Below are 57,120 nucleotides of genomic sequence, written 5' to 3' on the forward strand. Positions count from 1 at the left end.
ACATTGGTGCAGCGCAGCATGCCCTGGCGCAAAAAAACCGGACACGGCAGGGGATCACCCGTCCGTGCCCGGCAGAAGCCAGGCGGCGCCAGCTTGCCGTGCAGGGACTTAGCGCGGCAACTCGGAACTACCCATCAGGAACTCATCCACCGCGCGCGCGCACTGGCGCCCTTCGCGGATGGCCCACACCACCAGGGATTGGCCGCGGCGCATGTCGCCGGCGGCAAATACCTTGGCTGCGGAAGTTTTGTAGCAGCCTTCGCCATCGGTGCTGGCCTTGGCGTTGCCGCGTGCATCTTTGTCAACAGCGAAAGCGTCGAGGATGGTGGCGACCGGCGAGACAAAGCCCATGGCCAGGAACACCAGGTCGGCTTTCATCTCGAATTCCGAGTTCGGCACTTCGGCCATCTTGCCGTCTTTCCACTCGACGCGGCAGGCGATCAGCTTCTCGACCTTGCCGCCCTTGCCTTCCAGGCGCTTGGTGGCGACCGCCCAGTCGCGCTCGCAGCCTTCCTCGTGCGACGAGGAGGTGCGCAGCTTGGTCGGCCAGTACGGCCAGACCAGCGGCTTGTTTTCCTGCTCCGGCGGCATCGGCATCAGCTCGAACTGGGTCACCGAGGCAGCGCCGTGGCGGTTCGAGGTGCCGACGCAGTCGGAACCGGTGTCGCCGCCGCCGATCACCACCACGTGCTTGCCGGTGGCCTTGATCTGGTCTTTCAGCTTGTCGCCGGCGTTGACGCGGTTTTGTTGCGGCAGGAAGTCCATGGCGAAGTGCACGCCCTTGAGTTCGCGGCCCGGCACCGGCAGGTCGCGCGGCGACTCGGAACCGCCGGCCAGCACCACGGCGTCGAAGTCTTTCTGCAAATCTTCAGGGAAGATGGTTTCCTTGGCCATGTTGTTAACGTTGGCCGGGAAGTCCTTGCCGATCAACACGCTGGTGCGGAACACCACGCCTTCGGCTTCCATCTGCTGGACGCGGCGGTCGATGTGCGACTTTTCCATCTTGAAGTCGGGAATGCCGTAGCGCAGCAGGCCGCCGATGCGGTCGGATTTCTCAAACACGGTGACGGCATGGCCGGCGCGCGCCAGCTGCTGGGCCGCCGCCAGGCCGGCAGGACCGGAGCCGACCACGGCGACTTTCTTGCCGGTCTGTTTGGCGGCCGGCTGGGGAATGACCCAGCCGTGTTCCCAGCCTTCGTCGATGATCTTGTGCTCGATCGACTTGATGCCGACCGGATCTTCGCTGATGCCCAGCGTACAGGCGGCCTCGCACGGCGCCGGGCAGATGCGGCCGGTGAATTCCGGGAAGTTGTTGGTCGAATGCAGCGTATCCAGCGCTTCGCGGTAGTTGCCGCGATAAACCAGGTCGTTCCAGTCCGGGATGATGTTGTTGACCGGGCAGCCGTTGTTGCAGAACGGGATGCCGCAGTCCATGCAGCGGGCGCCCTGGACCTTGGCCTGCTCGTTGGTCAGCGGAATGACGAACTCCGCATAGTTTTTTAAGCGCGTCGCTGGCGGCAGATAGCTTTCTTCCTGACGCTGGAATTCCATGAAGCCGGTGATTTTACCCACGATATATCCTTTTGTAATCTTGTAACGCTGACTTAAGCAGCAACTGGTTGAGCGGCGGCGGCTTCGTTCGCCACGTCCTCGGCCATTTCGGCCAGGGCGCGTTTGTATTCGCTTGGGAATACCTTGACGAACTTGCCGCGGCTGTCGGCCCAGTTATCCAGCAACAGGCGCGCGCGCGTGCTGCCGGTATGCTTGAAGTGACGCTCGATCAGACGTTTCAGGATCACTTCGTCGGCTTCGCGGCCGTGGTCCTTGTGCTGCACGTGGAAGGTGGCGCTGTCGACCGACTGCTCCTTGGCGCTCAGCACGCGTTCCAGCGACACCATGGCGGTGTTGCAGCGCGATTCGAAATCGCCGTCCGGGTCGTACACGTAGGCGATACCGCCCGACATGCCCGCCGCGAAGTTGCGGCCGGTATTGCCCAGCACGACGACGGTGCCGCCGGTCATGTATTCGCAACCGTGGTCGCCGGTGCCTTCAACGATGGTGGTGGCGCCCGAGTTACGCACCGCGAAGCGCTCGCCGGCCACGCCGTTGAAGAAGGCTTCGCCGGAAATCGCGCCGTACAGCACGGTATTGCCGATGATGATGTTGTTCACCGCCCAGCCACGGAACTCGGTGTTCGGACGCACGATGATGCGGCCGCCCGACAAGCCCTTGCCGACGTAATCGTTGCCCTCGCCGACCAGGTCGATGGTGATGCCGTGCGCCAGGAAGGCGCAGGCCGACTGGCCGGCCGTGCCTTGCAGCTGGATGTGGATGGTGTCGTCCGGCAGGCCGGCGTGACCGTAACGCTTGGCCACTTCGCCCGACAGCATGGTGCCGACGGTGCGATTCAGGTTCTTCACCGGCGAAATGAAGGAGACGCGCTCGCCTTTTTCCAGCGCCGCCTTGGCCTGCGCGATCAGCTTGTGATCGAGCGCCTTGTCCAGGCCGTGGTCCTGGTCCATGGTGTGGTAGATCGAATGACCTTCCTGCACTTCCGGCTGGTAGAAGATGTTGCTGAAGTCCAGACCCTTGGCCTTCCAGTGCGAGATCGCCTTGGATTTGTCCAGCAGGTCGACACGGCCGATCAGCTCGTCGTAGGTGCGGATGCCCAGCTGCGCCATCAGCTGACGCGCTTCTTCGGCAACGAAGAAGAAGTAGTTCACCACGTACTCAGGCTTGCCCGAGAACTTGGCGCGCAGTACCGGATCTTGCGTGGCGACGCCGACCGGGCAGGTGTTCAGGTGGCATTTGCGCATCATGATGCAGCCCTCGACCACCAGCGGCGCGGTGGCGAAGCCGATTTCGTCGGCGCCCAGCATGGCGGCGATGACGACGTCGCGGCCGGTACGCATCTGGCCGTCGGCCTGGACGCGGATGCGGCTGCGCAGGCCGTTCAGCACCAGCGTCTGCTGCGTTTCCGCCAGGCCCAGCTCCCACGGCGTGCCGGCATGCTTGACCGACGACAGCGGCGACGCGCCGGTGCCGCCGTCATGGCCGGCCACCACCACGTGGTCGGCCTTGGCCTTGGTGACGCCGGCGGCAACAGTGCCGATACCCACTTCCGACACCAGCTTGACCGAGATCGAAGCGCGCGGATTGGCGTTTTTCAGATCGTGGATCAGCTGCGCCAGATCTTCAATCGAGTAGATGTCGTGGTGCGGCGGCGGCGAAATCAGGCCCACGCCCGGCACCGAGAAGCGCAGCGTGGCGATGTATTCCGACACTTTATGGCCCGGCAGCTGGCCGCCTTCGCCAGGTTTCGCGCCCTGCGCCATTTTGATCTGGATCTGGTCGGCCGAGTTCAGGTAGGCGGCGGTGACGCCGAAACGGCCCGATGCCACCTGCTTGATGCGCGAACGCAGCGAGTCGCCCTCTTGCAGAGGAATATCGACCACCATCTGCTCTTTGCCCATGACCGAAGCCATGGTCTCGCCCTGCTTGATCTTGATGCCTTTCAGCTCCATGGTGTAGCGCGATGGATCTTCGCCGCCTTCACCGGTGTTGGACTTGCCGCCGATGCGGTTCATGGCGACCGCCAGCGTGGCATGGGCTTCGGTCGAGATCGAACCCATCGACATGGCGCCGGTGGCGAAACGCTTGACGATTTCCTTGGCTGGCTCGACTTCATCCAGCGGAATCGCCTTGGTCGGATCGATCTTGAACTCGAACAGGCCGCGCAAGGTCAGGTGACGCTTGCTCTGGTCGTTGATGATCTGCGCGTACTCTTTATAGCTGGAGAAATTGTTGGCGCGGGTCGAGTGTTGCAGCTTGGCGATCGCGTCCGGCGTCCACAGGTGGTCCTCGCCGCGCACGCGGAAGGCGTATTCGCCGCCGGCGTCCAGGTGGTTGGCCAGCACCGGATCGTCGCCGAAGGCCAGGTTGTGCAGGCGCAGCGCTTCTTCCGCCACTTCGAACACGCCGATGCCTTCCACGTTGGACGAGGTGCCCTTGAAGTATTTGTCGACCAGCGACTTGTTCAGGCCGATCGCCTCGAAGATCTGCGCGCCGCAGTACGACATATAGGTCGAGATGCCCATCTTCGACATGACCTTCATCAGGCCCTTGCCGACCGCCTTGGTGAAGTTGTAGATGGCTTTTTCAGCCGACATATCGCCCGGCATGCCGTGCGCCAGTTCGGCCAGGGTTTCCATCGCCAGGTACGGGTGGATGGCTTCCGCGCCGTAGCCGGCCAGCAGCGCGAAGTGGTGGGTCTCGCGGGCCGAGCCGGTTTCCACCACCAGGCCGGTCGAGGCGCGCAGGCCTTTCGACACCAGGTGCTGGTGGATGGTCGAGGTGGCCAGCAGCGCAGGAATCGCCACGCGGTCCGGGCCGACCGAACGGTCCGACACGATCAGGATGTTGTGGCCGGACTTGACCGCATCCACGGCTTCCGCGCACAGCGAAGCCAGGCAGGCTTCCACGCCTTCCTTGCCCCAGGCCAGCGGGTAGCAGATGCCCAGTTCATACGACTTGAACTTGCCGCCGGTATGCAGGCTGATGTTGCGCAGGCGCTCCATGTCGTCGAAGCCCAGGATAGGCTGCGACACTTCGAGGCGCATCGGCGGGTTGACGTTGTTGGTGTCCAGCAGGTTAGGCTTCGGACCGATGAACGACACCAGCGACATCACCATCGCTTCGCGGATCGGGTCGATCGGCGGGTTGGTCACCTGGGCGAACAGCTGCTTGAAGTAGCTGTACAGCGGTTTCAGCTTGTTGGACATGACGGCCAGCGGCGAGTCGTTGCCCATCGAGCCGGTGGCTTCTTCGCCGGCGGCAGCCATTGGCGCCATCAGGAATTTCAGGTCTTCCTGGGTGTAGCCGAAGGCTTGCTGGCGGTCCAGCAGCGACGGCACGGCTTTTTCGCCCTGCGCCGGCGTCTTGTCCTTGGCGCGGTTGTGCGCCAGCTGGCTTTCGCTGAGCTTGATTTCGTTGAGCTTGATGCGCACCGCGTTGATCCATGCCTTGTACGGCTTGGCGTTGGCGTAGGTGTCTTTCAGCTCCTTGTCGTCGATGATGCGGCCGGCTTCCAGGTCGATCAGGAACATCTTGCCTGGCTGCAGACGCCATTTCTGGATGATTTTCGACTCGGGAATCGGCAACACACCCGATTCCGACGCCATCACCACCAGATCGTCGTCGGTCACGATGTAACGCGCAGGACGCAGGCCGTTACGGTCCAGCGTGCCGCCAATGTAGCGGCCGTCGGTGAAGGCCATGGCCGCCGGGCCGTCCCATGGTTCCATCATGGCGGCGTGATATTCGTAGAACGCGCGGCGATTGTCGTCCATCGTGCCGTGATTTTCCCAGGCTTCCGGGATCATCATCATCATCGCCTGGGCGATCGGATAGCCTGCCATCAGCAGCAGTTCCAGCGCGTTGTCGAAGCAGGCGGTGTCCGACTGGCCTTCGTAGATCAGCGGGAACAGCTTTTGCAGGTCTTCGCCCAGCACCGCCGATTTCATCACGCCTTCACGGGCGCGCATCCAGTTGAAGTTGCCCTTGACGGTGTTGATTTCGCCGTTGTGAGCGATCAGGCGGTACGGGTGGGCCAGCGGCCATTCCGGGAAGGTGTTGGTCGAGAAGCGTTGGTGCACCAGCGCCAGCGCCGACACGCAGCGCGCGTCCTGCAGGTCTTTATAGTAGACACCGACCTGGTCGGCCAGCAGCAGGCCCTTGTAGACGATGGTACGGGCCGACAGCGAGGCCACGAAGAATTCTTTGCCGTGCATCAGCTTCAGCGCCTGGATGGCGTGACCGGACGACTTGCGGATCACGTACAGCTTGCGCTCCAGCGCGTCGGTGACCATGATGTCGGCGCCGCGGCCGATGAAGATCTGGCGGATCACCGGTTCCTTGGCGCGCACGGCCGGCGACATCGGCATGTCGCAGTCGACCGGCACATTGCGCCAGCCCAGCACGACCTGACCTTCGGCGCGCACGGCGCGCTCGATTTCCTGTTCGCAGGCGATGCGCGAAGCATTTTCCTTCGGCAGGAATACCATGCCGACGCCGTATTCGCCTGGCGGCGGCAGTTCGATGCCTTGCTTGGCCATCTCGTCGCGGTAGTACTGGTCCGGGATCTGGATCAGGATGCCGGCGCCGTCGCCCATCAGCGGGTCCGCGCCCACCGCGCCCCGGTGGTCCAGATTCTTCAAGATCAGCAGACCCTGTTCCACAATCGAGTGACTCTTGTTGCCCTTGATGTGGGCGACGAAACCGACGCCGCAGGCATCGTGTTCATTGGATGGATCGTACAGACCTTGGGCTTGCATGGCTAACTCCGGACTAATTGGCTTGAAGAACAAGGTTAGTGCAACGCAGCGTAAACTTCAACAATAACAATTAGGGTCGGAGTCGAATTAAATTTTTCTCAGAAGCTTATTTTTTTAATTGGGGACAGAGTGGAGGCCTATTCGGCGGAAGGCTTTATTTTGAATGGCCGGCCGCGTTTTGCCGGCAATACCTGGCGCTTCACCTTCTTTTCGAGGGCGGTCTGGAACTGCGGCGAGCCCAGCGGCCAGCCTTTGAGCAGGGCTTTGCTGATTAAAGTGATTTCCTCCGGCGTCAATGGCGGCTCGGACAGGGCGCTGTAGGCCGCTTCGCGCTGGAATGGCGTGTTGCCCAGTTCCCAGACCTTGGCGTGGTCGGTGACCAGCCCATCCGGGCGGATGCCGGCGTGGTGGCAGTAGCTGGACCACGGATAGTCTTCGGCGCGGCTGACCATGCCGTTGCGCACCGGGTTGAATTCGATGTAGCGGCTGCACAGCATGAAATAAACGTCGGCGTCGATCAGCGAGGTTTTGTAGCGTCCGTTCCACAAAGTTCCACTGCGGACATATTTCTGGTTGAAGTACGGGACGTAATAGCGGCCGATCCACTGCATCATCTGGCCCAGGCCGTTGTCATCGGACGGCGTGACCAGCAAATGCACGTGGTTGGGCATCAGGCAGTAGGCGTTGACGGCGACTTTGTAGGTTTTGGCGGCGGTGCGCAGCCAGCCGAGGAAGGTTTGGTAGTCTTCGGCGTCCAGGAACACATCCTGGTTGTTGAGGCCGGTCTGGATGACGTGGTGGGGCTGGTGGGGGACGATTAAGCGGGGCAGGCGAGCCATACGGGATCAAAAGGGGTGACTGTGGACCCCAGATTCTACCCCTGGAAATGACTCCGTCCCCATTAAAATCAGCGACGTAACGAAATAGCGTGACTCCGTCCCGATTTGTACCCCGCACGGCGGTCCGCCGCGGGGTCTGACCCCGCCGGGGTCAGACCCCTCTATCGCCTGGGGGTCAAGACAGGTTGAAACTGGCGGACAGGCTATACCCCTCGCCATAAGCGCTGCGCAGCGGCAGATCCTGCCCCAGCCCGGTCCGCGCCTTCTTGCGCAGGCGGTACACCAGCATGTCGACGCGGCGGCCCGCATCCGGATCATCGCCGCCTATCCCCGCCACAATCACCTGGCGCGGCACCGGCCGGGTATTAATAGTGAGCAAATGCAGGAAATTGCACTCTTTCTCGGTCAGCGTAATCGCCATGCCCTGTAATTCCAGCTGGCGCGCGCTGACCTTCAAGGTCCACTTGCTCGGCAGCGGCACCGTCTCCTGCGGACCGACGCGACGGTCCAGCGCCTCAATGTGCGCCGCCAGTTCCGGGAATTTGATAGGCTTGGTCAGGTAGTGGTCGGCGCCCAGGCGCAAGCCGAGAATGCGGTTGTCGAACGCCACCCGCCCGGTCAGCACCAGCAGGCCGATTTGCGGATACAACTGGCGCATGCGCGGGATGACGTTGAAGCCGTCCTCGTCCGGCAAGCCCAGGTCCAGCACAACCACGCCGACGTTGCCCTGGCTCAGGGCCGACCACATATCGCTGGCGTTGTTGGTAATGTGCACTTCGTGTTCAAGCTCAGTCAGAAACTCTGCCATTTCCTCGGCATAGTCCAGATTGTCTTCCACGATGAGTATTTGCGTCATTGATGCGCCACTTCGTTTCAATTGTTGAGCAATTGTGCCCAGACCTGGGACAATCAGCTTGCGTCCAGGGAATTATCACTGCTGACCTCACCACGCGCAAGGCTTTTCCCGGCGTTGGCTGCGATAGGCAGCCAAATCCGAAATTCCGTGCCGCTTTCAGAAACATTTCTCGCAGTAACAGTGCCACCGTGCACATCAACAATGGAACGCGCCATATACAGGCCCAGACCCGATCCCGCCACGCCAGCGGCATTGCTACCTCGGAAGGCTTTGTCGAAAACGTGCGGCAACTCGGCTTCCGGGATGCCGGCGCCGTGATCGCGCACCAGCAGCTCGACGCCACCTTCCGCTGCAATTCTGCCCACCAATTCTATCGGAATATTATCGTCTGTGTACTTTATTGCATTGTCCAACAACATTTCCAGGCATAAACGCATGCCGGCCGGGTCGCAACGCATCCATTGCGGCAGTCCGACGCTGCGCACCGTGACGCTTTTGCGCCGTTGCCGCGCCTGTTCGGCGGCGGTTTCCAGCAGGGTGGCGGGATTGATTTCGTTGGGCTGGCGCTCGCGGCCGATGCTGGCCATGCGCTCCGGCGACAGGTATTCGTCCAGCATCGCCAGCATGCGGTCGACGGCGGTCTGGATCTTGCGGTAGCGCTTGCGCGTGCCTTCGTCGTGGTGGGCGCCGGTCATTTCCAGGCGCTGCACGGCGCCGTCGATGGTCGACAGCGGCGTGCGGAATTCGTGCGACAGCATGGAGGCGAACTTTTTCTGCTGCGCCGCCAGCTCGCGCCGGGCGCTGAGGTCGCGCACCACGCCGACCACCGTGACCGGCGCGCCGTGCTCGTCGAGGATCAGCGTCGATTCGATTTCCACCGGCACCACGTGGCCGTCGGCCTGCGCCAGCTCGGTTTCACGCAGCAAGCGACGCCGGCTCAAATCGCCTTCCGCATAACGCTGCAGGCGGGTCGGCAAATCCTTGAGCAGGCCGTGGGCCAGTGTTTGCGCGGTGTCCAGCGTGTAGCCGAACTGGCGTTCGGCCGCCGGACTCAACCAGGTCAGCTGGAGCGTGGCGCAGTCGGCCATCCAGCTGATCTCGTTGCTGTGTTCCAGCAGCAGCCGGTAGCGGCTCTCGTTTGCTTGCGACTGCTGTAGGGCCGCCTGGAGTTCCGCTATCGTCTGCGCCATGATTTACTCCACCAAAGGTGCGAATATTTGTTGCAGATCTTCCTGGGTGAGCGCCATTTTCTGCGACTCGCCATCCGCCAGGATCGACTGCGCCAGATCGGACTTTTTCTGCTGTAAGACCTGGATCTTCTCTTCCAGCGTGCCCTTGGCGATCAGTTTATACACAAACACCGGCTTGTCCTGCCCGATACGCCAGGCGCGGTCGGTGGCCTGGTTTTCCGCCGCCGGGTTCCACCATGGATCGTAGTGGATCACCGTGTCGGCCGCCGTCAGGTTGAGACCGACGCCGCCGGCTTTCAGCGAAATCAGGAAGATCGGCACGGCGCCCTGCTGGAAGGCCGCCACTTGCGCGCTGCGGTCCTTGGTGTCGCCGGTCAGCAACGCATACGGAATATCGCGCGCTTCCAGTTCCTGCTCGATCAGCTCCAGCATGCTGGTGAACTGCGAGAACACCAGGATCTTGCGCTTTTCTTCCAGCAAGTCCTCGACCATCTGCATCAGGTCGGCCAGCTTGGCCGACCCGGCCGCTTGCTGTTTCTTGGTGGTCGACTTGACCAGGCGCGGATCGCAGCACACCTGGCGCAGCTTGAGCAGCGCTTCCAGGATGACGATCTGGCTGCGCGCCACGCCCTTGCGGTCGATTTCCTCGCGCACTTTCTGGTCCATGGCCAGGCGCACGGTTTCGTACAGGTCGCGCTGGGCGCCGGTCAGTTCGACCTTGCGCACCATCTCGGTCTTCGGCGGCAGCTCTTTCGCCACGCTGTCCTTGGTCCGGCGCAGCAGGAAGGGCTTGATGCGGCGGTTCAGCAGCGCGCGGCGCAGCGGATCGTCGGCCCGTTCGATCGGGTGGCGGAACACCGAGTTGAAGCCCTTCTCGTCGCCCAGCAGGCCGGGCAGCAGGAAGTGGAATTGCGACCACAGCTCGCCGAGGTGGTTTTCCAGCGGCGTGCCGGACAGGCACAGGCGATGGCGCGCGCGCAGCAGGCCGGCGCTCTGGGCCGCTTTCGAGCGGGTGTTCTTGATGTAGTGCGATTCGTCCAGGATCACCAGGTGGAAATCGTGCTCGCGCAGTTTTTCCTCGTCGCGCGGCAGCAGCGCGTAGGTGGTCAGCACCAGGTCGGCCTCATCGATCTGGTCGAACTGGCCCATGCGGTCCTTGCCTTGCAGCAGCAGCACTTTGAGGCCGGGCGCGAAACGCGCCGCTTCCTCCTGCCAGTTGCCCATCAGGCTGGTTGGCGCGATGACCAGCGCCGGCGCGGTCAGGCGGCCGGCCTCCTTCTCGACCAGGATGTGCGCCAGCGTTTGCACCGTCTTGCCCAGGCCCATGTCATCGGCCAGGATGCCGGCGAAGCCGTATTCGCGCAGGAACTGCATCCACGACAGACCATCGGTTTGATAGTCACGCAGCGTGGCCTGCAGGCCAGCCGGCGTGGCGATGCGTTTGACGGCGCCGAACTGGTTCAGGCGCGCGCCCATGTCGCGCAGCTCCGCGCCGCCGGTCCATTGCATGTCGACGTTCCGCGCCAGTTCGTCCAGGCGCGCGGCGTCCAGCGTTGCCATGTGCACCGTGTTCTTGATTTTGTCGCTGAAATACAACTCCCCCAGCGTGGCCAGGATAGGCCGCACGCGGCCCCAGGGCAGGGCGACGCGGCTGCCGTCGGCCAGCGTGGCCAGCATCTGGTCCTCGTCGCCATGGTTGGCGATGACTTTCGGACTGAAATCGTTGGGCGCGTTGCGGATCAGCTGCACCAGCACCGGCAGCAGCGGCACGCGCTCCTGGTTGACCATGATGCCCAGTTCCAGATCAAACCAGGCGTTGCCGCCGTCGGCCGGATCTTCCACCACTTCCGCGTACCAGTCGCCGACTTCCTGCGTGTCGTAGCGGTATTTGACGGTTTTTTCGATTTTCCAGCCGGCTTCCTTCAGCGCGGCGATGCCGTCGCGGGCGAAGCGTATCCATTCGGCCTGGGTCGGCAGCAACAGGCCGCCCTTGACGCTGCTCAACGGCAACGTCGACGGCGCGACGAAATGGCGCTCGTTGAGCAGCGCCAGCGCTTCGTCCTCGGCCGCGCTGTCGCGCTGGATGATCTCGGTGACGTCGCCCTTCTGGCGCACCACGCGCTGCGACGGGTCGAACGAGACGCGCTCGCCGTCGTAGTCGAAGGACAGCACGGCGAAGTCGTTCCAGCGTTGCAGCGAGCCGTCGGCCAGCATGGCGGCGTCCAGCGTCAGCACCGGACGCGGCTTGACGTCGTCGCGGATGCGCTGCGGCAGCGGCTGCGGCAGCGGCATCAGCCCTTGCAGGCCGTGCGCCAGCAGCAGCTGCGACACGCGCATCTTGTCGTTATTGGTCAGCAGCGGGGCTTGCGCCACCAGCGCCTGCAGATCGGCCAGCGGAATGGTCGCGCCGCCCTGGTTGAGTTGCAGCACGCCGCAGGACAGGTTATCGATATACCAGGGCGGATCGGTCGGCAGCATGTAGTCGACCTGGTCGGCGCCGACGTGCTTGGCGCCCGGCGGCGGCGCCACCTGCCAGCCCAGGCGCAGGCCCTTGCCTTCCTCGCGCCAGGCCAGGTTGGCTTCGCGCAGCACGCCGCCCTTGAGCGGGTAGACCAGGCCGTTGCCGACGTCGGCCCAGGAATTGGCCCACAGCAGCTTGTCCTGCTCGGCCAGCATGTTCAGCAGCGCCGCGCCGATCTTGCCGCGCGGTTCGGTGGCCGAGCCGGTCTGGGAATTCTGGCCGCTGCGCATGGCGACGAAGAAGCGGATCAGGTCTTCATCGTTGGGCGTCATGAAGGTGGGCGGCGTCGACAGCAGCGAAAACACCTCGCTGACCGGACTGGCCGCCGCCACGTCGCCGTTCGGGCGCAGGCGGGCCTTGTACAGGCACAAGGCCACATGACGGCCGCCGCTGGTGGGCGCCATCACGTAAATCAGTTTGTATTGCGTTTGCTTGGGGTCGTTGTCGACCGGCGGCGGCGTCAGTTTGGCTTTCGGGTGCGCTGCCGCATCCACACGCTGCAGCCAGGTGGCGACAGCGTACGACAATTGATTCGCGGGCGGCGCAGGGCGCGTTGGGGCCGGTGCTGGAGCAGCAGGGGCGGCAGGGGCGTCGTCGCGGGTAAAATCCATAGGTCGCATTGTTGTTCAAAGATGGTTCAAAAACGGCAACAGGCAATATTATCCGCCATTGAAGCGTTCGTGTTTACGTATTCTTACTAAAACCTGCTGATTAAAGTGGGCTTCCCCACGTTCCCAAGGCAAAAGGATGGCAAGCTGGCGCCGATATCGTATTATTCCGGGCTTGTCTGTCTAGGAATTACCACCATGCTGCCTTCCATTGAACAACGCCTCGCCCTGGAACTTTCCGCCAAACCGGCCCAGGTAGCCGCCGCCGTCGCCCTGTTGGACGAAGGCGCCACCGTTCCCTTCATCGCCCGTTACCGCAAGGAAGTGACCGGCGGCCTGGATGACATCCAACTCCGTCTGCTCGAAGAGCGCCTGCGCTACCTGCGCGAGCTGGAAGACCGCCGCGCCAGTATCGTGGCATCGATTACCGAGCAAAACAAGATGACACCAGAGTTGTTAGATGCTGTCATGCACGCAGAAGACAAGACCCGTCTTGAAGACTTATATCTTCCTTACAAGCAAAAACGCCGCACCAAGGCCCAGATCGCCATCGAAGCCGGTCTGGCGCCGCTGGCCGACGACCTGCTGGCCAACCCGGAACTCAATCCGGAGACCGAGGCCGCCAGGTTCCTGCGCGAAGCCTTCACCACCGCCGACGGCAACAATCCCGGCGTGGCCGACACCAAGGCCGCCCTCGACGGCGCCCGCCAGATCCTGATGGAACGCTTTGCCGAAGATGCTACCCTGCTTCAGTCGCTGCGTGAATATGTCCAAGAGCATGGCATCGTCGAATCGAAGGTTATTGAAGGTAAGCAAGAAGAAGGCGAAAAATTCGCCGACTACTTCGATTATTCGGAAAACCTGGCCACCGTGCCGTCGCACCGCGCCCTGGCGCTGATGCGCGGCCGCCGCGAAGGCATCCTCGACGTCACCCTGCGCCTCGACACCGAAGCCGAGAAACCAAAGTGGGACGCGCCGCACAACCCGTGCGAAAGCCGCATTTCCGCCCGTTTCGGCATCAAGAGCGCCGGCCGTCCGGCCGACAAATGGCTGGCCGACACCGCCCGCTGGACCTGGCGCGTGAAGAGCTTCATGCACCTCGAAACCGAATTGATGGGCGGCCTGCGCGAGAAATCCGAACTGGACGCGATCAATGTCTTCGCTACCAACTTGAAAGCCTTGCTGCTGGCGGCCCCGGCCGGCCAGCGCGCCACCATGGGCCTGGACCCCGGCCTGCGCACCGGCGTCAAAGTGGCCGTGGTGGACGCCACCGGCAAGGTGGTCGATACCGCCGTGATCTATCCGCACCAGCCGAAAAACGACTGGGAAGGCTCGCTGCACACGCTGGGCAAGCTGGCCGCCAAGCACAATGTGTCGCTGATTTCGATCGGCAACGGCACCGCCTCGCGCGAAACCGACAAGCTGGCGCAAGACCTGCTCAAGCGCTTCCCTGAACAAAAAATGAGCAAGATCGTCGTCTCCGAGGCCGGCGCGTCGGTGTATTCGGCCTCCGAATTCGCCTCGCGCGAGCTGCCGGACATGGACGTGTCGCTGCGCGGCGCGGTGTCGATCGCCCGCCGCCTGCAGGATCCGCTGGCCGAGCTGGTCAAGATCGATCCGAAATCGATCGGCGTCGGCCAGTACCAGCACGACGTCTCGCAGACCCAGCTGGCGCGCTCGCTGGACGCCGTGGTCGAGGATTGCGTGAATGCGGTCGGCGTCGACGTCAACACCGCCTCGGCGCCGCTGCTGGCGCGCGTGTCGGGCCTGTCGGCCTCGGTGGCGCAGGCGATCGTCTCCTACCGCGACGTCAAGGGCGCGTTCACCTCGCGCGCGGCGCTCAAATCCGTGCCGCGCCTGGGCGACAAGACCTTCGAGCAGGCGGCCGGCTTCCTGCGCGTGACCGGCGGCGACAATCCGCTGGACGCCTCGGCGGTGCACCCGGAATCGTATCCGCTGGTGGAAAAAATCCTCGGCGATATCCAGAAGGACATCAAGGCCGTGATCGGCGACAGCGCGCTGATCAAGCGCCTGCAGCCGGCCAAGTACGCCGACGAGAAATTCGGCGTGCCGACCATCACCGACATCCTGAAGGAACTGGAAAAGCCGGGCCGCGATCCGCGTCCGGAATTCACCACCGCCACCTTCAAGGAAGGCGTGGAGGAAATCAAGGACCTGCGTCCGGACATGATTCTGGAAGGCGTGGTCACCAACGTGGCGGCCTTTGGCGCGTTTGTCGACATCGGCGTGCACCAGGACGGCCTGGTGCACATCTCGGCGCTGTCCAACACCTTCGTCAAGGATCCGCACACGGTGGTCAAGGCCGGCCAGGTGGTCAAGGTGAAGGTGCTGGAAGTGGACGAGAAGCGCAAGCGCATCGCCCTGACCATGCGCCTGAGCGACAGCGCGCCGCAAGCCGGCTCGCAGCCGCAGCAGCGCGGCGACCGCAACGACCGCCGCGCCATGGGCCAGCAGCAGAAGCAGACCGCGCGCGAACCGGCTGTCGGCGGCAGCATGGCCGCCGCCTTCGCCAAGCTGCGCGGTTAATCAGCAAGCAGTGGGGCAGGCCGTTCAGGCGTGCTTCACTGCCTTGACCCGTCGCGCCAGCATGAACAGGCTGAGACCGCCAATCACGACGGTCGCCACGCCCATGCCCCACGCCATACCCTGGAAGAACTGGCTGTCCGGCAGCAGCAGGGCGGTCAGCACTTCCACCGCCATCACCGCCGCCAGCAGCCGGATCACGCGCTGGTACTTGGCCGCGCGGTCGCGGCTGTCGGTGAAGATTTCCGTCGCCACGCCGGCCTTGCGCGGCTTGCGCCAGCAGTGCCAGCCCAGCGACGACGTCACATGCTCCCAGCCGGCGTCCTGGAACAACTGCCGGTATTCGGCGTCGGGCGTCATGTAGCGCACGTCCCAGCGGTAGGCGATGTCGGCCGGCGCGCCACGCGCGAAGGTGTGCAGGCCGAAGATATTGGTGTCGCGCAGGTGCAGGCCCTGCGCCGCCTGTTGTTGCAGCCACTGCTGATGCTGTTCATCCTGCCAGACAAACCACAGCTTGAATTTCCGTACCGTCTTCACACCGCCTCCGTCGCGACATCCAGCAATGCCCGCGCACTGCTGACCATGATTTCCAGCCGGCGCACCTGCTCCGCCAGCACCGCCTTGCCCAGTTCGGTCAGCGCATACACCTTGCGCCGCTCCTCTTCCGCCACCTTGACGATCAACGCCTGCTTTTCCAGCGTGCCGAACACGCCGTACAGCGTGCCCGGTCCCAGCGTGACGCTGCCGCCGCTCATGCTTTCCACCTTCTGCATGATGGCGTAGCCGTGCATCGGCCGGGTCAGCGCCAGCATCACGTAAAAGGTCGCTTCCGAGAGCGGCAGGTATTTGCTGTAGGGGATGTCGGTCATTGCATCGTCATTCGGTATATCGATTCTCGATATACATAATACAGGGATTTTTTCCGTCGTCAAATACGTGGGGGGCACATTTCTTATAAAATGTCGGCATCTAACATTTATTTATTCACCGAGGCAGCTATGAGCGACGTACAAACCTGGATCAAAGAAACCGTGACCAACACCCCGGTGGTGCTGTTCATGAAGGGCACCGCCCAGTTCCCGCAATGCGGCTTCTCCGGTCGCGCCATCCAGATCCTGAAAGCGTGCGGCGTCGAGAACATTGCCACCGTCAACGTGCTGGAAGATCCGGAAGTCCGTCAGGGCATCAAGGACTACTCGAACTGGCCGACCATTCCCCAGCTCTACGTCAAGGGCGAGTTCATCGGCGGTTCCGACATCATGAACGAGATGTTCGAGTCGGGCGAGCTGAAAGCCCTGCTGGATGCCTGATCGTCCGCGGCGGATCATCGTCGCCATCACCGGCGCCACCGGCGCGGTGTATGGCGTGCGTCTGCTGCAACATTTGCAACATCTGCCCGGCCTGGAGACGCATCTGATCGTTTCCGAGGCCGCGGTCCTCACCCTGCACCAGGAAACCGGCCTGCAGCGGCGCGAAGTGGAAGCACTGGCCCACTTGGTGCACAAGGTGCGCGATGTCGGCGCCTCGATCGCCAGCGGCTCGTTCCAGAGCGACGGCATGGTGATCGCTCCCTGCTCGATGAAAACCCTGGCGTCGGTGGCCCACGGCCTGTCCGACAACCTGATCGCGCGCGCGGCCGACGTGGTGCTCAAGGAGCGCCGCCGGCTGGTGCTGATGGTCAGGGAAACGCCGTTCAACCTGGCGCACTTGCGCAATATGACGGCGGTCACGGAAATGGGCGGGATTATCTTCCCGCCGCTGCCGAGCTTTTATCACAATCCGCAAAGCATCGAAGAGATGGTCGACCACACGGTGGCCCGCGTCATCGACCTGTTCGGCATAGAGCATGCGCTGGCGCCGCGCTGGGCCGGCCTCAAGGGGCAGGCCGCCGGCGACGCTTGACGTTGCGCTTAACGTTTGTCGAAGTACGAACTGCTGGCACGCTTCAATTCACGCGCCTCTTCCACCATGCGACGGTGCGCGATGCGCTTGCGCATCACTTCGGCATGTTGTTCGGCGGTCATTGGCGGGGCGGTCATTAAATCTTTCAGCTGTGCGACATTGCTGTAATTGCTTTTCATAAGACGGCTCAAAGCATGACTCCCCAAAAAATAGGTACTGCCCTATTGTGCCTTAAATCCATGTCGACACCATGACAATTCGCAAAGGTGGCGAAAATAAAAAGGGCGCTGCCGGTGGCGCGCCCTGGTCCGAACAAAAACCGGCTCACTCTGAAACCAGTTTCATGTGAAAGCAGTGCCGACAGCACCGTCGGCTTGCGTAGTACTACGCAAAAATGACTACTTTTGGTAGTTCACCCGTACCAGCATGCGGATAAATTCCCGTGCGATCTGGCGGTGATGCTCGTCCAGACGCTGCAAATCGGCGATCAGCTTGACGTCGGCCGACTCGAAGCGCGACAGGCTGGCGGCGTTGTCGCTGGCCGGCGCACCGTCTTCCGGACCGCCAAAGCGCAGCCACTCGGCCGGTACGCCCAGCCATTGGGCGATCATGCGCAGCTTCTCCTGCGTCGGAATCGCCTCGCCTACCAGCCATTTGCGCGCTGCATGCACGGTAATGGGCCGGCCATCGAATCGGATGTTGAACTCGCGCGCGAGCCGGGTCGGACTGTCGGGCGAATAATGGGCGTTCTTGAGAGCCTGTTGGAGTCGCTGGCTAAAGCTTTCGCGTTCATTAGAAGAATTCATAGTTGCACTATTTCACGTTGCTTCATGAAAGTCAGTCTCTGCGCGATACGCGAAAACTGTGACGTCACGGGATTTTAAAATTAACATTTTATCCTCTGCCAGTATCAACGTCAGTGGAATAATGGAACAAATTTTATTCGGCCAGGGAATGCGGGTTGCGTATCATGCTGCCGCGTAGCCTTTCACGTCGCACGATACCATTCCGCATCCCGGCGGTCACGCCGTGCCACCGACTCTACATCGAAACGGTGTTTTTCGCGCTACAATGAGTTGCCGTTGACGTAAACGGAAACCACCGCAGAAAGTCCCATGTCCACCTACACCATCACCGAACTGGCGCGCGAATTCGACATCACCGCGCGCGCGATCCGCTTTTACGAAGACCAGGGCCTGCTCAGCCCGTCCCGCGAGGGCGCCGGCGGCCGCAACCGCGTCTACACGCCGCGCGACCGCACCCGCCTCAAGCTGACCCTGCGCGGCAAGCGCCTGGGCCTGTCGCTGGCCGAGATCAAGAGCCTGGTCGACATGTACGAGACGCCCAAGGATTCCGTGGCCCAGATGCACCGCTTCCTGACGGTGCTGGCGCAGCACCGCGAAACGCTGGAACAGCAGCGCGAAGACATCGAAATGTCGCTGGCCGAGATCCAGGCGCACGAAGACGAATGCAAGCGCATGCTGGAAACGCATGCGGTGACTTGACGTTTACGTTAACGTCACATCGGCGTATCATGGCCGCTCCAGACAAAACAGAAGAATGAGGATGACATGCTCCATCTCCCAGGCCTGACCTTTGACCATGGCGAGGATATCGCCGCGCTGCGCGAAGCCGTGCAGCAGTTCGCCGCCGCCGAGATCGCCCCGCGCGCGGCGGAAATCGACCGCAGCGACCAGTTCCCGATGGACCTGTGGCGCAAGATGGGCGAACTGGGCGTGCTCGGCATCACCGTGCCGGAAGAGTACGGCGGCGCCAACATGGGCTACCTGGCCCACATCGTGGCGATGGAGGAAATCTCGCGCGCCTCGGCCTCGGTCGGCCTGTCCTACGGCGCCCACTCGAACCTGTGCGTCAACCAGATCAAGCGCAACGGCACCGAAGAACAAAAACAAAAATACCTGCCCAAGCTGATTTCCGGCGAATACATCGGCGCACTGGCCATGTCCGAGCCGAACGCCGGCTCCGACGTGGTCAGCATGAAGCTGCGCGCCGAATTCAAGGGCGACCGCTGGGTGCTGAACGGCACCAAGATGTGGATCACCAACGGCCCCGACGCCGACGTGCTGGTGGTCTACGCCAAGAACGACCTGGAAGCCGGCCCGAAAGGCATGACCGCCTTCCTGATCGAAAAAGGCTTCAAGGGCTTCTCCATCGCCCAGAAGCTCGACAAGCTGGGCATGCGCGGCTCGCACACCGGCGAACTGGTGTTCGAAGACTGCGAAGTGCCGGCCGAGAACGTACTGGGCGGCCTGGGCAAGGGCGTCAACGTGCTGATGTCCGGCCTCGATTTCGAACGCACCGTGCTGTCCGGCGGCCCGCTGGGCATCATGCAGGCCTGCATGGACGTGGTGGTGCCCTACATCCACGACCGCAAGCAGTTCGGCCAGCCGATCGGCGAATTCCAGCTGATGCAGGGCAAGATCGCCGACATGTATTCGACCATGATGGCCTCCAAGGCCTATGTCTACGCGGTCGGCCAGGCCTGCGACCGCGCCACCACGCCGGAGCAGATCCGCAACCTGCGCAAGGACGCCGCCGGCGCCATCCTGTACAGCGCCGAAAAGGCGACCTGGATGGCCGGCGAGGCGATCCAGACGCTGGGCGGCAACGGCTACATCAACGAATATCCGGTCGGCCGCCTGTGGCGCGACGCCAAGCTGTATGAAATCGGCGCCGGCACCAGCGAAATCCGCCGCATGCTGATCGGCCGCGAGCTGTTCGCGGAAACCAAATAACGGAGAACTGAAATGAATGATCCTATCGTCATCGTGGGCGCGGCCCGCACTCCCATGGGCGCCTTCCAGGGCGACTTTTCCGGCAAGGCCGCGCATGACCTGGGCGCGGTCGCGATCCAGGCCGCCGTCGAGCGCTCCGGCATCGACGGCAAGCTGGTCGAACACGTCTACTTCGGCAACTGCCTGATGGCGGGCCAGGGCCAGGCGCCGGCGCGCCAGGCGCTGTTGAAAGCCGGCCTGCCGACCTCCACCGGCGCCGTCACGCTGTCCAAGATGTGCGGTTCGGCCATGCAGGCCGCGATCTTCGCGCACGACCAGCTGGTGGCCGGCAGCGCCGACGTGGTGGTGGCCGGCGGCATGGAGTCGATGACCAACGCGCCCTACCTGATTCCGAAAGCGCGCGGCGGCTACCGCATCGGCCACGGCGTGATGTTCGACCACATGATGTACGACGGCCTGGAAGACGCCTACTCGCGCAACGAAAAAACCGGCGAGGGCCGCTCAATGGGCACCTTCGCCGAAGAGTGCTCGGCCAAGTATGAATTCACCCGCGAGGCGCAGGACAACTTCGCCATCGAATCGGTGAAGCGCGCGCAGGTCGCCACCAGCGAAGGCTACTTCAAGTGGGAGATCGCGCCGGTCACCGTCACCTCGCGCGCCGTCGATACCGTCATCGACAAGGATGAAGGTCCGCTGAAAGCCAAGGTTGAAAAAATCCCGACGCTGCGCGCCGCGTTCAAGAAAGACGGCACCATCACCGCCGCCTCGTCGTCGTCGATCAACGATGGCGCCGCCGCGCTGGTGATGATGCGCGAATCGAAAGCGAAAGAACTGGGCCTGACGCCGATCGCCCGCATCCTCGGCCACGCCACCTTTGCGCAGGAACCGAACCTGTTCACCACCGCGCCGATCGGCGCCGTCGAAAAGCTGTACAAGAAAATCGGCTGGAGCAGCAAGGACGTCGACCTGTTCGAGATCAACGAAGCCTTTGCCGCCGTGCCGATGGCCGCCATGCGCGACCTCGACATCCCGCACAACAAAGTCAACATCCACGGCGGCGCCTGCGCGCTGGGCCATCCGATCGGCGCTTCCGGCGCGCGCATCATCGTTACCCTGCTGGGCGCCTTGAAACGCACCGGCGGCAAGAAGGGCGTGGCGGCGCTGTGCATCGGCGGCGGCGAAGCGACCGCCATGGCCGTGGAGCTGGTGTAATGCCGACAGCACTGGTCATCGGCGCATCGCGCGGCATCGGCCTGGAACTGGTCCGGCAATACCGTAGCGACGGCTGGCGCGTCATCGCCACCGCGCGCAAACAGGAAGACTGCGACGCGCTGGCGGCGCTGGGCGCCGAGCCGCACAAGCTGGACGTCAACAACGTCGAAGCGGTGGCCGGCGTCGGCTGGAAGCTGGATGGCGAAGAGCTGGATGTCGCCATCCTCAACGCCGGCGTCTACGGTCCGCGCCACGACGGCTTCCCGTCGCAGGCGGACTTCGACAGCGTCATGCACACCAACGTGCTGGCGGCGATGCGCCTGCTGCCGGTGATCGCGCCGCTGGTGTGCGCGTCGCGCGGCAACGGCAAGCTGGCGGTGCTGTCCTCGCGCATGGGCTCACTGAGCGAGCGCACCTCGCCGGCCGGTTCGCTGTACCGCGCCAGCAAGGCGGCGCTGAATTCGGTGCTGATCGATACCGCGCTCACCTTCGGCAAGCAAGGCGCAACCTGCATCGCCTTCCACCCGGGCTGGGTGCGCACCGACATGGGCGGCGCCGGCGCCGACCTCTCGGTGGAAGAAAGCGCGAACGGCATCCGCGCAACGCTGGCGGCGCTCCCCGCGTCCGACCAGGCGGTGTATCAAACCTACGATGGCGAAACCATCGGCTGGTAACAACGAGACTGCACATGATACTGAGCCAGGAACATGAAATGATCCGCGACGCCCTGCGCACGTTTGCACAGGAGCGCCTCGCCCCCAACGCCGCGCGCTGGGACAAGGAACACCACTTCCCCAAAGAGGAATTGAAGGAACTGGCCGCGCTGGGCGCCTTCGGCGTCGCGGTGCCGGAAGAACTGGGCGGCGCCGGCATGGATTACGTGTCGCTGGCGCTGGTGCTGGAAGAAATCGCGGCCGGTGACGGCGGCACCTCCACCGTCATCTCCGTCAACAACTGCCCGGTGTGCAGCATCGGCATGATGTACGCCAACGCGCGGCAGAAGGAACAATGGCTGCGGCCACTGGCGCAAGGCGACATGCTGGGCGCCTTCTGCCTCACCGAACCGCATACCGGCAGCGACGCCGCCGCCCTGCGCACCACCGCCACGCGCGATGGCGATCACTATGTACTCAACGGCGTCAAGCAATTCATCACCAGCGGCAAGCACGCGGACGTGGCGATTGTGATGGCGGTGACCGACAGGAGCGCCGGCAAGAAAGGCATCAGCGCGTTCTGGGTGCCGACCGCGACGCCGGGCTACATCGTCGCCGGCATCGAGCAGAAGATGGGCCAGCATTCATCCGACACCGCGCAGATCCTGTTCGAGAACTGCCGCATTCCGGCGGAGAACCTGATCGGCGAAGAAGGCCAGGGCTACAAGATCGCCTTGTCCGGCCTGGAGGGCGGCCGCATCGGCATCGCCTCGCAATCGGTGGGCATGGCGCGCTCCGCTTACGAAGCGGCGTTGAGCTACGCGCGCGAACGCGAAAGCTTCGGCAAGCCGATCTTCGAACACCAATCGGTGCAATTCAAGCTGGCCGAGATGGCGATGCAGATCGAAGCCGCGCGCCAGCTGATCCTGCACGCCGCGTCGATGAAGGACGCCGGCCTGCCATGCCTGAAGGAGGCCGCGATGGCCAAGCTGTTCGCCTCCGAGATGGCGGAGAAGGTCTGCTCCGACGCCATCCAGATCCACGGCGGCTACGGCTACGTCAGCGACTTCCCGGTGGAACGCATCTACCGCGACGCCCGCGTATGCCAGATCTACGAAGGCACCAGCGACATCCAGAAAATCCTCATCGCCCGCGCGCTTTAAGTCCTGACCACCGCCTCGTCGCCGATGGCGTAGAAGGTGCCGCCGGCGATGTAGTGCAGGCTGCGCCAGCGTGGATCGGCTTTTTCGAATTCCCAGTGGCCGTTGTTGAAGACGCGCGTGTCGGCATACGCCGCCACCACTTCGCCGATGAACAGGTCATACACCTGTTCATTGCGCGGCTCGGGAATCACCTTGCAGATCAGCCACGCCGACGAGCCCACCACCAGCGGCACGTCGTAGCCATCGGCCTGGAACAGCTCCACGCCGAACCTCTGCAGCTTGTCCGGCATGTCGGTCATGCTGGCGTGGCCGACGTTATAGGTCAGCTCCAGCTGCGCCATGTTCGGCACCTGCAGCGCAAAAAAGCCGCTCTGCTCGACCAGCGGACGCGTGGCGGTGGCCTTGTCCAGCACCACCGTCACCTTGGGCGGCGAAAAATCCAGCGCGCATGACCATGCCGCCGACATCACATTGCGCACGCCGCCATGGCTGGCCGACACCAGCACCGTCGGCCCATGGTTCAACAGGCGATAGGCTTTTTCCAGTTCCACTGGTTTGATATGTTGGTCCAACTGATACTCCTAAATTTTTGCGATCTGACGATTGATCGCCTTGACCGCCACCTCATTGCGCTCGCTGTAGCGGTTGGTCAGGTAATCCGTGCGGCCGCGCAGCAACAGCGTCATCTTGACTAATTCTTCCATCACATCCACCACGCGATCATAATAGCCTGAGCGGCGCATGCGGCCGGCCTCATCGAATTCCTTGTACGCCATCGGCACCGAAGACTGGTTGGGTATCGTGAACATGCGCATCCAGCGCCCCAGCAAGCGCATGGTGTTCACCACGTTGAACGATTGCGATCCGCCGCATACCTGCATCACCGCCAGCGTGCGCCCCTGGCTTGGTCGCAGCGCGCCTTGCTCCAGCGGTATCCAGTCGATCTGGTTCTTCATCACCGCCGTGATGGCGCCGTGGCGCTCCGGGCTGCACCACACCTGTCCTTCGGACCACAGCGATAGCGTCCGCAGCTCCACCACCTTGGGATGATCTTCGCTCACGCTGTCCGCCATCGGCAAACCGGCCGGATCGAAAATTTTTACTTCGGCGCCCAGAAACTCCAGGATGCGCGCCGCTTCCTCGGTCAGAAAGCGGCTGAACGAGCGTTCGCGCAGCGAGCCATACAGCATCAGGATGCGCGGCGCATGGGTCAATTCGCCGGCAGGCGCCAGCTTTTCCATGGTCGGGATATCCAGCAGTTCAGCATGAATGTTTGGCAGATCCGGAATCATGATGCCCCTATCAACTCAAGCGGACGGCCAGCGCCGCCAGGGTGACAAACAATACCGGCAAGGTCAAGCAGATGCCGACGCGGAAGTAGTAGCCCCACGAGATGCGCATGCCCTTGTTGGCCAGCACGTGCAGCCATAGCAGCGTGGCCAGGCTGCCGATCGGCGTGATCTTCGGTCCCAGGTCGCTGCCGATCACGTTCGCATAAATCATCGCCTCGCGCACCACGCCTTGCGCCGACGTCGCATCCACCGACAACGCGCCGATCAGCACCGTCGGCAGGTTGTTCATGATCGACGACAGCAGCGCCGTCAGGAAGCCGGTGCCCATCGCCGCGCCCCATACGCCATACTGGCCGCACCAGTCCAGCGCCGAAGTCAGATACGCCGTCAGCCCCGCATTGCGCAAGCCATACACCACCAGATACATCCCCAGCGAGAAGATCACGATCTGCCACGGCGCATGCAGCAACACCTCGCGCGTGGAGATGCGATGGCCGCGCGACGCCACCACCAGCAGCACCGCCGATCCCACCGCCGCCACCACGCTGATCGGCACGCCCATCGGCTCGATCACGAAGAAGCCGATCAGCAGCACGCCCAGCACCCACCAGCCGGCGATGAAGGTGGCGCGATCATGGATCGCCAGCGCCGGGTCCTTGATCTGCGTGACATCGTAATCGGCCGGAATATCGCGGCGGAAGAACCACATCAGCACACCCAGCGTGGCCGCCACCGACACCACGTTCACCGGCACCATCACCGCCGCATAGCGCGCGAAGCTGACGTGGAAATAATCGGCCGACACGATGTTGACCAGGTTGGACACCACCAGCGGCAGACTGGCCGTGTCGGCGATGAAGCCGGCCGCCATCACAAACGCCAGTGTGGCCTTGGCCGAAAAGCGCAGCTCGCGCAGCATGGCGATGACGATCGGCGTCAGGATCAGCGCCGCGCCGTCATTGGCGAACAGTCCGGAGACGGCGGCGCCCAGCAGCACCAGCATGACGAACAGCCGCTTGCCGCTGCCGCCGCCCCAGCGCGCCATGTGCAGCGCCGCCCATTCGAAGAAGCCCGCCTTGTCCAGCAGCAGGCTGGTGATGATGATGGCCACAAAGGTCGCCGTGGCGTTCCAGATGATGTGCCACACGACCGGAATATCGCCGACATGGATCACGCCCGCCAGCAGCGCCGCCACCGCACCCAGCGACGCGCTCCAGCCGATGCCCAGGCCGCGCGGCTGCCAGATCACCAGCACCAGCGTGGCGATAAAAATCAGCAGGGCGCTCAGCATCCGGCACCCAGCGTGCCGATGCGGTCCAGTTCCTGTTTGGTGATGGCGGGCAGCGCCAGGAAGGCTTCGATGCGCGCGCGCAGAATGCGGTAAGTCTGCTCGAAAGCGGCCTCGATTTCCTCTTCGCTGCCAAGCAGATGGCTCGGATCCTCCACGCCCCAATGCGCGCGCAGCACCGGACCGAGATAGGCCGGGCAAGTCTCGCCGGCGGCGCTGCCGCAGACGGTGATGACGATATCCGGCGTCACCGGCAAATCGTCCCACGATTTGCTGTAATAGCCGTCAGTCGAAATGCCCTTGCGCTGCAACAGCGCCACCGCGCGCGGATGCAGCTGGCCGGCTGGCTTGCTGCCGGCGCTGATCGCCCGCCATTCCGGCGGCGCCAGATGATTGAAGGTCGCCTCGCTCAACACCGAGCGGCACGAATTGCCGGTACACAGAAAAAGAATGTTCATGGTTTGCACGAGACGCCACCGCAGCAGTTTTCAGTTAAAAAGCCTATCAGGCCATTCATCGCGGCGATATCCGCCGAATAGATGACGAAGCGTCCGTCCTGGCGCGATGCGATCAAGCCCGCATGCGACAACTCCTTCAGGTGAAAGGACAGGGAGGACGGCGCAATATCGAGGCGCTCGCCGATTTTACTGGCGGCCAGGCCGTCCGGCGCGTTCTGCACCAGCAGCCGGAACACGGCCAGCCGGCTTTCCTGCGCCAGGGCCGCCAGCGCGGCCAGGGTTTGTTTGGTATCCATGCGGGCCATGCTACCGTAAACAATTCGATATTTCAAATAATATTGAAATGACGTGGAAAATTAATTCGGCATGAAGTCCGAACGGATATCGATCAGCTCGGCTGTCGGCACGGCGCGCTCGACGTCTGCGATGGCGCCGGAGAGCGCCGCCTCGGCGCTGCCGGCCTCGCGCAGGAAGCTCAGCGCCAGATAGCCGTTGCGGCCGACGCCGACCACCGCATCGGCGCAATCCGAGGCCGCCAGCCGCCCGGCCAGCGCGTCATAGTCGCAATCGTGCTGGGCAAGACGGTATCTGAGCGTAAAAGCAAATTCCATGATCCACCTCCATCCGCCAGAATAGGCGGACGCCGACCGGGCCGTTTGGGCGAGCGCAAAAGGGGAACGAAAATGCGGACGAAAAAAAAGCCCACATCTCTGCGGGCTTCGTTCCAATGTATTACCTATGCTTCAATCGCACCATCTCCAGGGCTATCTGCCAGGTGAGGCGGCGTCTCAGGCGCCCATGCTATCTGCGTGGTGCCCCCGACGTGTAAATCGACTAATGTCTTCGGGACTACAACCCCGGCTTCTGCGTCACCTGCGCCATCGAACTTACACTACTCTGGGCGCGGCGCATCTGCCGGGTGTGGGACTGTTTGCATGCAAACCTCAACCACGAACGTAGTGTACCACACTTTTTGTGCGCCGCACAAATTTTATTTCGGCACCGCTTCGGTGGTCAGCGGCTGCGGCGCGTGCTGCGGCCGTTCGCGGCCCACGCGCTCGAATTCGGAAATCACCTGCGCGCCGAACAGCAGCAGCGTGGCGCCGATCTCCAGGCTGAACATGACGATGATGGCGGTGGTCATCGAACCGTACACCACGTTGACCTGCGACAGCGTGGAGAAATACCACACCAGGATGCGCCGGGCGATTTCCCACAGCAGCGCCGCCGTCACGCCGCCGATCAGCGCATGCGACAGCGACAGCCGCCCGACCGGCATCACCAGGTAAATCGACGACAGCACCAGCACCTCGCCGGCCAGCCCCAGCAGATACAACAGCACGCCCGACACGCCGTTCAGCGACCAGCTGTAGCCGAACAGCTGCACGCTTTCCTGCCCCAGCACCTGCAGGCTGCCCGCCACCAGCGTCACAAGCAGCATGCCGGCGCCCAGCGACAGGATGTAGCAGTAGGGCATGACCGCCGAGATCATGAAATGCCGGCGCCGTATGGCCACCCGGTGCTTGAAGATCACGCACATGGCGTTTTCCAGCACCGTGAACGCAAGCGAGCTGAAGAACAGCATGCTGACCACCAGCACGCCGCCGACCAGGTCGCGGTGTTCGAGGAAATGCGCGACCTCGGCCACGATAGGCTTGGACTGTCCCGGCACCAGCCAGTTCAGATAGCGGCCGACGGTGGCCAGCAGTTCATCGGGCGGAATCACGTGTGACAAGGCCACCACCACCAGCATCAGCAGCGGCACGATCGACAGCAGCGAGTAATACGCCACCGCGCCCGCCAGCAGCAGGCCTTGGTTGGCGCGGAAGCCTTTCAGGCACTGCACCGTGAAATCCATGGGATGACCGGCCACATAGGCCAGTGCCCTGCGGTTGAGTAGGTTCATGCTCTCATTCTATGCCCGCCTCAGCGAGCGGTATGTGCGTCCACGTCCAGATAACGCCAGTTGGTGAACTCCACCGGATGACGGCGGTAATTTTTCAGCCACGGCTGTTGCAGGTCGGCGGAAATGGGATGCGTCAGCAGCACCCACGGCGTGTAGGCGTGGATAAGTTGCGCAAGTTCATCATACAGCGCGGTGCGCCGCGGCGAATCTCCCATCAAGCGGGCTTGCTCGTAACGCTGATTGTAGGCAGGCAGGTTGAAGCGGGCGTAGTTGGCGCGGCCGGCGTTGGGGCCGTACAGCAGTTGGTAAAAATTGTCGCCATCGGGGAAGTCCGCGACCCAGTTGGTCTCGAACATCATCACCGAGCCAAGCCGGGAGGCCTTGATGATTTCGGTTTTCTTGTCGCTCTTGAAGGTGACGTTGAGGCCGATGGCGTTCAGGTTCTTGCGCCACAGCTCGTCACGCAGGCGGCCGACGGTGGACGATTCGCTGTGCATCACCAGCATCAGCGGCTTGCCGTCCGGCTGGCTGCGGTAGCCGTCCTTGCCCTTGCGATAGCCGTAGCGGTCCAGCAGCGCGTTGGCCAGCGCCGGATCGTAGGCGACCGGGCTGCGGTAGCGGGCGTCGTAGCCGAGCACATTGGGCGGCAGCGGCGTGACGGCGGGGATGGCCAGGCCTTTCTTCATGGTCGCCACGTCCTCGGCGCTGTTGTAGCCGAGCGCGATGGCGCGGCGCAGCGCGACCTTGTCCTTGCCGTAGCCGCCGATCAGCGGATCGTCCATGTTCATCCACATGTAATAGGTTTGCAGCACAGGGAATGGCGCGAGGACGATGCCCTTGGCGGCCAGTTCCGGTTTCAGCCTGGCGTCCGGCGTGAGGACCATTTCCTTCATCGATTCCGGCAGCTGCTCCAGGAAATCGAATTCGCCGTTCAGGAAGCCCAGCACGCGCGACTGGTATTCCTCGACGATTTTGATGTCGATGCGGTCGAGGATGGGCAGGCGCTTGCCGTCAAATTCCGTCGGGCGGAAATCGCGGTTGGCCAGCAGGATGATCTGGTCGCTGTGCTTCCACGTGCCGATCCTGAACGGGCCGGTGCCGACCGGGTGGTTGCCGGCTTGCGCGCCGTAAGCTTCCATCACCTCGCGCGCCACCACGCCGGCGGCCGGCATCGCCAGGTAGTAGAGGAAATTGGGATCGGCGGCTTTCAGACGGATGCGCAGCGTGAACTTGTCCAGCGCGCGGATCTCGGTCACGCCGTCGAACAGGTACAGCCAGGGCGACTTCAGCGCCGGATCGTAGAGGCGCTTGAAGCTGTAGACGTAATCTTCCGCCGTCACCTGTCTGTGCGCGCCTTTGAAGGCGGCGTCCGGCGTGAAGTAGATGTCCTCACGCAGGTGGAAAGTGTAGCTCAGGCCGCCGTCTTCCACGCTAGGCATGGCGGTCAGCGTGTTGGGAATCAGTTTGACCGGCCTAGCCAGATAGTCGTAGCGCAGCAGCGGATCGAACAGGTTTTCCAGCAGGCTGAGGCTGGCGACGTCGGAGGCGACGGCGGGATCGAGGCCGGTTTCGCCGGTGCTGAGGAAGGCGTGCAGGACTTTTTGCTCGGCATGGACTCCGGCGTCCGCCGGAGCGACGGTGCTGGCGGCACCGGCAGCGGTGGTGGCGGTGACGGCCAGCGCCAGCATGGCGGCTGCGTATTTTTTCAGCATCCTTCCCATCGTTCCTCGCACAGTAAAGCGGCAGCTTATAACTTTTTGAGCTTGCTTACCCGCTATACTTTGCAAATCGCCCACTGCACACAAGAAAAATGTCGCTCAATTACATCTGGTCTGGCTTCTTCCTGGTGGGATTTCTGGCCGCACTGGCGCAGTTTCTTTTCCTGGGCGATACGGAAATCTTCAAGCGCATCATCGACGGCACTTTCGATTCCGCCCGCACCGGCGTGATGGACATCGCCCTGCCGCTGGCCGGCGTGATGACGCTGTGGCTCGGCATCATGAACATCGGTGAGAAAGCCGGCGCCATCGACCTGCTGGCCAAGCTGATCGCGCCGTTCTTCTCGCGCATCTTCCCCGGCGTGCCGTCGAACCATCCGGCCACCGGCCACATGGTGATGAATTTCTCGGCCAACCTGCTGGGCCTGGACAATGCCGCCACGCCGTTCGGCCTGAAGGCCATGGAAAGCCTGCAAACGCTCAATCCCAACAAGGACGAGCCGACCGATGCGCAGATCATGTTCCTGGTGCTGCACACATCCGGCCTGACCTTGATTCCGCTGGCGATCATGGCGCAGCGCTCGATCCTGGGCGCGGCCGATCCGTCCGACATTTTCATTCCCTGCATGGTGGCCACCTACGTGGCGACCATGACCGGCATCATCGCCGTCTCCATCCGCCAGCGCATCAACCTGTTCAACCGCGTGGTGGTGGGCTGGCTGGGCGGCATCACCGCCTTCATCGCGGCGCTGGTCTGGTACTTCACCAATTACCTGACCAAGCCGGAAATCGAAACGTTCTCCAAGGTGTTCAGCAACTTCGTGCTGATGGCGGTGATTGGCGGCTTCATCATCGGCGCGCTGCGCAAGAAGGTCAACGTCTACGAGGCGTTTATCGAAGGCGCCAAGGGCGGCATCCAGACCTCGCTAACCGTGATTCCCTACCTGGTCGGCATGCTGGTGGCGATCAGCGTGATCCGCAACGCCGGCCTGCTGGGCTTTGTGGTGCAGGGCTTCGGCTGGCTGTTCAGCCACCTCGGCATCGACACCGATTTCGTTGCGGCCCTGCCAACCGCGCTGATGAAGCCACTGAGCGGCAGCGCGGCCAAGGCCATGATGATCGACACCATGCAAACCCATGGCGTCGATTCCTTTGTCGGCCGCCTGGCCTGCGTGTTCCAGGGCTCGGCCGATACCACTTTCTATATCGTCGCGCTGTATTTCGGCTCGGTCGGCATCCGCAAGACGCGCTACGCGATCTCCTGCGGCCTGATCGCCGATTTCGCCGGCGTGCTTGCTGCGATTGCGATTTCCTATGTCTTCTTCCATTAAAATTTTGCGCCGGCTTGTTGCCGCCGCGCTGATCGCGGCCGGCGCCGCGCAGGCGGCCGATCTGCCGGAACCGGTGGCGCGGCTGATGCAGTCGTCGAATATTCCGCTGTCGGCGGCCGGCGTGCTCGTGCTGCGCGGCGATACCGTGCTGGTGTCGCACAATCCGCAGCAAAGCATGCAGCCCGCGTCGACCATGAAGCTGTTCACCACGCTCACCGCGCTGGAGCAGCTGGGCCCGACCTTCCGCGGCCGCACCGAATTGCGCAGCAGCGCGGACGTGGTCAACGGCGTGCTGCAAGGCGACCTGATCGTGCGCGGCGGCGCCGATGCCGACCTCAACGAAGACGCGCTGGCGCACATGCTGCAAGCGCTGCGCAACCAGGGCATCCGCAAGATCAAGGGTGACATCATCATCGACCGCCTGCTGTTCACGCCGTCGCGGCCGGATGCGGGGCAGCCGCCGTTCGATGAATATCCATGGGCCTACTACAACGTCATCCCGAATGCGGCGCTGGCCAACACCAACCTGCTGAAAGTGGAGATGCGCTCCACCGCCAGCAAAGTGGCGCTGGTGATGCAACCGGAACTGGACAAGGTCACCATCCGCTCGGAGCTGAAACTGACCGACGCCGCCTGCGCCACCTGGGAAAACGGCTGGCGCTCGCCGGACTACGCGCGCAAGGGCGACCGCATCGAAGTGACCCTGCACGGCACCTTCCCGAAAGATTGCGTCAAGTCCACCAGCATCAATGTGCTCGACAGCCAGGACTACCTGGCGCGCCTGCTGCTGGCCGAGTGGAACAAGCTGGGCGGCGCCATCAGCGGCGAAGTACGCGAAGCCACCGAGCCGACGACAGCCGCATCCGCCACCCGCCTGCTGGCCGACCACGTCTCCCGCTCGCTGCCCGAAGTCCTGCGCGACACCAACAAGCAATCGGACAACACGCTGGCGCGCACCATCTTCCTCAGCCTCGGCAGTCTGGAAGCCGATCCGATGCTGGGCAGCCGCCCGCTGGCGCCGGACGCCAACCAGGCCAGCACCGCGATGCGCGCCGAAACCGCCATCCGCGCCTGGCTACAACAGCACAACATCGACGGCAACGGCCTGATTCTCGACAACGGCTCCGGCCTGTCGCGCACCGAACGCGCCACGGCGGCGCAACTGGCCGGCGTGCTGCAAGCCGGCCAGAAAAGCCTGTGGATGCCGGAATTCCTTTCCAGCCTGCCGATCGCCGCCACCGACGGCACCATGCGCCGCCGCCTGAAAGAAAGCCCGGCCGCCCAGCGCGCGCGGATAAAAACTGGTAGCCTGACAGGCGTTATCGCCATCGCCGGCTACGTGCCCGACGCCAACAATCAACCCTGCATCGTGGTCGCCATCCTCAACGACGAACACGTCGCCAACGGCGCCGGCCGCGCCGTCCTGGATGAACTGATCGACTGGGTCGCGCGTTCCGGCAACCAACCAGGAGCATCGCATGAAGCAACGTCTGTTAGGTAAGCAAGGATTAACCGTCTCGGCCGAGGGCCTGGGCTGCATGGGCATGAGCAATGTGTATGGCGCGGCGGACGAGGGCGAGTCGATCGCCACGCTGCACCGGGCCATTGAACTGGGCATCAACTTCTTCGACACGGCGGAAGTCTATGGGCCGTACCACAATGAGGAATTGCTGGGCCGCGCCTTCAAGGGCCGCCGCAGCGAGGTCATTCTGGCCACCAAGTTCGGCTTCGACATCCGCGAAGGCGTGCGCAACGCTGTCACCAGCGATCCGGCGCATATCCGCGTCGCGGTCGAAGGTTCGCTGCGCCGCCTCGGCACCGATTACATCGACCTGCTGTACCAGCACCGCATCGATCCCAAGGTGCCGATTGAAGAGGTGGTCGGCGTCATGGGCGAGCTGGTGAAAGAGGGCAAGGTGCGCTACCTCGGCCTGTCCGAAGCCGGCGTGGCCAATATCCGCCGCGCCCACGCGGTGCACCCGATCAGCGCGCTGCAAAGCGAATACTCGCTGTGGGAACGCAATCTGGAAGACGACATCATCCCCGTGCTGCGCGAACTGGGCATTGGCCTGGTGCCATTCAGCCCGCTGGGACGCGGCTTCCTGGCCGGCACCGCCAAGCGCGCGGAGGAATATCCGCCGACCGATTTCCGCAACCAGGACCCGCGCATGCAAGGCGCCAACTTCGACGCCAACATGCAGGCCGCCCAAGTGGTGCGCGATGTCGCCGCCGCGCGCGGTCTGGCCGCCGGTCAGGTCGCACTGGCCTGGGTGATGCAGCAGGGCGACGATATCGTGCCGATTCCCGGCACCCGCCGCCGCGCTAACCTGGAACAGAACGCCGCAACGGCCGACGTCGTGCTCAGCGCCAGCGAAATCGCCACGCTGGAAAGCGCGCTGAAACAGGTGTCCGGCCCGCGCTACAGCGCCGAGCGCATGGCCAACGTCGACCGCTGAAACGGCTGAAAATCAGCGCTTGACCTGTTTGCGACAGTTGTCGCATAATGGTGGCAACAGTCGCACATGGAGCTTGCCTTGTCTATCTTCGCCACCTTTGCCGGTTTTGAGCCGCTAGCCCTGCGCTTTGCGCTGGCCAGCGGCGGCTGCGTGGCCGCCGGCCTGGGCGTGTGGGCGGTGACGGCACTTTGCCGGCGCTGGCTGCCGGGCGTCGCCGCGCAGCGTTCGGTGTGGCTGCTGGGACAATGCACGGTGGTCCTGGCCTTCCTGCTGATCCTGCTGCCGCAGAGCGAACGCCTGCGCATGCTGCCGCCAATCGACATCGAAAGCTTCTCCACGCCAGCCGCCGCGCCGCGCACCGGCAACGACGCCGCAACACCGGCCACCGTCACGCCAGCACCTGCGGCCACCACCACGCCACAAACCTATCTTGCCTGGGCCGCGCAAAGCTGGCTGCTGCTGTACGCGTTGGGACTCGCCTACACGCTGCTCCAGCTGCTGCACACGCGCCGCGCATTGCATGCGCTGGCCGTCGCCGGCAACAAGAGCGGCGTCGCCCCGGTCGACACCATCGAAGTCGATGCACCGATCTCGCCGATGCTGTTTGGCCTGTTCCGCCCACGCCTGCTGCTGCCGCTGCACCTGCGCGCTTTCGATGCGGACCAGCGCCAGATGATCCTCGAACACGAACTGACGCACTGGCGCCGCAACGACCTGCAATGGGCCAGCGCCGGCATCGTGCTGCAAACGCTGCTCTGGTTTAATCCCTTCATGCGACTGCTGCGCATCCAGCTCTCGTGGGCGCAGGAACTGGGCTGCGACCGCGAAGTGCTGCAAGGCCGTCCGCCGGCGCAGCGCAAGGCCTACGCCGCCGCGCTGGTGGCGCAACTGAAGCTGCAACAGGCGCCGATATCCACAGCACTCGCCTTCGGCAACGTCACGCCGGCCACGCTGGCCGACCGCATCGCGCTGATCCGCAATCCGGGCAAGGCGCCACAAGGACCGTGGGTGCGCATCGCCACGCTGGCCGGCCTGGCCGCCGTACTGGCGACCAGCCTGGCGCTGCAACCGTCGCTGGCGTCGCAAAGTCCCACGCTGCTATCCTGCACCACCTTGATGGACGCCGCCACCGGCCAGCGTCTGCGCCACGACGGCCAGTGCGATGCGCGCGCCACGCCGGCATCCACCTTCAACATCGTCGTCAGCCTGATGGGCTATGACAGCGGCCACCTGATCGACGAACACACGCCGCTGCTGCCTTACAAGCCAACCTACGCCAGCTGGAACAGCGAGTGGCGCGCCGACACCGATCCCACCAGCTGGATCAAATACTCCAACGTCTGGTACGCGCAGCAGGTCACCACCAAGCTGGGCGACGCGCGCTTCCAGCACTACATCGACAGCTTCGGCTACGGCAACCGCGACGTCTCCGGCGACGCCGGCAAGCACAATGGCCTGACGCAGTCGTGGATCGGTTCCTCGCTGGCGATTTCGCCGGACGAGCAGGTCGACTTCCTGCGCAAGATCGTCAACCGCCAGCTGCCGGTATCGGTCCACGCCTACGAGATGACGGCCCGCATCCTGAATCCGCAAACGCTGGACAACGGCTGGACCATTTCCGGCAAAACCGGCACCGCCTCGCCGGTGCTGGCCGATGGCCGCGACGACAACACCCGCCAGTACGGCTGGTACGTCGGCTGGGCTACGAAGGGCGCGCGCACCATCGTGTTCGCCCGCATGGTGCTGGACCACCGACAGGAAACCTACGCCGGCCTGCGCACCAGGCAAGCCTTCCTGCGCGACGTAGCAACGCAACTCGACACGCTTTAACCACCACCCACACAAGGAGACATCTTGTCTACACTGAGCCGCATGGCCTATGCCATCGCAGCATGCTGCTGCACATCCGTCGCCGGCGCCGCCGACCTGCAAACGGTCGTCGACCAGGCCATCAAGCCGATCATGAAGGAGTACGACGTGCCGGGCATCGCCGTCGCCGTCACGGTCAACGGCAAGCCTGCGTTCTTCAGCTACGGCCTGGCTTCGAAGGAAACCGGCACGCCGGTGAGCGAGACGACGCTGTTCGAACTGGGCTCGGTCAGCAAGACCTTCACCGCCACCGTGGCATCGTATGCGCTGGTGCAGGGCAAGCTGTCGCTGGACGATCATCCAAGCCGCTACGTGCCGAAGCTGAAAGGCACGGCGCTCGACAAGGCCACGGTGCTCAACTTCGGCACCTATACCGCCGGCGGCCTGCCGCTGCAATTCCCGGACAGCGTGACCGACGACGAAGCCGGCATGCTGGACTACTACGGCAAGTTCAAGCCAAAGGCGGCGCCGGGCAAGATCCGCGAGTATTCCAATCCAAGCCTGGGCATGTTCGGCTACCTGGCCGGCCTGGCGCTGAAGAGCAATCCGGAAGACGTGCTGGAAAAGGACATCCTGCCCAAGCTGGGCATGAACGGCACCTACATCCGCATGCCGCAAAACGCGGTCGGCAACTACGCCTGGGGCTACAACCAGGAGAACAAGGCGGTGCGCATGGGGCCCGAGCTGTTCTCGGCGCAGACCTATGGTGTGCGTTCCAGCGTGTCGGACATGATCCGCTACGTGCAGGCGAATATCGATCCTGGCCATCTGGATGCGACGCTGCGCCGCGCGATTGAAGGCACGCACGTGGGCTACTACCAGATCGGCGGCATGGTGCAGGGACTGGGCTGGGAACAGTATCCGTACCCGGTGTCGTCCGACACGCTGCAGGCCGGGAACTCCAACAAGATGAGCCGCGAAGCCAATCCGGTGAAACTGCTGACGCCACCGAAGCCGGCCTCGGACAACACCTGGTACAACAAGACCGGCGCCACCGGCGGCTTTGGCGCTTACGTGGCGTTTGTGCCGGAGAAGAAAATCGGCATCGTCATCCTGGCGAACAAAAACTATCCGATCCCGGCGCGCGTCAAGGCGGCGCAGGAGATCATGGCGCAGCTGGAGAAAAACTAAAGCACGCGCGTGTAGTGGCGGCGCACGTGCAGACGGTCGCCGCAATCGAAGTGCCACCACTCGGTGTTGATGCCATGCCAGCCGTTGTGCTGCATGGCGTCGCGCAGCCAGCGGCGATTGTCGAGGTGCTGCGCGGTCAGTTCGCCGGCGGCCAGCATGTCGGCTTCCAGCGCGGGATGCGAACGTTCGCTCATGTCGTCGAAGCCGGTGCCCATGTCGAGTTCACGTCCTTGTGCGTCCAGCAGCGTGAGGTCGAGCGCCATGCCGAAGGAGTGGATGGAGCCGCGTGCCGGCTCGGCGATGTAGGTCAGCAGATCGGTGCCTTGCAGCGTGGTCCACAGCTGCTCCTGCACACGTTGCGGACGCAGTGCGTCCAGTACCAGCAGCCTGTATTCCGGCTTGTGCGCGGCCAGCCAGGCGACCGATTGTTCCAGCGCTGCGGCCGCGTGCTTGTGTAGCCAGTGGCAATCCAGCGGAGAGTAAAGATCCTGGCCGACGAAATTGTCGGCCGTGGCGTAGCGCAGGTCGACCGCGATGCCTGCGATGCTGTCCAGCCGGCGGAAATCAGGATGGCCGTGGATCGCTTCGCAGGGGACGGTCGGCGCGTTCATGGCGGTCAGTGTGCGGCTACTCGGCCGGAGCGGCTGGCGCTGGCGTGACCGGTGCTGCCGGTGCTGCCGGTGCGGCGGGCAAGGCCGGAATCGGCGTGGTCAGCACATCCAGCAGCGCGGCGGTTTCCGCATCCGGCGTGCCGTCATACAGCGCCGGGCGGTACTTGGTCTGGAACACCGAGATTACATTGCGCGTAGCCTGATCCAGCTCGCCATTCTGCGGCACGGCGTAGCCATGGTCCGCCAGCTTGCGCTGGAACCACGTCACCTCCGGCAGTTGTTCCTGGAAGCCCGGCAGGCGCGCGGCCACGCGGCTCGGCTCCGGCCACGGAATCAGGCCGGCATCGGCCAGCTGCTTCCACGGGAACAGCGGCCCCGGATCCTGCTTGCGCTGCGGCGCGATCTCGTTATGACCGAGGATATTCCCCGGCGCGATGTTGTGGCGCTTGACGATATCCTTCAACAGCAAAATCAGCTGATCGATCTGCGCCTGCTTGAACGGCGCATACACGCGGCCCTGCGGCGTCTCCGTGAAGCCCGGATTGACGATCTCGATGCCGATCGATGCGGAGTTGAGCTGGTTGTAGATCTTCCAGCTGCTGTAACCCGCATGGTTCGACTGGCGCGACTCGTCCACCAGCGTGTAGAAGAACGGCTGCTCCGTATCCGTCAGCAGATAGTGCGCGCTGACGTCGGTGGTGGTCAGCGTCTTGATGGAGCGCGGCGTGTCGCTCACCGTGTAGTGAACGATGATGTACTTGATGCGATCGCTCTGTCCGCGAGCGGTCTGCGAATGGTCGAAGCGCGGCGCGGCCGGCGGTGGCGCCGTGGCGCAACCAGCCACCAAGGCAGTCAGGGCAAGCAGCGGAACAATCTTCATGGGTGGCCTCGGCAATCGATTCAATGATGGGAGTGTAGAGCAATCCGCGCTGCGGCGTGGTGCGCCAGCGTGTGGCGCGGCGTCAGCGACAGCTCGGCAGGCAGCGCCGCGCGCATGCTCTGCGCGATCAGCGGATGCAGATGTGCCGCACGTCCGCCCAGCGCAATCGGCCGCGCGCCGTAGCGACCCACCAGCGCCAGCGCGATGCGCGCCAGTTCGCGGCCCGCCTGTTCGAGTATGGCGCGCGCCACCGGATCGGCATCGGCGCTGGCGGCGACGGCCAGCGCCAGGCTGCCGATGGCGCCGCGATCCTGGCCGTAGATGAACTGGCGCGACAAGGCCCAGTCGCTGCCGCCGATCTGCGCAAACACCGCGCGCGCCATGGCCGATTGCTGCCACACGCCGGGATGCTCGTCTTCCAGGCGCCAGATGTGACGCATGGCTTCGCGCGCGATCCAGAAGCCACCGCCGCCGTCATCGAGCGTGACGCCACGGCCGCCGGCGCGGTGGAACTGGCCTTCAGTGTCGATCCACGCGGCGATGGAGCCGGTGCCGGCGTAGACCAGATAGCCTTCGCCCGGCGCGTAGCTGTCCAGGTAGGCGATCTCCACGTCGTTGCGCATGCTGATGGCCGATGGCGCCAGCTTCAGCACCTCCGCCAGCAGCTGCGTGGCCTGCGTGCCGACGCCGTCAAATCCGGTCAGCCCGGCGCATACGCGCACCGGCTGCCCGGCCGCCAGCACCTGCGTGGCCAGCATGGCGAAGATGCCGCGCACCGCATCGCGGCCGGCGGTGCTGCCCATCTGCGTGGCCGACATGCCGCCGACACTGCCCTCGGCCACAATGGCGCCCGCCGCATCGGCCAGCGCCCAACGGGTTTGCGTGCCACCTGCATCGATGCCCAGACCGAGATCGCTCATCATCAACTCCGTGTATAAACGTTGATACGTTCGCTTTCATTGCCCAGCCGGTCGACCGCGCTGACCACCACGGCCTGCGCCGCGCCGCCCGCCGCATCGTCGGCCAGCAGCAGCACCGGACGCGACGCCGGCGCCACCGCGAAGCGCCACTCGGCGCCGTAGCGCGACCAGATCGCGTAATGCGCCACCGGCTTGCCGGCGCTGGCCGACAGCTTGAGCGCCACGCCATTGCCCTCGCGCCGCGTGGCCGCCTGCGGTGCGGCCGGCGCATCGGCGCCCAGCCACGGCGTCGGCGGCGTCAGCGCGGCGGTTTGATACGACTGCGTTTTCAGCTGATCGGTGATGCCCTTGCGGTTCTCCATCAACGCCGCGATCGAGAAGTGCAGGTGGCCGCGCACGCCGCTGCGGCTGCGCGTGACGCCGATCTGCTTGACGATTTCCTCCGGCGCGAAAGCCTTGATGCTGTTGTCGATGCGGCTGGTGTACAGGCCGGGCCAGACGTGGCGGCCGCGCGTGTTCTGCGCCAGCCAGTAATCGAGCAGCACATCGAAGGCCTGCGGCGCCTGCGCCACCGGCCAATACAGCTGCGGCGCCAGGTAATCGAGCCAGCCGTTGGCCAGCCACAGTTCCGCATCCGCATACAGCTTGTCGTACTGGCTGAAACCGATGATGCCGGCCGGCCGGCGATCCGGACGGCCGATTCCAAATGGGCTGATACCGAAGCGCACCCACGACTTCTCCTTGCGGATGCCGAGGTACATCGCCTCGATCAGCGAGTTGACGTTCTGGCGGCGCCAGTGCGCGCGGTCCAGCGTGCCGCCGGCCAGCAGATAGCGCTGCCACGACAGCTGGTCCGGGAACTCCAGCTCCTGCTTGGCGCCGACGCCGCCGTCCAGCGCCACGCCTTCCGGCCCGGCGGCATTCGGCGTATCGATCGGATACGGATAGAAGTAATCGTCGATATGCACGCCGTCGATATCGTAGCGGCGCACCACGTCCAGCACCACGTCCAGCGTGTGCTGCGAGGCGGCGGCTTCGCCCGGATCCATCCACAGATAGCGGCCGTAGGGCTTGACCACCTCCGGCTTCGTGCGGCCGATATGGTTGGCGGCCAGCGGCGACTTGGCCGTCGCATGGCGCGCGCGGTAGGGATTGAACCACGCATGCAGTTCCAGTCCGCGCGCGTGCGCCTGCTCGATCCAGAATTGCAGCGGGTCCCACGGCTGCGCCGGCGCGCGGCCCTGCTGGCCGGTGAGGAATTCCGACCAAGGCTCCAGCTCGGACGGATAAATCGCATCGGCGCTCGGGCGCACCTGCAGCACGATGGCGTTCAAATTCATGGCCCGCGCGCGGTCGAGGATAGCGAGGGCTTCGGTCTGCTGCTTGGCGGTAGTCAGGTTGCTGCGGCTGGGCCAATCGATATTGGCCACGGTGGATACCCAGGCGGCGCGGAATTCGCGCGGCGCTGGCGGCGGCATGGTCGGATCGGATGGCGCTGCGGCCGCGACCGGCCCGCCAGGCGTCGGCCGCGGCGATGGTTCCGGCGGACGCGCGGGGGCCGTGCCGGCGTCGGGCGCCGGCGCTGATGGCGTACTGGAACATCCCTCAAGCAGCGCCGCCACGCCAGCCGCCACACCGACCGACAGGGTCAGCCGCTTCTTCGCATTAAAAACCAAAACCACTCTCCGCATCAGTTGAGAACGTATTGTAATGGCTATTCACGGCCGAATTCAGCAGGAATGCGCACCCGGACGGCCATCACAAACGCCGGCAAGGTCGAAATACAGGCCCAGATGAAGAAATGTTGATAACCAAGCTGTTGCTGTATCCAGCCGCTGACCATGCCCGGCAACATCATGCCGAGGGCCATGAAGCCGGTGCACATGGCGTAATGCGCGGTTCTATGCTCGCCATCGGCCACCAGCACCATGTACAGCATGAAGGCGGCAAAGCCGAAACCGTAGCCGAACTGCTCCACCGCCAGGCACAGCGACACCAGCATCAGATTGTCCGGCAGCGCCGTGGCCAGGTAGACAAACACCAGGTCCGGCACGTGCATGATGCACACCATCGGCAGCAGGGCGCGCTTGAGGCCGAAGCGCGACACCGCCACGCCGCCGGCCAGCCCGCCCAGCACCAGCGCGCACACGCCGATGGTGCCGTAGACCAGGCCGAAATCCGAGGTGCTGAGGCCGAGGCCGCCCTTGGCGCGTGGATCGAGCAGGAAGGGCGCGGCCATCTTCAGCAATTGCGCCTCGCCGAGGCGGTACAGCAGCAGGAAGCCAAGCGTGGTGATGATCTCCGGCTTCTGGAAAAAACTGCGGAAGGTTTGCGCAAAATCCCGCCACAGCGCGCCGGTGACGTGGCGCCGATCCGCCTCCGGGCGCGGCAGCATGAGCTGGTGATAGGCGCACAGCGCCAGGAACAGCAGCGCCATCAGCGCAAACACCGCCGACCAGGCGTGGACCGGATCGCCGGTGGACTTCATCAGCTCGCCGGCCAGATACACCAGCCCGCCTTGCCCGCTGATCATCGCCAGCTTGTAGAACGCACTGCGCACGCCGACGAAGGCCGCCTGCTGACGCTGGGTCGGCAAGCCGAGCATGTAAAAGCCATCGGAAGCGATATCGTGCGTGGCGGAAGAAAACGCCATCAGCCAGAAGATGACGAGCGTCCAGCGAAAGAAATCCGGCGCATGCAGCGTCAGCGCCACCGCCGCCAGACCGGCGCCGCCGACCAGCTGCATCAACACCGTCCAGCGCCGCTTGGTGCCGAACAGCTCCACGATGGGCGACCACAACGGCTTCACCACCCACGGCAGATACAGCCAGGCCGTATAAAACGCCAGATCCGCATTCGAAATGCCGAGATTCTTGTACATCACCGTCGACAGCATCATCACCGCCACATACGGCACCCCCTGTCCAAACGACACACTCGGCACCCAAGTCCACGCACTACGTTGTTGCTTCATAAAACCTTTCACTCCGGGGTCAGGTCCCCCATTTCAGCATGAGCTCGTGTAGAAATGGGGGACCTGACCCCGGATTTATTTCAGGGCGGCGCGGAGGTTGCCGGTGTGGTGGTCGAGCAGGGCTTGGGCGTCGGCGGCGGTCTGGTGTTTTTGCAGCATGATGATGGCGACTTTGACCTGGTATTGGCATTGCTCCAGCGCCTGGCGCGCGGCTTCGGCGTCGGCGCCGGTGGCGTGCATGGTCAGGCGAACCGCACGTTCGATCAGTTTGACGTTGGTTGCTTGCAGGTCCACCATCAGGTTGCCGTAGACTTTGTTCAGCCGCACCATCAGCGCACTGGTCAGCGTGTTTAGCGCGATCTTTTGCGCCGTGCCGGCCTTCAGACGCGTGCTGCCGGAGATGACTTCGGCGCCGGTGTCCAGGCAGATGCCGATATCGGCGCCCACCAGCAGCGGCGTGGCGGGATTGTTGGCGATGCCGATCGTCAGCGCACCGACCGTGCGCGCCGCCTGCAAGGCTCCCAGCACATACGGCGTGGTGCCGGACGCGGCCAGCAGCAAAATCACATCGTTGAAATTGGGATAGAGCAGCCGCAGATCGGCGGCGCCTTTGTTGCGGTCGTCCTCCGCGCCTTCCACCGCCTGGAACATCGCGCCCAGGCCGCCGGCCAGCAAGGACATCGCCCGTTCAGGCGGCCAGGAAAAGGTTGGCGGCAGTTCGACGCTGTCCAATATCCCCAGCCGCCCGGAGGTGCCGGCGCCCACGTACACCAGCCGGCCGCCCGCCGCGATGCGCGACGCCATCGCCGTCACGGCCGCGCTGATGCTGGAAGAGGCCGCCTTGACGGCCTGCGCCGCCAGCGCCTGGTCGTCCACCAGCGCGTCAACCAGCTCCTCCACCGAGTAAAGGTCCAGTTGGCTGTGCTGTGTACTCGGGCTTTCAGTCTTGAGCATGGGCAGACTCAGTTGGCGCGACGCATCTCCGCCACGAAATCATAGTGGTCGCTATGGCAATACGAATGGGTCAGCTCCATCGCCTCGCCCGAATCGAGGTAGGCGATCCGGGTGATGTACAGCACCGCCTGCCCCTCGGGCACGCCCAGCTGCGCCGCCAGGTCGGCCGACGCATTCATCGCGCGGATGTGCTGCAAGGCCCGCGCCGGTGCCTTGTTGATGCTGTCGAGATATTGGTACAGCGAGTTGCCCACCGCGTTAGGGTCGTTCAGCACCGTTTGCGGCAACACCGACACTTCATACGCCATCACCACGTCGTCCGCCAGGCGCAGACGCTCCAGCCGCGCCACCTTGGAATACGGCGACAGGCCCAGACTCAGCTGCTCCTCCGGCGTTGGCGTAACAATCGCTCGCTTGAGCCAGCGCGATCCGGGAATATGGCCGCGCTGCTGCAATTGCTCCGAAAAACTGGTGAGGTTGGACAGCGGCTGCTCGATGCGCGGCGCAATATAATTGCCCGATCCGCGACGGCGCACCACCAATCCCTGGTCCACCAGCTGGTCGATTGCCTTGCGTGCAGTAACCCGCGAAACGTTCAGCAGTTCCGACAAGGTCCGTTCCGACGGCAGCGCCTGATCCACCTGATAGCGGCCATTGAGCACATCGTCGCTCAATTTACGGGCAATTTGCATGTACAACGGCGAACTGTCGTTGGCATCCGCCTTGAATTCAAAACTGGTCTGGCTCATTCAATTCTCCTCACTCCGCTAGTGTAATAGCGATGCGGTAAACGGTGTACGCCTTCCAAGGTATGAAGCAACAATATTTCTACAAGTAGCGTAACTCCGGACCCGGCGGAATGCGCCTATTTGGCGGATAATGCGGGGTTTGCACCACCAGCCCAGACTGTTTCCGCCCATGTCCAAGAAGTCCACCGCGCCCGCCGGCTGCCCCTGTGGCGGCCCTTCGCTTGCCACTTGCTGCGGCCCCTACATAGCCGGTTCGGCCATCGCGCCGACCGCCGAAGCGCTGATGCGCTCGCGCTATACCGCCTACGGCCAGCGCAACGAGCCCTACCTGCTGGCCACCTGGCACGCCAGTACCCGTCCGACCGAACCGATCATGAGCGACGAGGAAAAAGTGCAGTGGCTGGGACTTGAGGTAAAATCTGCTTTACGTTTACGTCAACGTAAAGCAGATGAACCCGAGCTCACCCAGGACACGGTGGAATTCGTCGCCCGGTTCAAGATCAATGGCCGCGCGCAGCGTCTGCACGAAGTGAGCAATTTTGTCCGCGAGCCGGCCGAAGGCGGCCTGCGCTGGTTTTACGTTGACGGTAGTTTTCCAGAATAAATCATTACGACGTGTGCGAGACCACACGCAAAGGAAAAACCATGCCGCAAATCGAAAGCAAGCTCAACCCTCGTAGCGAGGATTTCAAGGCCAACGCCGCCGCCATGCAGGCCGTCGTCGACGATTTGCGCGACAAGGTCGCCAGGATCGCCCTCGGCGGCGGCGAAGCGGCCTCGGCCAAGCACGTGGCGCGCGGCAAGCTGCTGCCGCGCGACCGCGTGCAGATGCTGCTCGATCCCGGCACGCCTTTCCTCGAACTGTCGCAGATGGCGGCCTACGCCATGTATGACGACGCCGCGCCGTCGGCCGGCATCATCACCGGCATCGGCCGCGTGGCCGGCCAGGAATGCGTCATCGTCTGCAATGACGCTACCGTCAAAGGCGGCACCTACTATCCGATGACGGTCAAGAAGCACCTGCGCGCGCAGGAAATCGCCGACCAGAACAACCTGCCGTGCATCTACCTCGTGGACTCGGGCGGCGCCAACCTGCCGAACCAGGACGACGTGTTCCCGGACCGCGACCACTTCGGCCGCATCTTCTACAACCAGGCCAACCTGTCGGCCAAGGGCATTCCGCAGATCGCGGTGGTGATGGGTTCCTGCACCGCCGGCGGCGCCTACGTGCCGGCGATGAGCGACGAATCCATCATCGTCAAGGAACAGGGCACCATCTTCCTCGGCGGTCCGCCGCTGGTGAAGGCGGCCACCGGCGAGGTGGTGACGGCGGAAGACCTGGGCGGCGGCGATGTGCATACGCGCCTGTCCGGCGTGGCCGACCACCTGGCGCAGAACGATTTGCACGCGCTGTCGCTGGCCCGCACCATTGTCTCGAATCTGAACCGCACCAAGCCGCAGCAGGGCGCCTTGCGCGCAGCCGTGGAGCCATCGTATGCCGCCTCGGAGCTGTACGGCGTGATCCCGGTCGATACGCGCAAGCCGTTCGATGTGCGCGAAGTCATCGCCCGCATCGTCGATGGCAGCGAGTTCGATGAATTCAAGGCGCGCTACGGCACCACGCTGGTGTGCGGTTTCGCCCACATCTTCGGCATGAAGGTCGGCATCATCGCCAACAACGGCATCTTGTTCTCGGAATCGGCGTTGAAAGGCGCGCACTTCATCGAACTGTGCGCGCAGCGCAAGATCCCGCTGGTGTTCCTGCAAAATATCACCGGCTTCATGGTCGGCCGCAAGTACGAGAACGAAGGCATCGCCCGCAACGGCGCCAAGATGGTGACGGCGGTGGCGACGGCCGCCGTGCCGAAGTTCACCGTCATCATCGGCGGCAGCTTCGGCGCCGGCAATTACGGCATGTGCGGCCGCGCCTTCTCGCCGCGCTTCATGTGGATGTGGCCTAACGCGCGCATCTCGGTGATGGGCGGCGACCAGGCGGCGTCGGTGCTGGCGACGGTGAAGCGCGACGGTATCGAAGGCAAGGGCGGTTCGTGGTCGGCGGAAGAGGAAGCCGCGTTCAAGCAGCCGATCAAGGAGCAGTATGAACATCAGGGCCACCCTTACTACGCCACCGCGCGGCTGTGGGACGACGGCGTGATCGACCCGGCCGACACGCGCACGGTGCTGGGCCTCGGCCTGTCCGCCGCGCTGAACGCGGAAATTGAAGACACCAGATTCGGTGTCTTCCGGATGTGACCATGATGATGTTGCCCGAACAGATCGTGGCGGTGCCCGCCGACATCGGCGGTGCGCAGATCACGCTGCAAACCACCATCTACAAGCCGCCGGGCGCCGGCCCGTTCCCCGTGCTGTTCATGAACCACGGTAAGGACGGCGGCGACGCGCACCTGCAGAAGCGCGCCACCTTCCCGGTGATCAGCCAGGAATTCGTCAAGCGCGGCTACGCGGTGGTGATCCCGATGCGCATGGGCTTTGCCGGTTCGGGCGGCACCTACGTCAACTCGCACTGCGAGGCCAAGGACAACGGCGAGCAGCAAGCCAATTCGCTGTTCTTCGCCATGCAGTATGTAATGAAGCAGCCGTGGGCGGACCAGGAACACGTGATCCTCGCCGGCCAGTCGCACGGCGGCCTGACGGCGATTGCCGCCGGCAGCCATCCGATCCACGGCGTGCGCGGCATCATCAATTTCGCCGGCGGCGTGAACAGCCGCTCGCACTGCGACTGGCAAGGCGCGCTGGTGTCGGCCTTCAAGCAATGGGGCGCAACCAGCACCATACCGAGCATCTGGTTCTACGGCGCCAACGACAAGCACTTCGGTCCGCAGCTGGCGTCCGACATGTACAAGGCCTATACCGGCGCGGGCGGCAAGGCGCAACTGGTGGCCTACGGCCCGTTCAAGAAGGACGCGCATGGCATGAGCTCCAGCCCGGACGGCGTCGCCATCTGGTGGCCGGACACGGAACGCTTCCTGAAATCCGTCGGCATGCCGACCGAAATCCAATCCAAGGATTGATCATGGCTTATGAAACCCTGAACATCACCCGTGAAGGCTACGTCGCCACCGTCACGCTGAATCGCCCGGACGTGCGCAACGCCTTCAACGAAACCACCATCGCCGAAATTAAGCAGGCCTTCAGTGAACTCGGCGAAGATGACGCGCTGCGCGCGATCGTGCTGGCGGCGAACGGCCCGGCCTTCTGCGCCGGCGCCGACTTGAACTGGATGAAAAAAATGGCCGGCTACACGCACGCCGAAAACCAGGCCGACGCGCTGCAACTGGCGGAAATGCTGCGCACGATTTACCTGTGCCCCAAGCCGGTGGTGGCCAAGGTGCAGGGCGACTGCTACGCCGGCGGCATGGGCCTGGTCGCCGCGTGCGACATCATCGTCGCGGTGGAAGAGGCGAATTTCTGCCTGAGCGAAGTGAAGCTGGGTTTGATCCCGGCGACCATTTCGCCGTATGTGATCAAGGCGATGGGCGAGAACGCCTCGCGCCGCTACTTCCTGACCGCCGAGCGTTTCGGCGCGCGGGAAGCGCTGCGCATCGGCTTCGCCCACGAAGTAGTGAGTACGGAGACGCTCGACGCCAAGGTGACGGAGATCGTCAAGGCGTTGGTCAATAACAGTCCGAATGCGGTGCGCCAGGCCAAAGTGCTGGTGCGCGACGTGGTCGGGCAACCCGTCAACGATGCGCTGCTGGCCGATACGGCCGAGCGCATCGCGCAAATCCGCGCCTCCGACCAGGGGCGCGAAGGCGTGGCGTCGTTTCTGGAGAAGCGCAAGCCCGCCTGGTTGAATTAATGGAGCAGTTTTGGAATTGAATACACAAAGCGACTGGGTAGCACGCAGCTTGCGCAGCGTATGGCATCCGTGCACCCAGATGCAGCACCACGAAACCGTCCCTTTGATCCCCGTAAGCCGGGGCAAGGGCGCGTGGCTGTACGACCATGAAGGCCGCCGCTACCTGGACGCGATCAGCTCCTGGTGGGTGAACCTGTTCGGCCACGCCAATTCGCGCATCAACGCGGCGCTGAAAGACCAGCTGGATACGCTGGAACACGCCATGCTGGCCGGTTTCACGCACGAACCGGTGATCGAACTGTCCGAGAAGCTGTCGGCGCTGACCGGCCATGTGCTGGGCCACAGCTTCTACGCCAGCGACGGCGCTTCCGCCGTTGAAATCGCGCTCAAGATGAGCTTCCACTCGTGGCGCAACAACGGCCACACAGACAAGCAGGAATTCGTCTGCCTCAAGGGCAGCTACCACGGCGAGACCATCGGCGCGCTGGCCGTGACCGACGTCGCGCTGTTCAAGGACGCCTACGGTCCGCTGCTGCGCGCCTCGCAGACCGTGATGTCGCCGGACGCGCGCCAGGCCGCCGACGGCGAAACGGCGCAGGATGTCGCGCGCCGCGCCGCCGCCGATGTCGAGCGCCTGTTCACCGAACGCGCCGACAAGATCGCCGCCATCATCATCGAGCCGCTGGTGCAATGCGCGACCGGCATGGCGATGCACGATCCGCTGTACCTGCAACTGGTGCGCGCGCTGTGCGACAAGCACAACGTCCACCTGATCCTCGACGAAATCGCCGTCGGCTGCGGCCGCACCGGTACCTTCTTCGCCTGCGAGCAGGCCGCCGTGTGGCCGGACTTCCTGTGCCTGTCGAAAGGCATCAGCGGCGGCTACCTGCCGCTGTCGCTGGTAATGACGCGCGACGAGATCTACCAGGCCTTTTACAGCAACGACGTCACGCGCGGCTTCCTGCACTCGCACTCGTACACCGGCAATCCGCTGGCCTGCCGCGCCGCGCTGGCGACGCTGCAGATCTTCGAAGAAGACGATGTACTGAACGCCAACAAGATCAAGGCCGCGCGCCTGACCGCCGCGCTGCAACCGCTGGCGCAGCACGAACAGGTCCACAACTTCCGCCAGCGCGGCATGATCTGGGCTTTCGACGCCATCGACGCGCCGAAGGACTTCTCGCGCCGCTTCTTCGCCACCGCGACCGAGCACGAACTGCTGATGCGTCCCATCGGTTCCACCGTCTACATGATGCCGCCGTACATCCTCAGCGACGAGGAAATCGACGGACTGGCCGCCAACACGCTGGCGGTGTTCAACAAAGTGCTGGCGGGCTGACGATGGAACTGCTCAAACAACTCAGCCAGCAGTTGCAGGCGCTGGACGACAAGCAGCTGATCCGCAAGCGCCGCACCGTCGATTCGCCATGCGGACCGCGCGTGCTGGTGGAAGGCCGCGAACTGCTGGCCTTTTGCAGCAACGACTACCTGGGCCTGGCCAACCACCGCAAGATCAAGCTCGCGCTGCAGGAAGGCGCGGCGATCTACGGCGTCGGCAGCGGCGCCTCGCACCTGATCAGCGGCCATGTACGCGCCCATGCGATGCTGGAAGAGCGGCTGGTGCAATTCGTCGGCGACCATCTGGAGGCGCCGCGCGCCATCACCTTCTGCACCGGCTACATGGCCAACCTGGCCGTCATCACCGGCCTGACCGCCGGCGACCGGGAAGCGGAAATCTTCTCGGAAGAGCTGAACCACGCCTCGTTGATCGATGGCGCGCGCCTGTCGCGCGTGAAAACCCACGTCTATCCGCACGCCGACCTGGCGGCACTGGAAGCTCTGCTCAAGGCCAGCAAGGCCGCTACCAAGGTCGTAGTCACCGACAGCGTGTTCAGCATGGACGGCAACCTGGCGCCGCTGACCGCGCTGCTGGCCCTGTGCGAACAGCACAACGCCTGGCTGGTGGTGGACGACGCCCACGGCTTCGGCACGCTGGGCGACAAGGGCCACGGCGCGCTGGAGCACTTCAACCTGCGTTCGCCCTACCTGGTCTACATGGGCACCCTGGGCAAGGCGGCCGGCGTAGGCGGCGCATTCGTCGCCGCGCATGAAACGGTGATCGAAACGCTGATCCAGAAAGCACGTCCCTACATCTTTACCACCGCCACGCCGGCGGCGCTGGCGCACGCCCTGCTGACCAGCCTCGATCTGCTGGAAGGCGACGAAGGCGTCACACGGCGCGCTCACTTGCAGGCTTTGGTGGCACAATTGGATAATGGCCTGCGCCTTGAGCGCTGGCAGCGCCTGCCCTCGAAGACTGCGATCCAGCCTGTCCTGATCGGCGATAATGCCGAGACCATGCGCGCCGGCGCGGCCCTCTACGAGCAGGGCCTGTGGGTGGGCACGATTCGTCCGCCAACCGTGGCGCCGGGCACCGCGCGCTTGCGCGTCACCCTGTCGGCTGGGCATACCAGCGCGGACGTGGCCAAATTAATCGCAGCACTGAATGCATTGGAAAGGGATTCGGCATGAGTCTGGACGACCCAGTGTTAGCAATCGCTCCACAAACGCAGCCGGCGGCAGCGGGCAGCGGCATACCGCCGCGCTTCAACTGCTTCGTCACCGGCACCGACACGGAAATCGGCAAGACGCTGATTTCCTCCGCCATGCTGCACGCCCTGGTGCAAAGCGGTGTGCGCGCCTGCGGCATGAAACCGGTGGCCGCCGGCGCCGAACTGCGCGACGGCAAATGGCACAACGACGATTGCGACCAGCTGACCGCCGCCGGCAACGTGCACCTGCCGCAGTCGATCACCACGCCCTTCCTGTTCAAGGAACCGGCCGCGCCGCACATCGCCGCCGAACTGGAAGGCGTAAGCATTTCGCCGGTGCCGATCCTGGCGGCCTACGTGGAAATCAACGCCGCATCGGATGCGGTGGTGGTGGAGGGCGTGGGCGGCTTCATCGTGCCGTTGAACGACGAATTCGACACCGCCGACCTGGCCGAGCAACTCGCGCTGCCGGTGGTGCTGGTGGTCGGCCTGCGCCTGGGCTGCATCAGTCACGCGCTGTTGACGGTGGAGGCCATCCTGTCGCGCGGCCTGAAGCTGGCTGGCTGGGTGGCGAACGAAACCCAGGCCGACATGGCCTTCGCCGACGAAAACGTCGCCGCGCTGGCGCAGCGCATTCCCGCGCCGCTGCTCGGCCGCGTGCCGCGCCTGGAACAGCCGACCGCCGAAGCGGCCGCCGACCATATCGATTTTACGCAGCTGCCTCACTGGCCGCTGCCAAACCCAATTTGAACGAAGAAGGAATCACGATGTCCCAGAACTCCCTGCAAGAACCGAAAGTCGTTTCCCTGCACCGCCCGACGGCGGCCATCACCCTGCCGCCGGCCGCCACCTGGCCGCGCGAAGAAGTGCTGGCGCTGTTCGAGCTGCCGTTCAATGAACTGATGTTCCGTGCGCAGCAAACGCAGCGCGCCAACTTCCCGGATGGCGATGTGGAACTGGCGACGCTGCTGTCGATCAAAACCGGCGGCTGCGAAGAAGACTGCGGCTACTGCCCGCAGGCCGCGCGCTACGACACCGGCGTCGAAGCCAAGAAGATCCTCGACATCGAGACCGTTCTCGACGCTGCCCAGCAGGCCAAGGACAACGGCGCCACCCGCTTCTGCATGGGCGCCGCCTGGCGCAGCCCGAAAGACCGCGACATGGACAAGGTCGAAGAGATGGTGCGCTCGGTGAAGGCCCTGGGCCTGGAAACCTGCGCCACCCTGGGCATGCTGGAAGAGCACCAGGCGCAGCGCCTGAAGGATGCGGGTCTTGATTACTACAACCACAACCTGGACACCGCGCCCGAGTTCTACGACAACGTCATCTCGACCCGCGACTACCAGGACCGCCTGGACACGCTGGGCCATGTGCGCGAAGCCGGCCTGAAAGTCTGCTGCGGCGGCATCGTCGGCATGGGCGAATCGCGCGACCAGCGCGCCGGCCTGATTGCGCAACTGGCGAACCTGAATCCGTATCCTGAATCGGTGCCGATCAACCACCTGGTGCAAGTAGAGGGTACGCCGCTGTATGGCATGGACCGTCTGGACCCGCTGGAGTTCGTGCGCACCATCGCTGTGGCGCGCATCACCATGCCGAAGGCGCGTGTGCGTTTGTCGGCTGGCCGCCGCGAGCTGGGCGAAGCGGTGCAGGCGATGTGCTTCATGGCCGGCGCCAATTCGATCTTCTACGGCGACAAGCTGCTGACCACTGACAATCCGGAAGCGAACGACGACCGCGCGCTGCTGGAAAAACTGGGCCTGAAAACCCGCGGCGCCGTATTGGACTCCGCACCAAAAGAGAAGTGCGGCTGCTAAAAATCCGCATTAAAGCATCACCATAAAAAAACTTCCAGCCATAAGCTGTCAAGAGAGAGACGATGTTTACAAAAATTCTGATCGCCAACCGTGGTGAAATCGCCTGCCGTGTGGCCGCTACCGCGCGCCGCATGGGCATCAAGACCGTGGCCGTGTACTCCGAAGCGGATGCCAGCGCCAAGCACGTCGCCGTGTGCGACGAAGCGGTGCCGATCGGCCCTGCCGCCGCCAAGGAAAGCTACCTGTGCGGCGACAAGATCATCGCCGCCGCCAAGGCCACCGGTGCGCAAGCCATTCATCCCGGCTACGGCTTCCTGTCGGAGAATGCGGAATTCGCCGACGCCTGCGCCGAAGCGGGCCTGGTGTTCATTGGTCCGCCTGCATCGGCCATGCGTGCGATGGGTTCCAAGTCGGCGGCCAAGTCGCTGATGGAGAAGGCCAACGTGCCGCTGGTGCCGGGCTATCACGGCGAGCAGCAGGACGCGGACTTCCTGCACGGCCAGGCCGACAAGATCGGCTACCCGGTGCTGCTCAAGGCTTCGGCCGGCGGCGGCGGCAAGGGCATGCGCGTCATCGAGAACTCGGCGCAGTTCAAGGAGGCGCTGGCGTCCTGCAAGCGCGAGGCGATCAGTTCTTTTGGCGACGACAAGGTGCTGGCGGAGAAATACCTCCAGCGTCCGCGTCACATTGAAATCCAGGTGTTTGCCGATACGCTCGGCAATTGCATCTACCTGTTCGAGCGCGATTGCTCGGTGCAGCGCCGTCACCAGAAAGTATTGGAAGAAGCGCCGGCGCCGAACATGCCGGCCGAACGCCGCGCGGCCATGGGCGAAGCCGCCGTTGCCGCCGCACGCGCCGTGGGCTATGTCGGCGCCGGCACGGTGGAGTTCATCGCCAACCAGGACGGCACCTTCTACTTCATGGAGATGAATACCCGCCTGCAGGTGGAACATCCGGTGACCGAGATGATTACCGGGACCGATCTGGTGGAATGGCAGTTGCGCGTTGCGGCCGGCGAGCCGCTGCCGAAGCAGCAGCACGAACTGGCCATCAACGGCCACGCCATCGAGGCGCGCATCTACGCCGAAAATCCGGAGAAGGGCTTCCTGCCGTCGATCGGCACGCTGCGCCATCTGGGCACGCCGGACGCCGTCGCGTTTGAACTTGGCGGCGCGACGCCGGCGGCGGTGCGCATCGATTCCGGCGTGCGCGAAGGCGACGCCATCTCGCCGTTCTACGATCCGATGATCGCCAAGCTGATCGTCTGGGGCGCGGACCGCAAGCAGGCATTGGCCCGCATGGCGCAGGCGCTGTCGCAGTACCAGATCGTCGGCCTGAGCACCAACATCGCCTTCCTGAAACGCCTGGTCGAAGGACAGGCTTTCGCCACGGCCGATCTGGACACGGGCCTGATCGAACGCAATCACGACACGCTGTTCCCGGCTGCGCAGCCGGCGCCTGCCGGCGCGCTGGCCCTCGCGGCCGAAGCCTTGCTCGAAGCGGAGCAAACGCACGGCGCCGATCCATGGAGCCAGACCAGCGGCTGGCGCATGAACCAGGCCTACAGCCGCAAACTGTCCTTCACCGACGAACATGCCAGCTACGACATCAGCGTCACCTATGGACCTGACGGCCGGCAGTTCAGCACCGGCGGTCAGGCCGCGCGCGGCACTGTGCTGCGCGACGGCGACACCTTCCACGTCTTCACCGGCGGCCAGCACTGGCAGCTCGCCTGGAACGATCCAATGGCGCACGCCGGCGAAGCCGAATCCGAAGGCGGCCGCCTGACCGCGCCGATGCCCGGCAAGGTTGTCGCCGTCCTCGCCGCCAAAGGCCAGGAAGTGAAGAAAGGCGAAGCGCTGGTCATCATGGAAGCCATGAAAATGGAGCACACCATCGCCGCGCCGCACGATGGTGTGATCGACGACATCCTCTACAACGTGGGCGATCAAGTCGCGGACGGCGCACCGCTGCTGGCCTTCAAGGCGGCATAAAGGAGAACCACCATGCGCATCCTGCTACACCGCGCGGACGGCAAGACCGAACCGTGGATCAAGGATTTTGCCAGATACCTGCCGGACGCCGAGATCGAAATCTGGCACGCCGGCGAAAAATGCCAGGCCTGCGACTACGCCGTCGTGTGGTCGCCACCGGAGGCGATGCTGGCCGAACTGGCCACCGTCAAGGCCATCTTCGTCACCGGCGCCGGCGTCGACGCGTTGCTGAAGTTCGGCGACGCGCTGCCGCACAACATCCCCATCATCCGCCTGGAAGATGCGGGCATGGCGGTGCAGATGGCGGAATACGTCACGCACTCGGTGCTGCGCTACTTCCGCCGTTTCGACGAATACGAGGCGCAGGCGCGCGCCGGGCAGTGGGCGCCGCTGCCGCAGCATCTCAAGGCTGATTTCTCGGTCGGCGTGCTTGGCATGGGCGTGCTGGGCACGCGCGTGCTGGAAGCGCTGGCGCCGTTCGGCTTCCCGCTGCGCGGCTGGAGCCGCACCGAAAAGAGCATGCCGGGCGTACAGTGCTTCCACGGCGCCGATGGCCTGGACACCTTCCTGCGCGGCAGCCGCGTGCTGGTCTGCATGCTGCCGCTGACGCCGGACACCAGCAACATCATGGACCGCACCAATATGTGCAAGCTGCCGGAAGGTTCGTACATCATCAACGTGGCGCGCGGCGCGCATATCGCCGAACCGGATCTGCTCACGTTGATCAAGTCCGGCCACATCGCCGCCGCCACGCTGGACGTGTTCCGCAATGAGCCGCTGCCGGCGCAGCATCCGTTCTGGCAGGAGCCGCGCATCACCATCACGCCGCACATCTCGGCGCTGACCTTGCGCCGCGAGAGCGTGCAGCAGATCGCCGATAACATCCGCAAGACCGAAGCGGGCGAGCAAGTCGCCGGCGTGGTCGACCGCACACTGGGATATTGAAATGAGCAGCTTACCGAAGCAAGTCAAAATCGTTGAAGTCGGCCCGCGCGACGGCCTGCAGAACGAAAAGGAAAACGTCCCGGCCGAGATCAAGATCGAGCTGGTGAACCGGCTGACCAGCGCCGGCTTCCGCAACATCGAAGCGGCGGCCTTCGTGTCGCCGAAGTGGGTGCCGCAGATGGCCACCAGCGCCGAAGTCATGGCGGCGATCACGCGCAAGCCGGGCGTGATCTACTCCGCGCTGACGCCTAACATGCAGGGCTTTGAAGCGGCGCTGGCGGCGCGCGCGGATGAAGTGGTGATCTTCGGTTCAGCCTCGGAAGCCTTCTCGCAGAAGAACATCAACTGCTCGATCGCCGAATCGATCGCGCGCTTCGAAGGCGTGGCGAAGGCGGCGAAAGAACACGGCATCCGCCTGCGCGGCAGCATCAGCTGCGCCTTCGGCTGCCCGTACCAGGGCGACGTGCCGCTGGATGCGGTGGCCGACGTGGTGGGCCGCATGCGCGACCTGGGCTGCGACGAAATCGACATCGCCGACACCATCGGCGTGGCCACGCCGCGCAAGACGCAGGCGGTGATGGAACGCGCCATCGGCGAATTCCGCGTGGACGGCTTGTCCGGCCACTTCCACGACACCTACGGTCAGGCGCTGGCCAACATCTACGCCAGCCTGGAGCTGGGCATTTCGATTTATCACTCGTCGGTATCGGGCCTGGGCGGCTGCCCGTATGCGAAAGGCGCAACCGGCAACGTCGCCACCGAAGATGTGCTGTACATGATGCAGGGCCTGGGCATCGACACCGGCATCGATCTCGACATCGTGGTGGACGCGGGCCAGTTCATTTCGCAATTCCTCAACCGCAAAGGCGCCAGCCGCGCCGGCAACGCCATCGCCGCCAAGCGGGCCGGCTAAAACCGGGGTCAGTGCCGACATTCGGACATTGGGTCGCACGCGATCCAATGTCCGAATGTCGGCACTGACCCCGGGGTTTTTACATCTGCCGGAACTGGCGGGTGTAGGCTTCGCTGACGGTAAGTTTTTCGGTGCGGCCTTTGATGCGGATTTCCATCGCGGTGCCGTCGCGGTCGATGCGGTCCACCGCTTCCAGGTTGACGATGGCGCCGCGATGGATCTGCGTGAACTGCGCCGGGTCCAGCTGCTCGATCAGGCTTTTCAGCGGCAGCCGGATCAGCGCTTCGCCGTCATGCGTGACCACGCGCGTGTATTTGCCGTCGGACTGGAAGTACTGCACGTCGCGCACCATCACCAGCCGCACCGTGTTGCCGGCCGACGCCTTGATCCACTTCATGTAGGCCGGCGCCTTGGCCAGCACCTGCTGCCACACGCCCGGCGGCACCTGCGCGCCGCTGCGCGTCTTCAGCCGCTTGACGGTTTGCAGCAGCCGCGCCGCCGTCACCGGCTTGACGATGTAGTCCACCGCGCCGGCCTCGAACGCCTGCACCGCGTGCTCCGCGTAGGCGGTCACGAACACGATCTGCGTCGCTTCGGGAATGTGCTGCGCCACCTCGATGCCGGTCAGGCCGGGGATCTGGATGTCCAGGAACACCACGTCCGGCCGCAGCGATTCCAGCATCGACACCGCCTCCACGCCATTCTCGGCATGGCCGGCGATGTCCAGTTCCGGCCACAGCGCATGCAGCTGGTCGCGCAGTTCCGCCATCAGCAGCGGTTCGTCTTCGACGATTAAGGCAGTCGGCATCCTCATTCCTTGTTGATGGCCAGCGTGGCGACCACGCCGCCGTGTTCCGCCGCCGTGACCGACAGCGCCGCCTTGTCACCATACAGCAGTTGCAGGCGCTCGTGAATATTCGCCAGGCCGAAGCCCTGGCCCATTTGCTCCGTCAGGCCAACGCCGTCATCGATCACCTGCACGCACAGCGCATCGCCAAGCTGCTTCGCCGTGATGGTGATGGCGCCCGGCCGGCTGGCGCGTTCCAGGCCGTGCTTGACGGCGTTCTCCACCAGCGAGATCAGCATCGCCGGGGGGAAGGGCAGCGCCAGCAGCGCATCATCGGCCTCGATGCGGAACCGCAGCCGCTGCCCCATGCGGATCTGCATGATCGACAGGTAGCTGCGCGCCAGCGCCAGCTCGCGCTCCAGCGTCGACGACACGGAGCGCATGTCCGGCAGCGCGTTCTGCAGATAGCCAACCAGGTGGTCCAACATCTGCTGCGCGGTGTCGGCATCGGTGCGGATCAGGTATTTGAGATTGGCCAGGGTGTTGAACAAAAAATGCGGCTCGACCTGCGCCTGCAAGGCCGATAGCTTGGCGTTCAGCGCCGCGCGTTCCAGTTCCTGTTCGCGGCGAATGGCGCGCAGCGCGCGGTCGCGCTGTTCGAATTGCGTGCGCAGATGCGCCGCCACGGTTTCCACCGCATGCAGTGCGCCGCCGCGCTGCACGGTGAAGAAGTCCAGGCCGAAGCGGCGGCGGATGCGCACCTCCACTTGCTGGCCGGGTTCGCCCACCACCACCACTTCCGTGCATTGCGCCAGCCACACCGGCCACCGTGGTCCGATCAGGATGCGGCCGTTGAATGGGAAATAGCTGAACATCGCCGGCCCGCCGTAACCAAGCGCCATGCCCATCGCCAGGCCGGACAGCGTTTCGGTGCAGACGTTGTAGGTGGTCAGCGGATCGAGCGGCGACAGCACCATGCGGCTTGGCCGCGAACTGAACATTTCCGCGGTCAGCGGTGTGCCAGCCGCGCTCAGCTCCTTCAGGCGCCCCTGCACCACGCTGTTGATCGCAATGAACGGCACCAGGGCCGGCCAGACCATGTTGAACAGGTTGCTCCAGTGCCAGAGAGACTTTTGTCCCATCACATGGCCAATCGACGAAAGCAGGACGATCGCGAAA

At 64.0% G+C, this 57,120-nt stretch carries 51 protein-coding genes and 1 pseudogene (1 of these 52 cut by a window edge); 25 read left to right on the forward strand and 27 right to left on the reverse strand.

Translation table 11 applies throughout. The annotated features are described in order from the left end of the window. Window positions 1-108: 108 nt before the first annotated feature. The 6 genes from GJ695_RS13415 to GJ695_RS13440 form a co-directional block, all read right to left on the reverse strand. Window positions 109-1,572: a glutamate synthase subunit beta gene (locus GJ695_RS13415; RefSeq protein ID WP_166455183.1), complete on the reverse strand. Its 1,464-nt coding sequence runs from the start codon at window positions 1,570-1,572 to the stop codon at window positions 109-111. A 32-nt stretch (window positions 1,573-1,604) separates the two neighbouring features. Continuing rightward, entirely contained in the window at window positions 1,605-6,332 is a 4,728-nt protein-coding gene (locus GJ695_RS13420; RefSeq protein WP_154365485.1) for a glutamate synthase-related protein, read from the reverse strand. Window positions 6,333-6,469: 137 nt separating this feature from the next. After that, window positions 6,470-7,171 carry a transposase gene (locus tag GJ695_RS13425; RefSeq protein WP_154365487.1) on the reverse strand — a complete coding sequence of 234 codons (702 nt, stop codon included), beginning with the start codon at window positions 7,169-7,171 and terminating at the stop codon, window positions 6,470-6,472. 175 nt (window positions 7,172-7,346) lie between these two features. Continuing rightward, a complete protein-coding gene (locus GJ695_RS13430; RefSeq protein WP_154357443.1) occupies window positions 7,347-8,027 on the reverse strand; it encodes a response regulator transcription factor in 681 nt (226 codons plus the stop codon). Between the two features lie 53 nt (window positions 8,028-8,080). Then, window positions 8,081-9,217 (reverse strand): PAS domain-containing sensor histidine kinase, encoded by a 1,137-nt coding sequence (locus GJ695_RS13435; protein ID WP_154365489.1) that lies wholly within the window; start codon window positions 9,215-9,217, stop codon window positions 8,081-8,083. Between the two features lie 3 nt (window positions 9,218-9,220). Beyond that, on the reverse strand, window positions 9,221-12,349 hold the full coding sequence (locus GJ695_RS13440) for a DEAD/DEAH box helicase (RefSeq protein ID WP_154365491.1): 3,129 nt from the start codon (window positions 12,347-12,349) through the stop codon (window positions 9,221-9,223). Window positions 12,350-12,544: 195 nt separating this feature from the next. On the opposite strand from GJ695_RS13440, the gene GJ695_RS13445 reads away from it, so the two are divergent. Continuing rightward, entirely contained in the window at window positions 12,545-14,893 is a 2,349-nt protein-coding gene (locus tag GJ695_RS13445) for a Tex family protein (RefSeq protein ID WP_154365493.1), read from the forward strand. Window positions 14,894-14,917: 24 nt separating this feature from the next. On the opposite strand, the gene GJ695_RS13450 is transcribed toward GJ695_RS13445, so the two are convergent. Then, window positions 14,918-15,427: a DUF2812 domain-containing protein gene (locus GJ695_RS13450; RefSeq protein ID WP_154365495.1), complete on the reverse strand. Its 510-nt coding sequence runs from the start codon at window positions 15,425-15,427 to the stop codon at window positions 14,918-14,920. After that, on the reverse strand, window positions 15,424-15,759 hold the full coding sequence (locus tag GJ695_RS13455; protein WP_154365497.1) for a PadR family transcriptional regulator: 336 nt from the start codon (window positions 15,757-15,759) through the stop codon (window positions 15,424-15,426). Before GJ695_RS13455 ends, GJ695_RS13450 begins: the two co-directional genes overlap by 4 nt. A gap of 129 nt (window positions 15,760-15,888) precedes the next feature. On the opposite strand from GJ695_RS13455, the gene grxD reads away from it, so the two are divergent. Continuing rightward, entirely contained in the window at window positions 15,889-16,200 is a 312-nt protein-coding gene (grxD, locus tag GJ695_RS13460) for a Grx4 family monothiol glutaredoxin (protein WP_008443113.1), read from the forward strand. Next, entirely contained in the window at window positions 16,193-16,792 is a 600-nt protein-coding gene (locus tag GJ695_RS13465; RefSeq protein ID WP_154365498.1) for a UbiX family flavin prenyltransferase, read from the forward strand. The genes grxD and GJ695_RS13465 overlap by 8 nt, the downstream gene beginning before the upstream one ends. Window positions 16,793-16,800: 8 nt before the next feature. On the opposite strand, the gene GJ695_RS29620 is transcribed toward GJ695_RS13465, so the two are convergent. Continuing rightward, window positions 16,801-16,971, reverse strand: a complete 171-nt coding sequence (locus GJ695_RS29620; RefSeq protein WP_166454843.1) for a hypothetical protein — start codon at window positions 16,969-16,971, stop codon at window positions 16,801-16,803. Between the two features lie 219 nt (window positions 16,972-17,190). Then, the gene (locus GJ695_RS13470) at window positions 17,191-17,598 is read right to left on the reverse strand and encodes a hypothetical protein (protein WP_154357436.1); all 408 of its coding nucleotides are present in this window, start codon (window positions 17,596-17,598) and stop codon (window positions 17,191-17,193) included. Between the two features lie 309 nt (window positions 17,599-17,907). Here GJ695_RS13470 and GJ695_RS13475 point away from each other — a divergent pair, with 309 nt between their 5' ends. The 5 genes from GJ695_RS13475 to GJ695_RS13495 all read left to right on the forward strand — a co-directional run bounded on the left by GJ695_RS13475 (window position 17,908) and on the right by GJ695_RS13495 (window position 22,576). Then, a complete protein-coding gene (locus GJ695_RS13475) occupies window positions 17,908-18,297 on the forward strand; it encodes a MerR family transcriptional regulator (protein WP_154365500.1) in 390 nt (129 codons plus the stop codon). 66 nt (window positions 18,298-18,363) lie between these two features. Continuing rightward, window positions 18,364-19,548, forward strand: coding sequence for an isovaleryl-CoA dehydrogenase (locus GJ695_RS13480; RefSeq protein WP_154365501.1), 1,185 nt, complete (start codon window positions 18,364-18,366; stop codon window positions 19,546-19,548). A gap of 12 nt (window positions 19,549-19,560) precedes the next feature. Continuing rightward, on the forward strand, window positions 19,561-20,760 hold the full coding sequence (locus GJ695_RS13485; RefSeq protein WP_154365503.1) for an acetyl-CoA C-acyltransferase: 1,200 nt from the start codon (window positions 19,561-19,563) through the stop codon (window positions 20,758-20,760). Further along, window positions 20,760-21,434, forward strand: coding sequence for an SDR family oxidoreductase (locus GJ695_RS13490; RefSeq protein WP_154365505.1), 675 nt, complete (start codon window positions 20,760-20,762; stop codon window positions 21,432-21,434). The genes GJ695_RS13485 and GJ695_RS13490 overlap by 1 nt, the downstream gene beginning before the upstream one ends. A gap of 14 nt (window positions 21,435-21,448) precedes the next feature. Beyond that, window positions 21,449-22,576 carry an acyl-CoA dehydrogenase family protein gene (locus GJ695_RS13495; RefSeq protein ID WP_154365507.1) on the forward strand — a complete coding sequence of 376 codons (1,128 nt, stop codon included), beginning with the start codon at window positions 21,449-21,451 and terminating at the stop codon, window positions 22,574-22,576. On the opposite strand, the gene GJ695_RS13500 is transcribed toward GJ695_RS13495, so the two are convergent. The 8 genes from GJ695_RS13500 to GJ695_RS13535 form a co-directional block, all read right to left on the reverse strand. After that, window positions 22,573-23,148 carry a flavin reductase family protein gene (locus GJ695_RS13500; RefSeq protein ID WP_154365509.1) on the reverse strand — a complete coding sequence of 192 codons (576 nt, stop codon included), beginning with the start codon at window positions 23,146-23,148 and terminating at the stop codon, window positions 22,573-22,575. The two genes, GJ695_RS13495 and GJ695_RS13500, sit on opposite strands and share 4 nt — an antisense overlap. A gap of 9 nt (window positions 23,149-23,157) precedes the next feature. Next, window positions 23,158-23,868, reverse strand: a complete 711-nt coding sequence (gene arsH / locus GJ695_RS13505; protein ID WP_154365511.1) for an arsenical resistance protein ArsH — start codon at window positions 23,866-23,868, stop codon at window positions 23,158-23,160. Between the two features lie 10 nt (window positions 23,869-23,878). After that, window positions 23,879-25,159 carry an arsenic transporter gene (locus GJ695_RS13510; protein WP_154365513.1) on the reverse strand — a complete coding sequence of 427 codons (1,281 nt, stop codon included), beginning with the start codon at window positions 25,157-25,159 and terminating at the stop codon, window positions 23,879-23,881. Further along, window positions 25,153-25,614, reverse strand: coding sequence for an arsenate reductase ArsC (locus GJ695_RS13515; RefSeq protein WP_154365515.1), 462 nt, complete (start codon window positions 25,612-25,614; stop codon window positions 25,153-25,155). Before GJ695_RS13515 ends, GJ695_RS13510 begins: the two co-directional genes overlap by 7 nt. Then, the gene (locus tag GJ695_RS13520; protein ID WP_154365517.1) at window positions 25,611-25,910 is read right to left on the reverse strand and encodes an ArsR/SmtB family transcription factor; all 300 of its coding nucleotides are present in this window, start codon (window positions 25,908-25,910) and stop codon (window positions 25,611-25,613) included. Before GJ695_RS13520 ends, GJ695_RS13515 begins: the two co-directional genes overlap by 4 nt. A gap of 60 nt (window positions 25,911-25,970) precedes the next feature. Then, complete coding sequence (locus GJ695_RS13525; protein WP_154365519.1) at window positions 25,971-26,225, reverse strand: hypothetical protein; 255 nt, start codon at window positions 26,223-26,225, stop codon at window positions 25,971-25,973. A 380-nt stretch (window positions 26,226-26,605) separates the two neighbouring features. Beyond that, complete coding sequence (locus GJ695_RS13530; RefSeq protein WP_154365521.1) at window positions 26,606-27,520, reverse strand: YihY/virulence factor BrkB family protein; 915 nt, start codon at window positions 27,518-27,520, stop codon at window positions 26,606-26,608. A 20-nt stretch (window positions 27,521-27,540) separates the two neighbouring features. Continuing rightward, window positions 27,541-29,232 (reverse strand): ABC transporter substrate-binding protein, encoded by a 1,692-nt coding sequence (locus tag GJ695_RS13535; protein ID WP_154365523.1) that lies wholly within the window; start codon window positions 29,230-29,232, stop codon window positions 27,541-27,543. Window positions 29,233-29,330: 98 nt separating this feature from the next. Here GJ695_RS13535 and GJ695_RS13540 point away from each other — a divergent pair, with 98 nt between their 5' ends. The 6 genes and pseudogenes from GJ695_RS13540 to ampC all read left to right on the forward strand — a co-directional run bounded on the left by GJ695_RS13540 (window position 29,331) and on the right by ampC (window position 36,025). Continuing rightward, complete coding sequence (locus tag GJ695_RS13540) at window positions 29,331-30,569, forward strand: spore maturation protein (protein ID WP_154365525.1); 1,239 nt, start codon at window positions 29,331-29,333, stop codon at window positions 30,567-30,569. After that, window positions 30,553-32,070, forward strand: a complete 1,518-nt coding sequence (dacB, locus tag GJ695_RS13545) for a D-alanyl-D-alanine carboxypeptidase/D-alanyl-D-alanine endopeptidase (RefSeq protein ID WP_154365527.1) — start codon at window positions 30,553-30,555, stop codon at window positions 32,068-32,070. Before GJ695_RS13540 ends, dacB begins: the two co-directional genes overlap by 17 nt. After that, the gene (locus tag GJ695_RS13550; protein ID WP_154365529.1) at window positions 32,048-33,025 is read left to right on the forward strand and encodes an aldo/keto reductase; all 978 of its coding nucleotides are present in this window, start codon (window positions 32,048-32,050) and stop codon (window positions 33,023-33,025) included. The genes dacB and GJ695_RS13550 overlap by 23 nt, the downstream gene beginning before the upstream one ends. Window positions 33,026-33,091: 66 nt before the next feature. After that, window positions 33,092-33,988 (forward strand): annotated as a pseudogene (locus GJ695_RS30635) (M56 family metallopeptidase); the annotation flags it as partial. A 69-nt stretch (window positions 33,989-34,057) separates the two neighbouring features. Further along, a complete protein-coding gene (gene blaOXA / locus GJ695_RS30640) occupies window positions 34,058-34,855 on the forward strand; it encodes a class D beta-lactamase (RefSeq protein WP_371866529.1) in 798 nt (265 codons plus the stop codon). Window positions 34,856-34,897: 42 nt separating this feature from the next. Further along, complete coding sequence (gene ampC / locus GJ695_RS13560; RefSeq protein ID WP_154365620.1) at window positions 34,898-36,025, forward strand: class C beta-lactamase; 1,128 nt, start codon at window positions 34,898-34,900, stop codon at window positions 36,023-36,025. Here the strand turns inward: ampC and GJ695_RS13565 are convergent. The 7 genes from GJ695_RS13565 to GJ695_RS13595 form a co-directional block, all read right to left on the reverse strand. Continuing rightward, a complete protein-coding gene (locus tag GJ695_RS13565) occupies window positions 36,022-36,636 on the reverse strand; it encodes a M15 family metallopeptidase (protein ID WP_154365533.1) in 615 nt (204 codons plus the stop codon). The two genes, ampC and GJ695_RS13565, sit on opposite strands and share 4 nt — an antisense overlap. A gap of 16 nt (window positions 36,637-36,652) precedes the next feature. Next, the gene (locus GJ695_RS13570) at window positions 36,653-37,516 is read right to left on the reverse strand and encodes an N-acetylmuramoyl-L-alanine amidase (RefSeq protein ID WP_154365535.1); all 864 of its coding nucleotides are present in this window, start codon (window positions 37,514-37,516) and stop codon (window positions 36,653-36,655) included. A 20-nt stretch (window positions 37,517-37,536) separates the two neighbouring features. Beyond that, window positions 37,537-38,436 carry an N-acetylglucosamine kinase gene (locus tag GJ695_RS13575; protein ID WP_154365622.1) on the reverse strand — a complete coding sequence of 300 codons (900 nt, stop codon included), beginning with the start codon at window positions 38,434-38,436 and terminating at the stop codon, window positions 37,537-37,539. Between the two features lie 2 nt (window positions 38,437-38,438). Then, window positions 38,439-40,118, reverse strand: coding sequence for a glycoside hydrolase family 10-like protein (locus GJ695_RS13580; protein WP_166455182.1), 1,680 nt, complete (start codon window positions 40,116-40,118; stop codon window positions 38,439-38,441). A gap of 32 nt (window positions 40,119-40,150) precedes the next feature. Beyond that, the gene (locus GJ695_RS13585) at window positions 40,151-41,410 is read right to left on the reverse strand and encodes an MFS transporter (RefSeq protein WP_154365539.1); all 1,260 of its coding nucleotides are present in this window, start codon (window positions 41,408-41,410) and stop codon (window positions 40,151-40,153) included. Window positions 41,411-41,485: 75 nt separating this feature from the next. Beyond that, on the reverse strand, window positions 41,486-42,364 hold the full coding sequence (gene murQ, locus GJ695_RS13590) for an N-acetylmuramic acid 6-phosphate etherase (RefSeq protein WP_154365540.1): 879 nt from the start codon (window positions 42,362-42,364) through the stop codon (window positions 41,486-41,488). Between the two features lie 8 nt (window positions 42,365-42,372). After that, complete coding sequence (locus GJ695_RS13595; protein WP_154357411.1) at window positions 42,373-43,113, reverse strand: GntR family transcriptional regulator; 741 nt, start codon at window positions 43,111-43,113, stop codon at window positions 42,373-42,375. 169 nt (window positions 43,114-43,282) lie between these two features. Here GJ695_RS13595 and GJ695_RS13600 point away from each other — a divergent pair, with 169 nt between their 5' ends. From GJ695_RS13600 to GJ695_RS13650, 11 genes are all read left to right on the forward strand, one after another. Further along, window positions 43,283-43,717 carry a YchJ family protein gene (locus tag GJ695_RS13600; RefSeq protein WP_154365542.1) on the forward strand — a complete coding sequence of 145 codons (435 nt, stop codon included), beginning with the start codon at window positions 43,283-43,285 and terminating at the stop codon, window positions 43,715-43,717. 41 nt (window positions 43,718-43,758) lie between these two features. Further along, window positions 43,759-45,366 carry a carboxyl transferase domain-containing protein gene (locus tag GJ695_RS13605; protein WP_154365544.1) on the forward strand — a complete coding sequence of 536 codons (1,608 nt, stop codon included), beginning with the start codon at window positions 43,759-43,761 and terminating at the stop codon, window positions 45,364-45,366. Between the two features lie 2 nt (window positions 45,367-45,368). Continuing rightward, entirely contained in the window at window positions 45,369-46,145 is a 777-nt protein-coding gene (locus GJ695_RS13610) for a dienelactone hydrolase family protein (protein WP_154365546.1), read from the forward strand. A gap of 2 nt (window positions 46,146-46,147) precedes the next feature. Further along, window positions 46,148-46,933, forward strand: coding sequence for an enoyl-CoA hydratase/isomerase family protein (locus tag GJ695_RS13615; RefSeq protein ID WP_154365548.1), 786 nt, complete (start codon window positions 46,148-46,150; stop codon window positions 46,931-46,933). A gap of 10 nt (window positions 46,934-46,943) precedes the next feature. Beyond that, the gene (gene bioA / locus GJ695_RS13620; protein WP_208023406.1) at window positions 46,944-48,272 is read left to right on the forward strand and encodes an adenosylmethionine--8-amino-7-oxononanoate transaminase; all 1,329 of its coding nucleotides are present in this window, start codon (window positions 46,944-46,946) and stop codon (window positions 48,270-48,272) included. 2 nt (window positions 48,273-48,274) lie between these two features. Next, window positions 48,275-49,465: an 8-amino-7-oxononanoate synthase gene (bioF, locus tag GJ695_RS13625; protein WP_154365550.1), complete on the forward strand. Its 1,191-nt coding sequence runs from the start codon at window positions 48,275-48,277 to the stop codon at window positions 49,463-49,465. After that, on the forward strand, window positions 49,462-50,235 hold the full coding sequence (bioD, locus tag GJ695_RS13630; RefSeq protein ID WP_154365552.1) for a dethiobiotin synthase: 774 nt from the start codon (window positions 49,462-49,464) through the stop codon (window positions 50,233-50,235). The genes bioF and bioD overlap by 4 nt, the downstream gene beginning before the upstream one ends. Window positions 50,236-50,252: 17 nt before the next feature. Continuing rightward, window positions 50,253-51,302, forward strand: a complete 1,050-nt coding sequence (gene bioB / locus GJ695_RS13635) for a biotin synthase BioB (RefSeq protein WP_154365554.1) — start codon at window positions 50,253-50,255, stop codon at window positions 51,300-51,302. A 62-nt stretch (window positions 51,303-51,364) separates the two neighbouring features. Beyond that, window positions 51,365-53,296, forward strand: a complete 1,932-nt coding sequence (locus GJ695_RS13640; protein WP_154365556.1) for an acetyl/propionyl/methylcrotonyl-CoA carboxylase subunit alpha — start codon at window positions 51,365-51,367, stop codon at window positions 53,294-53,296. A 12-nt stretch (window positions 53,297-53,308) separates the two neighbouring features. Continuing rightward, on the forward strand, window positions 53,309-54,241 hold the full coding sequence (locus GJ695_RS13645) for a 2-hydroxyacid dehydrogenase (RefSeq protein WP_154365557.1): 933 nt from the start codon (window positions 53,309-53,311) through the stop codon (window positions 54,239-54,241). Between the two features lies 1 nt (window position 54,242). Further along, window positions 54,243-55,154, forward strand: coding sequence for a hydroxymethylglutaryl-CoA lyase (locus tag GJ695_RS13650; RefSeq protein WP_154365559.1), 912 nt, complete (start codon window positions 54,243-54,245; stop codon window positions 55,152-55,154). A gap of 79 nt (window positions 55,155-55,233) precedes the next feature. Here GJ695_RS13650 and GJ695_RS13655 read toward each other — a convergent pair whose 3' ends face one another. Then, window positions 55,234-55,962 (reverse strand): LytR/AlgR family response regulator transcription factor, encoded by a 729-nt coding sequence (locus GJ695_RS13655; protein ID WP_154365561.1) that lies wholly within the window; start codon window positions 55,960-55,962, stop codon window positions 55,234-55,236. A 2-nt stretch (window positions 55,963-55,964) separates the two neighbouring features. Further along, window positions 55,965-57,120, reverse strand: partial view of a sensor histidine kinase gene (locus GJ695_RS13660; protein ID WP_166455181.1) — the 3' portion only. Its footprint extends 128 nt past the window's final position; only the last 1,156 of its 1,284 coding nucleotides appear in the window; the start codon falls outside the window, past its right edge — the gene reads right to left on this strand; its stop codon occupies window positions 55,965-55,967.

The organism is Duganella alba (genome assembly GCF_009674495.1).
Taxonomy (GTDB): domain Bacteria; phylum Pseudomonadota; class Gammaproteobacteria; order Burkholderiales; family Burkholderiaceae_D; genus Rugamonas; species Rugamonas alba.

What these genes read in the sequence shown, in the direction of transcription:
- GJ695_RS13420 (WP_154365485.1), bottom strand. Translation starts at nt 6,332, where the DNA reads ATGCAAGCCCAAGGTCTGTACGATCCATCCAATGAACACGATGCCTGC.
- GJ695_RS13425 (WP_154365487.1), bottom strand. Translation starts at nt 7,171, where the DNA reads ATGGCTCGCCTGCCCCGCTTAATCGTCCCCCACCAGCCCCACCACGTC.
- GJ695_RS13430 (WP_154357443.1), bottom strand. Translation starts at nt 8,027, where the DNA reads ATGACGCAAATACTCATCGTGGAAGACAATCTGGACTATGCCGAGGAA.
- GJ695_RS13435 (WP_154365489.1), bottom strand. Translation starts at nt 9,217, where the DNA reads ATGGCGCAGACGATAGCGGAACTCCAGGCGGCCCTACAGCAGTCGCAA.
- GJ695_RS13440 (WP_154365491.1), bottom strand. Translation starts at nt 12,349, where the DNA reads ATGGATTTTACCCGCGACGACGCCCCTGCCGCCCCTGCTGCTCCAGCA.
- GJ695_RS13445 (WP_154365493.1), top strand. Translation starts at nt 12,545, where the DNA reads ATGCTGCCTTCCATTGAACAACGCCTCGCCCTGGAACTTTCCGCCAAA.
- GJ695_RS13455 (WP_154365497.1), bottom strand. Translation starts at nt 15,759, where the DNA reads ATGACCGACATCCCCTACAGCAAATACCTGCCGCTCTCGGAAGCGACC.
- grxD (WP_008443113.1), top strand. Translation starts at nt 15,889, where the DNA reads ATGAGCGACGTACAAACCTGGATCAAAGAAACCGTGACCAACACCCCG.
- GJ695_RS13465 (WP_154365498.1), top strand. Translation starts at nt 16,193, where the DNA reads ATGCCTGATCGTCCGCGGCGGATCATCGTCGCCATCACCGGCGCCACC.
- GJ695_RS29620 (WP_166454843.1), bottom strand. Translation starts at nt 16,971, where the DNA reads ATGAAAAGCAATTACAGCAATGTCGCACAGCTGAAAGATTTAATGACC.
- GJ695_RS13470 (WP_154357436.1), bottom strand. Translation starts at nt 17,598, where the DNA reads ATGAATTCTTCTAATGAACGCGAAAGCTTTAGCCAGCGACTCCAACAG.
- GJ695_RS13475 (WP_154365500.1), top strand. Translation starts at nt 17,908, where the DNA reads ATGTCCACCTACACCATCACCGAACTGGCGCGCGAATTCGACATCACC.
- GJ695_RS13480 (WP_154365501.1), top strand. Translation starts at nt 18,364, where the DNA reads ATGCTCCATCTCCCAGGCCTGACCTTTGACCATGGCGAGGATATCGCC.
- GJ695_RS13485 (WP_154365503.1), top strand. Translation starts at nt 19,561, where the DNA reads ATGAATGATCCTATCGTCATCGTGGGCGCGGCCCGCACTCCCATGGGC.
- GJ695_RS13490 (WP_154365505.1), top strand. Translation starts at nt 20,760, where the DNA reads ATGCCGACAGCACTGGTCATCGGCGCATCGCGCGGCATCGGCCTGGAA.
- GJ695_RS13495 (WP_154365507.1), top strand. Translation starts at nt 21,449, where the DNA reads ATGATACTGAGCCAGGAACATGAAATGATCCGCGACGCCCTGCGCACG.
- arsH (WP_154365511.1), bottom strand. Translation starts at nt 23,868, where the DNA reads ATGATTCCGGATCTGCCAAACATTCATGCTGAACTGCTGGATATCCCG.
- GJ695_RS13510 (WP_154365513.1), bottom strand. Translation starts at nt 25,159, where the DNA reads ATGCTGAGCGCCCTGCTGATTTTTATCGCCACGCTGGTGCTGGTGATC.
- GJ695_RS13515 (WP_154365515.1), bottom strand. Translation starts at nt 25,614, where the DNA reads ATGAACATTCTTTTTCTGTGTACCGGCAATTCGTGCCGCTCGGTGTTG.
- GJ695_RS13520 (WP_154365517.1), bottom strand. Translation starts at nt 25,910, where the DNA reads ATGGATACCAAACAAACCCTGGCCGCGCTGGCGGCCCTGGCGCAGGAA.
- GJ695_RS13525 (WP_154365519.1), bottom strand. Translation starts at nt 26,225, where the DNA reads ATGGAATTTGCTTTTACGCTCAGATACCGTCTTGCCCAGCACGATTGC.
- GJ695_RS13530 (WP_154365521.1), bottom strand. Translation starts at nt 27,520, where the DNA reads ATGAACCTACTCAACCGCAGGGCACTGGCCTATGTGGCCGGTCATCCC.
- GJ695_RS13535 (WP_154365523.1), bottom strand. Translation starts at nt 29,232, where the DNA reads ATGCTGAAAAAATACGCAGCCGCCATGCTGGCGCTGGCCGTCACCGCC.
- GJ695_RS13540 (WP_154365525.1), top strand. Translation starts at nt 29,331, where the DNA reads ATGTCGCTCAATTACATCTGGTCTGGCTTCTTCCTGGTGGGATTTCTG.
- dacB (WP_154365527.1), top strand. Translation starts at nt 30,553, where the DNA reads ATGTCTTCTTCCATTAAAATTTTGCGCCGGCTTGTTGCCGCCGCGCTG.
- GJ695_RS13550 (WP_154365529.1), top strand. Translation starts at nt 32,048, where the DNA reads ATGAAGCAACGTCTGTTAGGTAAGCAAGGATTAACCGTCTCGGCCGAG.
- ampC (WP_154365620.1), top strand. Translation starts at nt 34,898, where the DNA reads ATGGCCTATGCCATCGCAGCATGCTGCTGCACATCCGTCGCCGGCGCC.
- GJ695_RS13565 (WP_154365533.1), bottom strand. Translation starts at nt 36,636, where the DNA reads ATGAACGCGCCGACCGTCCCCTGCGAAGCGATCCACGGCCATCCTGAT.
- GJ695_RS13570 (WP_154365535.1), bottom strand. Translation starts at nt 37,516, where the DNA reads ATGAAGATTGTTCCGCTGCTTGCCCTGACTGCCTTGGTGGCTGGTTGC.
- GJ695_RS13575 (WP_154365622.1), bottom strand. Translation starts at nt 38,436, where the DNA reads ATGAGCGATCTCGGTCTGGGCATCGATGCAGGTGGCACGCAAACCCGT.
- GJ695_RS13585 (WP_154365539.1), bottom strand. Translation starts at nt 41,410, where the DNA reads ATGAAGCAACAACGTAGTGCGTGGACTTGGGTGCCGAGTGTGTCGTTT.
- murQ (WP_154365540.1), bottom strand. Translation starts at nt 42,364, where the DNA reads ATGCTCAAGACTGAAAGCCCGAGTACACAGCACAGCCAACTGGACCTT.
- GJ695_RS13595 (WP_154357411.1), bottom strand. Translation starts at nt 43,113, where the DNA reads ATGAGCCAGACCAGTTTTGAATTCAAGGCGGATGCCAACGACAGTTCG.
- GJ695_RS13600 (WP_154365542.1), top strand. Translation starts at nt 43,283, where the DNA reads ATGTCCAAGAAGTCCACCGCGCCCGCCGGCTGCCCCTGTGGCGGCCCT.
- GJ695_RS13605 (WP_154365544.1), top strand. Translation starts at nt 43,759, where the DNA reads ATGCCGCAAATCGAAAGCAAGCTCAACCCTCGTAGCGAGGATTTCAAG.
- GJ695_RS13610 (WP_154365546.1), top strand. Translation starts at nt 45,369, where the DNA reads ATGATGATGTTGCCCGAACAGATCGTGGCGGTGCCCGCCGACATCGGC.
- GJ695_RS13615 (WP_154365548.1), top strand. Translation starts at nt 46,148, where the DNA reads ATGGCTTATGAAACCCTGAACATCACCCGTGAAGGCTACGTCGCCACC.
- bioF (WP_154365550.1), top strand. Translation starts at nt 48,275, where the DNA reads ATGGAACTGCTCAAACAACTCAGCCAGCAGTTGCAGGCGCTGGACGAC.
- bioD (WP_154365552.1), top strand. Translation starts at nt 49,462, where the DNA reads ATGAGTCTGGACGACCCAGTGTTAGCAATCGCTCCACAAACGCAGCCG.
- bioB (WP_154365554.1), top strand. Translation starts at nt 50,253, where the DNA reads ATGTCCCAGAACTCCCTGCAAGAACCGAAAGTCGTTTCCCTGCACCGC.
- GJ695_RS13640 (WP_154365556.1), top strand. Translation starts at nt 51,365, where the DNA reads ATGTTTACAAAAATTCTGATCGCCAACCGTGGTGAAATCGCCTGCCGT.
- GJ695_RS13645 (WP_154365557.1), top strand. Translation starts at nt 53,309, where the DNA reads ATGCGCATCCTGCTACACCGCGCGGACGGCAAGACCGAACCGTGGATC.
- GJ695_RS13650 (WP_154365559.1), top strand. Translation starts at nt 54,243, where the DNA reads ATGAGCAGCTTACCGAAGCAAGTCAAAATCGTTGAAGTCGGCCCGCGC.
- GJ695_RS13655 (WP_154365561.1), bottom strand. Translation starts at nt 55,962, where the DNA reads ATGCCGACTGCCTTAATCGTCGAAGACGAACCGCTGCTGATGGCGGAA.